The organism is Bacillus cereus (genome assembly GCF_002567495.1).
GTDB classification, from domain to species: Bacteria; Bacillota; Bacilli; order Bacillales; family Bacillaceae_G; genus Bacillus_A; species Bacillus_A cereus_AQ.
On the sequence record NZ_NVAP01000050.1, the window covers coordinates 1 to 57,671 of the forward strand.

The following is a 57,671-nucleotide window of genomic DNA, read 5'->3' on the forward strand; positions in this document are numbered from 1 at the left end:
TTTTGATATCACTTCTCCTTTTTCATCTGTTATTAATTCTCCAACTACTTTTCCTTTTGCATCTTCTATATGAAATTTTGCTCCTGCTAGTTTTTTATTTTTATCGCTTGTGTCTATTTTCAAAAGCTTAATTTTCCCCATCGGATCTGGCAACTTCTTATTCTCTATTTTTATTTCTACTACTGTATCTTTTTCTACTTTTACAGCTACTTTATCTTTTAATAATTCGTNNTTTGCTCCTGCTAGCTTTTTATTTTTATCTCCCGTATCTACTTTTACTAACTTCATTTTCCCCATCGGATCTGGCAACTTCTTATTTCCTATTTTAATTTCTACTACTGCATCTTTTTCTACTTTTACACCTATTTTATCTTTTAATAATTCGTAACCTTTAGGTGCTTCTTTTTCCACTAAAGTATAGTTTTCTATTGGTAATTCTTTTGATATCGCTTCTCCTTTTTCATCTGTTATTAACTCTCCAACTACTTTTCCTTTTGCATCTTCTATATGAAATTTTGCTCCCGCCAATTTTTTATTATCATTATTACTATCAACTTTTTTTATTTTTACTTTTCCTGTACTAGGCTTGTTCCAATGTTGCCAGTTAAATTTAAAATTGTGGAACTCAAATCCACCAGTTTGTTGTACCGCACCGACAAATGCTTGTCCATTAATAGAGCCACCTTTCGCTTCTAATACAGCATTGGGAGCAAACACACTCCCAACAACACCATATCCTTCTGTTGTGATCTTTTTCGCATTAGGAAAAACCCACATCACTTTCCCGTATAGCTCAGTAAACGGTGAATTAGGAGAATAGGGTTGTGATGTAGGAATTATATCAGTAGCTCTTCCAATATTGTTCGTATCATATAGAATAGATCCATTTTTAAATGTAACCTCTATTGCATCAGAATACATAACAATAAAACTTTTGTCCTTAGCACTCGGTAAAAATACATCTCTTATATCTAAATTGATTTTCCCTGTCAATTCTGATGAAACATAAATATTAGGATTGTTTATATCTTTTCCGATTCCATGACTCATATTTGGAATTGGGGTATTCGTTTTATATTGACCTGCATTTTTACTGACTTGGTTCACTATATTGCTGAATTCATTGAATTTTGCGTCAATTTCTATTTTTTCTTTATAAACGATACGATTATAAGAAGATTGTATGATGCGATCTGGATCACTCTCTTTTGTCATTACGACTATTCCGTTTTGAATGATAAAAGATTCTTCTCTTGATTTTTTGAATTTTCCAGACAATAACAAGGATGGATATCCCTCATCCTCCCATTTTTCACCTACTATATTAGATGTTCCCGCTGCAGCACCTACAATCGTATAACCTGATGCATCCATATTACCTTGAACTGCTATTGCTCCTTCAATGTCACCACCTATTGCTTTATGGTTACCAAAGACAACAGCATTATAACGCGATATATCACCTAGACCCTCTAAGTTTGTCGTGGATCCATATGCTTCTTTTGGTACATATACGACAAAACTTACACATAACATTAACAAAACCATACAATGAATACTTACCAGCTTTAATCGTAACCTCAATGCCTTTGTTCCCACCTTTACCGTATTTTTTCTACAATCAAATAAAGTGACATTTTTATCAATAAGGATTTACTTCATCCTCTATATACCTTCTTTGCTTATCTCTTAATTTTCGGTCTCACTGTCCGTTAGTGCAGAATAAATACATTCTATCGAGTTAATTTTTTCTTATAAATTACGACTAGAAACACACATAACAATAGGATTGGCACTATTACCGTCCACTTATTAAACATAAATATCTCTGTACTCATTTTTTGTTTTTCTTTCTCGTTAAACTCCACACGCTCACCTCGAACCAGCAATCTATTTGTATTTACTCCATAAGGCGTACATGTAATTAATGTTGTATAATCTTTATTTTCCACAATCTTCAAATCGTCCGTTTCGTGTGGTAACACTACTTTAATTTGATCTACTTTATAAGCAAGAACTTTGTCTAAAGAATGAATATAAAAAAGATCTCCTTCACTCAACTTATCTAAATCTGTAAATAATTTTGCTGATGGTAAACCACGATGCCCTGTTAAAATAGTGTGCGTATTTTCTCCACCTACTGGGAGCGAAGAATAATCTAAATGACCTACCCCGCGACTCAATACTTCCTCAGAGGTCCCTTGATAGATTGGCAGTTTTATATTAATTTTAGATATTTCAATATACCCCATTACATCACCTAAATTTAACGCATCAGCATACGCTTGATGATTACTTTTCTCTTCAGAAAATGGATCTGTAAATGTTTTCGTGGAAGTTTGGACTTGTTTATTATATTCGGCTGCTTCTTTTTCCCTACGTTCAACCTCTTTTTTTTGTAGTGCTTTGATTTTCTTATCATAAGAGCTAATCTCAGAATAATGTGCACGAGTCGCCAACCAATCACTAATAGTAGGATATAAAAAAATACCTAATCCAAATAAAAAAATACCTCCTAAAACAAGATTTCGTTTCATATTTCCACCTCTGTATATGCTTAAATATCGAAAAGAGGGAAGCGTTTTGCTTCTCCCCTTTTCACATCACATGCTTACACGTTCCTAAAATCTTAATTATTAGCAAACTTTTTTCTAAAGAAAACAAATGCCGCGGTAACCATTAACGCAAGGCCTATTATAGTAAAAAGAGTCGTTCCTATACCGCCCGTTACTGGAAGAATCCATCCACTTTTATTATTCTCTATCGTTAATTTAACCGTTTGATTATTTTCGCTAATTTTTACATCAATGGGCTCTTTTAATAATTGATAAGAAGCTGTTGTACCATCTTCTTTTGTATATGTTGGTGCTTTCGTTTCAAAAATTTGATAGTCTCCATATGGAATGTTAGACCATTTAATAACACCATTTTCATCTGATACACCTTTTACTTCTTTTCCTGCTACAACAACTATTTTTCCATTTTTATCTTTAAGTGCAAACTCTGCACCTTTTAATTTGCTCTTATTAGTACCATCAATTTTTGTTAACTCGATAATTCCAGTTGTCGGAACAACAACTACGGGTTTAGATTCCTTTTCTCCAATTACATCATTTTTATTTGTAAAATGTATTTTTGCTGTATTTAAAATTTCCGAACCAGATGGTACTCCTTCTTTTACTTGTGATTTAATTTGCAAATGAAATTCTTTTTTACCATCTAATTTTGTGAAATCTTTTACTGTAGCTGTTACTTTTTGACCTTCTACAGCTACCTCTACAATGTTTGTATTTACTTCCGCTCCATCAATTTTCACTACTGGTTTTCCTTGAATCACTAAACGATTATCCAAAGTATCTGTTATCACATATTTTTTGTATTCTTTAATGTCTTCTGGAATTAATGTTTTAATATCATAATTATAATTAGTTACCGGATTAATTGGTAACGCTTCCAAATTCCCGTTGATCTTTTTATCAATTGTTGGTTCTTCATAGTTTTTCACTGCTACTTTAACTACTGTACCAGAAGTAATTGTTCCATCTTCGTTAATAGTTCCGGAGTTCTTAATAAAAAACTCACGTTTAGTCGGATCTATTACATACCCATTCGGCGCTTTTGTCTCTTGGAAATAGTATTCCCCATACTCTAATCCTTGCACACGAATATGCCCATTAACATCTGTTGCTAACTCTTTTTTCACTTCTGTACCATCTTTTTTAAATAAAGAGAATACTGCACCTGCTAATGCTTTTTCATTTGCACCAGTTTTTATTAAATCAACTGCACCGCGTTTAATCTCATTTTTCGGATACATATGAACATCATAATTTAGCACCTTAGCCTCTTTATTCGTTAATGGAATATCGACTGTATACGTATTTGGATTTAGGTTAACATGTGGAGGTCCTGCCACTTCTTTCACTTCATAACGTCCTAGTGGAAGATCTTTTAATACAGCTTGTCCGTTATCATCTGTTACTACTTGAGTTGGAGTTGCTCCCATTACAGGTTTCACATCTTCTTTTACGATTTTCCCATCGTTTGAAATTTTTTCAAAAGATGCAACCCTTTTCACTTCAAACGTTACACCTTTTAACGGTTTCGCATTTGTTGGCACCTCTTGATTTGCAGAACCGTCACCTTCAAATCCCGGTGTTCCATCTTTTTCTTGTTCATACTTATGAATCGTTAAAGTACCTTTGGATGGTGAATCTGCCTTTACTAATACATTAGACCATGTAGAAAATGTTAAGAAAAATACTAAAAGCACGCTACATATTTTTTTCATTTCTCTTATCCCCTTTACTACTTCTATCATTTTAAAAATCTCTTTATTACTATTACCTTCTTAAAAGCAATAGTGTGCCAAGTATCAGATTTAAACGAATAACATAAAACACAGTCGTCCAACAATCCATTGTTTACAATCACTTATTCACTCTTCTAATCTTCTATTATTACGTTGTCTCTCCACATGATATATGTAATTGTCCCCCCTAAATTACACTTATATCTATACTTCAAAAATCATTACATTTGTTACATAATAGCTTTCACTGCTAATTTCCACTAATCACTTAGTGTCAATCCATTAATCTCTCCCTTCCTATCCCTTTTTAAAATCCAATCTTAATCATTTTTTGATACATATAAGTAATAACCAACAAATATGTGAGACGATTCATATTTTACGCTATTCCCCAAAACTATTACCTGTATATTCAAATAATATGTGCTATTTGTGTTAAATTATGGTATTATTCTTAGAAGTTTATAACTTTTATTTATATTTTTTATTTATATTTTTTATTGATAAAGGTTTTCCGTTTCTACTTATGAAAATAGGAATATATTATTATTCAACTATTACGCACAACTGTAAGGAGGAAGAATATGACTAAAAAGCTCAGTCTGGTTGAGATAGAGTACATTTGCAATATGTTTTTCCAATCTTTTGAAATTCCAGTTTGTTTTTTAGATTGTAACAAAAATATTCTTTTAGAATTTACATCAAAAAATGATTCACATTCGTTGTATACATCAAAAATAGAACAGTTACATGTGCTTTTTCAGAGAAATGATACATATAATTCCCCCATCTTCAGAACTCACGAACATCTAGGGCACTTCATATTCATTCACATAAAGAGCGATTATATGGTGAACGGTACTGTTATTATTGGGCCCTTGGCACATGTAAATTTTTCTACAAGTAAGACGGATAGTAACCTTAATTTTATTCCCAATTATAAAAGAACAAGAGACCATTATTTTTCATTGTCAGTCAAAGATCAAAATTTATTTGTAAATATAGCAATATTGTTCTTTAACATTCTCTATAAAAAAAAGTCAGATGTAAGTACCTTTTCAAATAACAGTGACTCACTTCATATAAGTCATAACAGAATCTTAGATGAAGATGTATATATTTCAATGCAAAAAGATGAATCCATTTATCATGATTTACATATAGAACAGCAACTACTTAGGTCTATAGAAAATGGGGATAAAGAAACTGTACTCAAATATTATTACGAATTCCAACAAGAGACTCTTTCATCTATATCTTCATTCCATCAATTAAGACGGCATAAAAACATTTGTATTTCATCCATTACACTTGCTACTAGGTATGCTATACAAGGAGGACTTCCTTCTGGGATCGCTTATAAGATTTACGATTTATATACCCAAAAGACAGAAGATTCGAAAGACGCGGAATCCGTTTGGGATTTATTAAGAAATGTGTTCTGTACTTTTGCAGACCGTGTAAAAGCACAAAAGCTACAGCAACATTCAAAGACTATCGCTATTTGCAAAAACTACATTTTCAAAAATATTTACAATCAAATATCCGTTAAACAAATTGCTAAATTTGCAAACGTGAATTCAGATTATTTATCTATATTATTCAAAAAAGAAGTCGGTATTTCATTAATTGAGTACATTCAACGTGAACGAATTGAAGAAGCAAAGAAATTATTAACTTTCACAAGCTATTCCTTATCAGACATATGTGCTTCACTCAATTTTAGTGATCAAAGCTATTTCACAAAAATTTTCAAAAAAATCACCAACGAAACACCTGGTAAATACCGAAAATCTCATGTTGTCATTTAGAGTGAAGCTTCCATTAAAACAAAGTGTTTTCAGTAACTTATCAATGGCAAATTAGAAGTACTCCTATATTCATGAGCTATAGGATTTATGCTATTTTCAAATCAAAAAACACGTTACTATTCTTTTATTTTAATGAGAATAGTAACGTGTTTTATATGTAATATAGTTCTGTAGACAAAATAGCATCCAACTGTAAATTTTTACAAAAGCCAAATGTACCGCTTAACTACTAAAATCTTATTAAGTAAAAAATCCATATTTCTTTTTACTTACTTTCTACTTTATTTCTTCTGGATAATGAACTCTTTTCTTCAAACGAATAATCCCTACTATTATTTTTGTATCTTTCTAAATTTGCGAGCCATAGTGAGTACTGTACCTGTAAGAATCATCAATATGCCGATTGCTGCACTGTTAGTTGTACTTACACCCGTCTTTGGAAGCTCCTTATATGTATATTCTTTTTTATCGGTATTACTGTTGTTTGTCTTATTAGCAAGACCATTAGGTTTGCTAGTTTCTTTATCTTTCACTAATACTTTTTGTATTGTATTTACCTCATTACCCACGGAATCTCTTACACTATATATTATTTCATAAGTACCAGCTTTAGTTATATCTATAGTTCCTTCATACGCTACTTTAGAAGTAAGGTCACCGTCTTCTAAAGTAGCTGATACTCCTACCAACGGATCAAATTGATCACCCTCAGTAATTGAAGTTGTAGCAGGTACTTTTAGTATTGGTTTATCATTTTTAACTTCTTCTCTAACTTTGACCGTTACAGTTTGCTCCGCCGTTACTTCATGACCTTTAGAATCTGTTACCGTGTACGTTAATATGTAAGTACCGGCTTTAGATGTATCTACTTCACCATCAACTTTGATTTTAGAAGTGAGATCACCGTCTTCTTTATCGATAGCTAATACTTCTGCCATTGGAACAAATGAATCTCCTACATGAATTATCGCTCCAACAGGCACTGTTAATTTAGGTTCTAAATCTGATGTTTCTCCATTTTTCTCTACAATTACAGTCTGTGTTGCCGTTGCATTCCACCCTTGAGAATCAACAACCATGTATTCCACAATGTATGTACCTGATTTTGAAGTATCTACATCGCCTTTATGCTTTACTTTATTTGTTAAATCACCATCTTCTTTATCAACAGCTTTTACATTTCTCATTGGATCAAACGTATCACCTACACGTAGTGTAATGGTAATCGGTACAGTTAACTCTGGCGCTTGGTTTTCTACTGTTTTTTCGTTTTCTTTCACTGTTCCTGTAATTTTTGCCGCATCAAAAGCATTTTGGACTGATTGAACTTCAATTGAGTTCGTTCCATATTTATTAGTTGCAACTGTAAGACATGCCAATCTCAATTCAGAGAAATCAGAAGTCATGTTTAATTCATCAGTATTTGCATAATAGAAAATATCAAACATTCTATCTTCACCAATACCATTTACATTTATACCGTTATGAGTACCACCTTGTGCAATTAAATACGCAACTTTATTAATAATACTTGAGTTAAAATGAACGCCTCCATAATCCTCTCCATTTAAATCATTATATTTACTATAATCATCAGGATACGGTAGTCCTTCTGAAAAATTAATTGCAGTTGGATTTTTCATATTACGAAAAGTCGATCCCGTTTGTTCTCCTATTGTCCAGTTAAATTCTCCATTATTTATGTATTTCTCTATAGCCGTTCCCATAATATCAGATAATGCCTCGTTAATCGCTCCAGATTCTCCTGAAAATTCAAGGTTAGATTCGCTAGATGTAACCGCATGTGTAAATTCATGACCCGCTATGTCGAACGCTTTTACCATAGGATCTCCATATAAAAGCATACTAATGTTATTAATATTAGTACTAAATGCATTCTCCCAATTTTCAGGATCATTTGTTCCTCCGGAATCCCATGCATGTACAACTGAAACTACTTTTTTCCCTTTATTATCAAAACTATTACGCTTATATTTTTCTTTATAAAAATCATATACCTTTGTTGCTAAGAAATGAGCGCTTACCGCCTTTGGATCATTAAATGTCGTTGAAGCGCTAGTTGTTAGTATACCAGGATAATAACTTTCTTCATTTGTAATATCTCTATAATTTACATCATATGTCTCAATTCCTTGTCCTCTTGTGTAATCAGCAAGCGCATAATTCCCACTGGTCTGTTTAGAAATACCAAATGTACGAGTTACGCCTAAATCATCTTTTCCTGTTCCAGTTAATGATGTGAAATTGCTAGTTTTATTTTCCTTAACGGATTGAACATACTCTTCACTTATTTTCAAACTTGATTCTTGTACCATATCTTTTAACATTTCACCATTATGAGCATTCACTAAATAAGTTCCAGATACATAATTTGGTGTTGTAGCAGCAAATGTAACTTGATATGCATTGCTAGCCTGCCCATGATTTTCATCAACAAAAATAACCGTCTTAACTTCTGGTTCAGAAATAAATTTAGTCTCATTTCCGTACTTTTTATAAATATATTGTTTCGCTTCTTCTTTTGATAAATGAATAGGTTTCTTTAAATCTTCTTGTGTTAAATTTTGTGCACTAGCTCCTGAAATGCTTTTAATAATACCTTTTTTATCTACGTGAGCAGTCAACTGGTGGCCATACACTTCTTTTCCTTCATATATTTGTTGCATGCGCACAAGTGTAGTTCCATCATAAGAACCACGTTTTTGAAGAACCTTGTAATCTACTCCTGTTTCTGCACTAACTTGTTTTGGAGACAAAGCATGCTCCGTATTTTCCTTAAGTGCATCTTTCACTACATTCTCTGGCGCTTTTTTTGATGGTTGTGTAAGATCACCTGTACGGAACGAATCCTCTTGAATTTCAACTTGCATTTGACCAGGTTCCTCTGCATGACCTACTCCATATGGTGTTACACTTGTTAAAACGAATCCTGTTGTTAATGCAACTATAGCTATTTCTTTTTTATTTCCCATGATATTTACCTCGTATAAATTCCTATTATTTATATGAAACTGCTAAAATGTATACAATCTATTCCTAACATAAAAAGATGACTTTTGTAATCAACAAAAGCCACCTCTTTAATATGTAATATCCCTAAAATGTTTTTAATACATAATTTCTATACAAAAAAGAAAAAAGCATTCATTAACGAGCATTTTGCAATACTTTTATTAGGTCATTTATATTTTCAACTTTCTGATGAAACTGATCAAGTCTGCTATGTAGCAATGAAGGATTTTTATCTTCAGTTGAAATAACTTGTTTTAACTCGTGTTCTAATTTATCATACATATCAAAGAAATTATCAAATTCTACACTTACAAGTTCTTCATTTTCGCGATAGAATCTTTTTGCTTCTATATAAGTCACATATGATTTATTTAAAAATCCTAATGAAATTAAATATTTAGAAGTGTTTTCTTGATAAATAGCAATATCACATGCTATTTTAATATCAGAATAAGTCTTTTGAACAAAACAATGCAGTTCAAAAATCTTAAACTTTAATCCATTATTCATTTCATCCCCTCCCATCGTATCTATTCTACATAAAATTAGAATATTATACAAAGAAAATTATTAGCATGAAATTAACAATTAAAAAGATAACTTTAGAATAAGCAGAATCCCTTTCATTAATAGAGAGTACAATATGTGCGGAGATTGTTTACAAATTATAGTTGAGAAGCATTTACCAACATAACAGAAAAAATAAAAAGCGAAAAGAATAAATCCTTCCGCTTTTAGAGTAATACATACATTTCATATTGCGCTAAAGAATTCTTTTCAAATCCACATTTCTTTAAAAAACCCTCCAGTACATTATTGTTTGGAAACCCAATTGATAAACTTGATACATGTAATTCTTCTTTTGCTACTTGTAATAATTTTGTCCCAACACCAATATTTCTATAATCTTTGTCTACGAAAATAAAACTAATTTTACCTTGTTCATTTATACATATAGAGCCCTTCAAATCATTATCAACATATGCGCCATAAAATACATTATTTGTTTTTTCGATATAATCAATATCATTTTGCCAATTTATATGGAAGTTTAACCATTTCTGAATTTCACCTTTAAAAGTTGGAAATTCTAATTGTTTTACTTCCATACCCTTACAATCTTTATTCATTATTTTAGTCAAATCATTTAAATTATAATAAGATAGATCATACACTTTTTCATAGCCCAACTTATTATAAAAATGAAGCGCTCGGTCGTTTCCTACAATGACTTCGAGAAAAAGTTGCTTACATCCATGTTGAATCGCCTCTTCTTTATGCAGTTCAAATAATTTTTGACTCACACCAATACCGCGGTAATTAGGATGAACCGCTAATGTTCCGCAACGCATAGTTTTTATACTTTCATAATCCTTTATACCACCAAGTATTACACCAACAGATTTGTCACCGTCTAAAGCAAGAAAAGAGTGCTCTAGCAAGTTCCCTTCCGGTCCCAAAAAACGTTGTATAAAATCCTCTTTTGAAACTTCCATCTTAATAATATAATCTGAAAATCCATCTTTAAAAGCTTCATATACTAAATCTATACTTACTTCACTACATCTTTTGTATTGAATCATGATACAATTATCCCCCAATTACTCATGTTTAAAATTCTCTAACTATCTATTATTTACTACATTAATCTCATAAACACGTAAAAAAGCAATTAAATGCTCACATGCTCTTTCGCATGCTAGCATTTTAAAGATTTTTTGTTCTTCTTTCGTTTTATCATTCGCTTGATCTGAAGCAGCTTTTAAACACAGAAATGGTTTTTTATTTATTTGGCACACATAGGCGAAAGCTGCTACTTCTTGATCAACTGCCAATGCTCCGTATACGGTATGGAGTAAATATCTCATTTCTGAACTACGAATACGTTGATCTCCAGATAAAAATGTACCAAAATGTATCGGATCATACGATCGTATTTTTTTAATTCTTCTTACAAGTGATTTTGTTGTTTCAATAGGTGCTGTTCTCCCGTTATATAAATTAAAAACATCTTCCCCTGAGCCAGCAGCAGTAACATCGTGTTGTATTGTATTTAGTGCCACTACAATATGACCGTTTTTCACCTTGTTTGATAGACTTCCGCATATTCCTGTCATAAACAACTCATCTGGTTGAAACTCACTAATTAACAATTGTACACAACTAGCGCAGCTCACTTTACCGACACCAGTAACAACTGATATAATTTCCAGCTCATTAATAGTATGAAAATGAAATTCCCAAGCTGCTCTTTTTTCAACACGTTCACTCGGATAATGTTGATGCAAATACGTCAGTTCTGGTTCCCATGCAGATACAATTGCAATACGTTTCATTACTCGCTTCACTTCCCCTATTGTCATTTAAATAAGTTATCTATACTTTCTCGTTCATAATCTGGAATCCACTCTTTGTATTTCTTATATAAATCTCGTATTATTTCTTTATTCTTCGCAATTACTTCACATCCTCTATCATCATACATAAACATGACAATATCTTTCGTTACATTTATGAGAAATACATCTGGATAAGAAATTTCTTTTTTTCGTCCAAAACGAGGATACAAATCAGGGAAATCCTTATGATTAGTAGCTTGTATAAGCGATTCATGTTTAATATCTTCCGCAAGACATTTTAAAGAGAATTGATATGTACAATATAAATCTGCTTCTTCATTTTCAAATAGAAAAGGTAACGTTTCTTGTCTTATATGAAATCTTAAATCTCTTTTCTTAATATATTTATTGTATACATTTATTTTCTGTGAAGTTTTTATGTTTTCCTTTTTAAATCTATAAACATTTGTCACTACAAACACTACATCTTCTTTTGAAAATATATCTTCAAATAAGAATTGATTATATGTATATAGTTGAGAAAAATATTCCATATTTAAATCGTCAGTTCCTTCTACAATTTGATATTTATCTTTTCCAAAATCAAAATGCAAATGATTTCCCCACTGAGAATATAGGTACGGTACTAATATAACTCCTGGAAATGTTTGATTCATATATTCTTTTAATTGCATTTCCTTGTCCTTTCTACTGTACAATTTCTTTTAAATACCAATATGCTTCTTCTAGCCACGGATGTATAACTTTCAATGTGTCTTTCCTTTCCCACAAATATGAAATATATACAAAAGCAGCATCTTCTAAAGATAGTTCTAATCCATTTTTTATTTCTATTAAATATGGTGGTGTCCCTTTTTGATCCCATTCTATTTTATCTGCAACAAACAATACTAAATCCATTTTTGTTGCATATTTACGCAATGTAGTGTGGCAACAAATTGCATTTAAAATCTCCTCATCTTTCACTTTAAATATTTCTTTTGCGATTACTCTCGATAGTTTTTGATGAATAATCATTGGGAATTTTCGTTCTGATTCCAAAATTTCTATACCAAATTCTTCAGCAACTGCAATCCTCTCCTCGTTCGGAAAGATTGCACTAATATCATGTAAATATCCTGCAATTGCTGCCTTTTCTTTATCTACATGAAATTTCCCTGCAATTTTTCCCGCCTCATTTGCCACACGAATTGAATGTTTATATGTAAACTCTTTATTATATTTTAGTAGAAAAGCTTTAATATCATTTTCTATTTTTCCATTTGGAGTAAATGAATATATATTGTTATACAACATAGCAAATCCCCCTTATAACTAACTTTCAGCATAATATAGAATCTAAATATCCTTGTTATTTTATATTCGTTATTATTCTTTTTACTCCTTTTTAATACGTTACATGAAATTTTATACAGAATCATCGCTACAATTACATAAATGTTTGATATTATAGTAATGTTGATGATTTGTAAGGAAAGGAACTACACAATGAATAAAAACATATTAATTATTGATGATGATAAAGAAATTGTTGAATTACTTGCTGTTTATTTGCGAAATGAAGGCTATAACATTTATAAAGCTTATGATGGCGATGAAGCATTACAAAAGGTTTCTACATATGAAGTTGACCTTATGATTTTGGATATTATGATGCCAAAACGAAATGGATTAGAGGTTTGTCAAGAAGTGCGTGAAAATAATACTGTACCGATCCTAATGCTTAGTGCAAAAGCAGAAGATATGGATAAAATATTAGGTCTTATGACAGGTGCAGATGATTATATGATAAAACCATTCAATCCATTAGAATTAGTAGCTAGAGTGAAAGCTTTATTAAGAAGATCCTCTTTCCAAAATGCTACTTCGCAAAAGAATGAAGATGGTATTATTCGTATTCGCTCTGTTGAAATACACAAACATAATCATACTGTTAAAGTAAATGGGGAGTATATTAAACTCACATCTATTGAATTTGATATTTTATATTTACTTGCTAGTAATACAGGAAGAGTATTTAGTTCAGAAGAAATTTTCGAACGCGTTTGGAATGAAGACGGTTATGGTTCAAATAAGACTGTAATGGTCCATATTAGCAACTTACGGGATAAACTTGAAACAGTAATGAATGGAGAAAAATTTATTCATACTGTTTGGGGAGTTGGCTATAAAATTGAGAAATGAAGCATTTGATATATTAAAAGATATCCCTAAATGGAAACTTATTTTTTGGCTCTTACTAGCTATCACGCTCACTCCTATTACTGAATTAATTATTTATCGCCTCGTTACGAGTGTAATTGAGAGTTCACTTACTCTAACCGAACTCGGTAAAGAATTCATTCGAATTTTTGGTTATGAAAAGTATAAAGGGATTAAAGAATCTTTATGGATGATGATTGTTTCTTATTTATTTTTATTTTCTATTTTTTCTTCCTATCTTTACATTTTTTATCGTCACGAGAGAAAAATTTACTATGAAACTTGTATTAAGAAAATGATAGAAGAAATTCGTTACATTGCAAATGGAAACTTCAATCATAAAGTTTCTATTGTAAATCATAATTATTTGGAAGAGTTAGCAATCGGGGTCAATGAAATTGTTGAACAATTAAAAGTCTCAATTGATGAAGAAAGACAAGCAGAACAAGCAAAGAGTGAACTTATTACAAATGTATCACATGACTTACGCACTCCCCTTACTTCTATAGTTGGATACGTAAATTTAATTCATCATGATAATTATAGAGATGAAGTGGAATTGCGATACTATATTCAAGTCATATACGATAAAGTAACTCGTCTTAATGCATTAATGAATGACTTGTTCGAATATACACGTGTTCAAAATAAAGAATTAAGCTTGTATTCTGTCCCTATTGATATTGTAGAGTTACTTGGACAATTAACTGTTCAATTCCGCATACAGGTTCAAGAAGCTAATATAGAATGTCGACCTTCTTTCCCATCTCAAAAGCTCATGGTATTAGCTGATGGTGACAAATTAGTGCGTGTGTTTGAAAACCTTATTATAAACGCTATCGCTTATGGAAACGAAGGTCGCTATATTGACCTTACTGCTTATGAAAGCAATAATATGATTACAATTGATATAACAAATTACGGACAACCTATTCCTAGTACCGATTTACCTCATATTTTCGAACGTTTTTATCGCGTTGAGAAATCACGCTCTACAAACACTGGTGGATCTGGACTTGGATTAGCAATTGCAAAAAGTATTGTCGAATTGCATAAAGGAACAATTGAAGTATATAGTGATGACGAAAAAACAACTTTCACTGTAAAACTACTCCCGTATAAATGTTAATATTATAAATAAAAAGTTCAATTTCTTATCATATAAGAAATTGAACTTTTTTCCATTAATTACTAAAATTTAATAATCTTTTATAATTCTTTAGAAATTCTTTACCTTTTCTTTCTTCCTAATTAAGCATTCCTTTTTACAATACTATTATTGATGTCATAATAGGAGGATCGCTAATGCAATTCTTAAAAAAATTCGCTATTTTATTATTATCTTTTTTCATTACTGCACTTATCGTTTTATATTTTTATCTTTATGTAAATGGTCCCATTATTCAAGCTAAATCGGCTATTTTAATAGATGCTAATTCAGGTGAAATTGTTTATAAAAAAAATGAAGAAACTCCGGTACAATCAGCTGCTTTATCTAAATTAATGACAGAGTATATCGTATTGGAGCAACTAAATGATAGAAAAATACAGTTAGATGACTTAGTACAAATAAGTAACGAAGTTTTCCGAGTAGAAACAAGTCCCATACAAGTAACATCGAATGATAAAACAACGGTTCGCGATTTACTTCATGCATTGCTACTGGCAGGGAATAATCGTTCTGCACTCGCTCTAGCAGAACACATTGCTGGAGATGAAGGTAACTTTACAATGTTAATGAATGAAAAAGCAAAAGAACTAAAGTTATTACAACCATCTCCATTTCTAAACTCTACTGGAATTAATAATAATACCAATAAACAATCAACTACAACAGCGATAGATACAGCTAAACTAGCAGCACAATTAGTAAAAGACTTTCCAGATATACTAAATATTACGAAACTAACCTCTTACCAATTTACCTTCAAAGATTCCCAAGTTTTCAACACAAATAAAATGATATATTCACTTAATGAAAACATTAAACTTCAAGGTGTTGATGGCTTACAAACTAGTTTTTCAACTAACGGTAATTATAGTTTTGTCAGTACAGCAAAACTAGGAGATGCTAGACTGATTTCCGTAATATTAGATGCAGATGAAGAAAACATTTCATTTATTGAAACAAAAAAGTTACTACAGTATGGTTTCGATCCTTCCTCTTACTCTGCACTCCAAGCCTTTAAAGATGCTCTAACATCTTGGACAATTTTACTTCAGTTTAAAAATTTAATTATACAAACTATAATGATTTTTTTAATCATTACCACCTTAATGTTTTTACATGTACGCCAGAAAAAATCCGAAGATTTCAGCTAAGAAATTTTTCTTACATATAAAAACCGACTTGTATTTGCAGTACAAGTCGGTTTTTAATTTTATAATCCTCTTCCAATTAAATTCGCTGAAACAGGCGGAAGACTCAATTCCCTCGCATATATAGAAAGCTGACCAATATGATGAATTTCATGTACAATTACATGCCTTAAAACCTCACCGTATGTATACGTTTTATCTGTCCACGAAGCTTCTAAAATCTTACATTCTAGGCTAGATGACCACGACTGCAAAAAACCTTCTAATTCTCGTTTATATAAATTAGATAACGCTTTTACCTTTTGAATTGATTGATAATCTTTAAATTGTAGTTCTCTATCTTCTTCTCCTTGAAGAGCACTAATCCAACTATACTCTACATCTACAATATGAAATAATGTTTCTAAAATACTCCCAACACCACCAACACGTTCGCAAAGTAAATCTTCCTCTGAAAGTTGTTCACACCACTTAAACCAATCGTCTCTTACTTGCCAATTATATTGAAATAAAGTGTACATCTTTATCTCTCCCCTCCCTCAATGATCCACTTAATAGCATCTATTACATAATGTGGTTCATCTTTTTGAATATAGTGGCCGCTATGTTTTGCAATTATAAATTTATTAGTGCTTGATAAACGTAATAACTCTTCTTGCAATTGTAACCATTTCACTTGTGCGTCTTGCGAATAAAAAGCTTTTTTACCAGCAGCTACCACGACAAGTGGAATATTTCTCGTTAACTGACAATATTTATCTGCTTCACCTAGACTAAACATAAACTCTTCATAAGAACTTTCATGTACAAATTGTTTATAGTAAGCTTCTTGAAATTCTGGAGACATGATTGGCAAAAATGCTTCTTTATAATTTTCTGGTGTCGAATCAACCAAAACTATTCCCAACATATCTTCAGGATAAAAAGCCGTAAATAAACGTGCATTTATACCACCAAAAGAATGTCCTACAAAAATATAAGGTGGTTTCAGTTGTAATTGCTCCAAGCATATTCTTAATTCTTTTACCATTTCAGAACTAATACGTAGATTGGAACTCTTCCCGCTTTTCCCTAATCCCGCTCGATCATATGTATATACCGTACCATATTCCGTCAGTCCTTCAGCAGTGTGATTCCATGCCTTTGAATAATCCCCATAACCTGATTCCATTATAATAACAGGCTGCCGCTTCTTTCCTTGGAATATTTTCGTATACATTTTAAAATCATCAACTTGTACATATTCTTCTATACATTTAATCATTGACGATTACTTCTCTCAGATTAAGTTCCTCTACAATTTGATCAAGCATTTCACCGACAGGTAAAGAACCATCCAATACGATATCTGAATTCGGCTTAACAGTATGAATTGCCTCTAAATAAGCTGTTCTCGCATATGTCATGTAATGTTTCAAATCATTATGTATTTCATCTATTGTACCTTCCTTAAAATCTCGTAAAATCCTTCTAGCCATTGCAATATCTAAGGGTGTATCAATAAATATAGTTACATCAATGAATTTTCGCATTTCACTATTTAAGTATGCAAAAGGATAATCTACAATAATATAGTCTAAGCTTTTATTTTGTATAAGTTGCTCAATATCATGAATTAACGGTGTTAATACCCACTCGTCATAATTCGCGCCATCATCAATCCATTTACAAATATCAGCAGGACCGTTATCAAATGTATAACTATCAAAATATAGAGCTTTTGAGTTTTTCAACTCATGCGTTAATCTTTCTGTAATTGTAGTTTTACCGCCCCCTGAAACGGCTGCAATTGAAATTACTTTTGTTTTATTTTCCATTCTGCCCACCAAACCCCTTTGTTAACATAATATAATTACGATTGACTACAAATACTGATTTTTCCATTCATATTCTAACATACTCATTTCCCATAAATTCCAATACGTTTCTCCTACCCTTTTTGATTCTCTTAATAAACCCTCTTTTACAAAACCTATTTTTTCGTAACATGAAATGGCCGATGTATTAAAATCATACACACCAAGAGTTACTCTATGTAGTTTTAATTCTTCAAAAGCAATATGAAGTACTGCTTTCACCATATGTTTTCCTATAGAACGTCCTCTCATTTTCGTATTACCAACTAATACTTTTCCAATTCTAGCAGACTTATTAATATTGTCTATTTGCCCAAGCGAAATATGACCAATAATGTCTGAAGTCTCTTCATCTACCACTTTGAAAGCAAGTGTATTTGTACTTTCTATATACTTCTCTAATTGCTGTTCGTTTAAAGGAAATGTAAAGGCATTTCCTGACCATTGTATTAAAAATTCTTCGGAATTAATCCAATCCATTAACTGTTTAAAATCAGAGTTTTTAAAGGGTTCTAGTTTAATCACTTCCATGCTCCTTTCGTACATCATACTTTATAACCTCAAACTTATTTCTATATAAAGAATATATTCTCCTTTTATATGAAATTAAAATAAAGCCATTCATCAGAATGGCTTTACAAAAAGCATAATTATGCTTTTTCCTATGTCAACAATAGTTCAATAGCTTCAATTTTACAAACAGATATAATTACCGTAACCACCCCAGCACTATTAGCAAGCTTTACAACATCACAAGTGACTGAAGAAACAGTTCCTTCATAATTATTTCCTGCTGTAGTAATGCGCACTGCACTGTTTACTAATTTTTTAAGCTCGTCTCTAATTCCTTGAACACAGCAACAATCGCATTTTTTATTTTGTTCTTCTTGTTCTTTTTTACATTCTTCGAAAGCATCCAAACAATTATCCTGTTTACATCTACACTTCTTTTTACAATTATTAAATCGAGACCCCAAAACCTCACCCCCTAATCATTTCTATTAGTAAAGTATGTCCACTAGCTTAAAAGGGTACGAGGCAAACACATAGAAAGAAGAAAACAAACAATTGTACTAAACTTTCTTATTTACATTCCAAAAAAAAAATATACTACTTTGCAAATTCTTAATTCAACATCTGTTTTCTTAAAGGATTCAGGATATGCAATTATATAGATTCCCTTTAATAATGCAAAGCCATGCAATAACCGTTAGGAACCTCGCGGACAATCGGAGTTTCTTTTATTTAAATTAAGATTTTGTTTAAATAAAAGAAACTCACCTATATGAAAATATCTTCTAAAATCCCTTTTGAACATTTATAATACTTTTAAACGGTTTAAATTCTACAATGAGTAATGGAGGCATTTTAATGGGAAACATCCCAGAAGTATCATCACACCAATCAAATCCTAATATACCCTCACAGCAAGTGAACCCTAATATCCAACAAGGTAATATTAAAAAAACAAGACGCCGTATTATAACTACTTTAGCTTTTATATTACCTATAATTTTTGTCCTTCAATATTCTCTGAATAACCAACAAGAAATGATTAAAGAAAAACAAATCACGCTTAATACGGAGCAACAAAAATTATCTTCTGTAAAGAAGAATGGTCATTCCCTTAAAAATGATGTTAAGGCTTTAACAAGTAGTGAAGAAGAAATTTTAAAATTCGCAAGGAAACTGTATGGATTTTCTAGACCAAATGAAACTATATTTCAAATAACTGAATAAAATTACACTGTATTACTCAAAAGGCGATTTGAAGATAATCGCCTTTTTATATTTAATTTCTAAAGGAATCATACTAATCTCTCTTTCTATCATATAACTACTTTATTTAATTTGTTAAAATACAACCACTTGTCCATTTCACTTTGCTCTATAATCACATTTACTATTAGTAATACGATTTTTAGAGGTGATAAATAATGGACGAGTTTTTATCTTTTGCTGTACTTAATCAGGGTTCTATTGGACCTACACTTCCACCTGTTCAACCCTTTCAATTCCCTACCGGTCCCACCGGTTCTACAGGAGCTACTGGATCAACCGGATCAACTGGGCCTACTGGGTCAACCGGGCCTACTGGGTCAACCGGACCTACTGGGTCAACCGGACCTACTGGGCCTACCGGACCTACTGGGCCTACCGGACCTACTGGGTCAACCGGACCTACTGGGTCAACCGGACCTACTGGGCCTACTGGGCCTACTGGGCCTACTGGGCCTACCGGGCCTACTGGGCCTACCGGACCTACTGGATTTAATCTTCCTGCTGGGCCTGCATCTATTACCCTGACTTCTAACGCAACCACAGCATGTGTATCCACTCAAGGAAATAATACGTTATTTTTTTCGGGTCAAGTATTAGTAAACGGTAGTCCTACTCCAGGGGTAGTGGTCAGTTTTTCATTTAGTAACCCATCTCTTGCTTTCATGGTTCCTCTTGCTGTCATTACCAATGCTTCAGGTAACTTTACCGCTGTATTTCTAGCCGCTAATGGGCCTGGAACAGTAACCGTTACTGCTTCACTTCTTGATTCTCCTGGAACAATGGCTAGCGTCATTATTACCATTGTGAATTGTCCGTAATGATTTTATTTTTAAGAGCTAACCAATTTCTGATAAAAAGAGCACTGATTTTTATAGTGCTCTTTTTTATCATTTGGATGTGCCTTTCAAATTTAATTACTCCCATGAATTAACACGCCACAGTATCATATTTTAATAAAAACTATAAAACAGACATACTTAACACTAATAGTAGAAATTTTCTTCTTCATCAAATTTACTTCTTCTCTTTTTATAAACATTAAAAATGAGCTCTATGTAAATAGAGCTCATTCCTAATTTTATAATTTACTAGACTGTAGCCCCTGAATATATGGAACTACTTCCGGATTTACAAGTGACGACAAATCACCTAATTCTTTTCCTAAGTAAGCTGCTTTAATAACACGTCGCATTACTTTAGAGTTACGTGTTTTCGGTAAATCTTCTACAACGTGGATGTCTTTAGGACACAACGCTTTTCCAATATGAGAGTTTACTAAACTCATTAATTCTTTCTTTAAATCTTCCGTAAATATTACACTTTCTCGTAATACCGCAAAGCAATGACAAACTTCACCTTTTACATCGTCAGGTACACCAATTGCAGCAGCTTCTATTACATCATTATGCTTCACAAGAATAGATTCATATTCAGCAGGTCCAATACGTTTACCTGCGATATTTAACGTATCGTCTGAACGTCCCGTAATGATATATTGTTCACCATCGTAAATAACCCAGTCACCGTGGACCCATTTATTTTCAAAACGTGACCAATATGTGTTCACGTAACGCTCATCGTCTTCCCAGAAGCTTTTCGTCATACCAACCCAAGGTTTTTCCAAACATAATTCTCCAACTTCATCACGAATTGGGTTACCTTGATCATCAAGCACAACCGCTGCCATTCCTGGTAAAGAAGCGTTAAAGCTAATCGGTGCAATTGGTTTAATAAGGACGTTTCCGAAAATCCCACCAGAAATTTCAGTTCCGCCTGAATAGTTACAAATTGGTACATTACTTTTTCCAACCGTTTCAAATAGCCACATCCAAGGATCTGGATTCCAAGGTTCTCCTGTTGATGCGAATACTTCCAAACTCTTTAAAGAATGTTTATTGACATACTCATCACCTTTTGCCATTAATGCTCGAATTAACGTTGGCGAAATACCTAGATGAGTAATTTCATATTTATCAACTGTCTCCCATAACCGATCTGCTTCTGGGAAGTCTGGAACACCTTCGTACATAACCATCGTTGCTCCATTTATGAGTGAACCGAATAATAGAAATGGTCCCATCATCCAGCCCATATCAGTAACCCATAATACACGGTCGCCTTGTTTTATATTCATTCCAAACCCTGCATCAAAAGCTGCCTTTAATGGAAATCCAGCGTGTGTATGCACTGTTCCTTTTGGTTTTCCAGTCGTTCCTGATGTATAAATGAGCATTAATGGATCATCACTATTCATTTCTTCAGCATGTACAAATGGCTTTTCTTTTTCTAACGTACTCCATGAGAAATCATAATTATGCGGTGTAAAATCATTTCCTGCATGACGAACGATAACAACTTTCTCAACAGTTGGACAATGTTCACAAGCTTTATCTACTTCGTCTTTCAATGAAACAATTTTACCTCGGCGTGAAAAACCATCTGCAGTAATAATCATTTTTGAACCTGCCGCTTGCACACGTGTCATTACTGCATCAGACGCAAAGCCTGAAAATATTGGTGAAATAATTGCACCGATTTTCATAACAGCTAACATCGCAACAACTGTTTCTGGAATCATCGGCATATAAATTGTTACACGATCGCCTTTTTCAATACCAGCATGTTTCAAACCGTTCGCAACACGACTTATCCAGCTGTCAAGCTCTTCATATGTAAATGATTTTGAAGTTCCATTTTCCCCTTCATACTGAAGTGCTGGTTGCGTTCTCGTTTCATCATCTGCAAGCCATCTTGATAAAACTGATTCTACAACGTTACATGTTCCGTCATTATACCACTGTGCAAATGGCGTACCATTCTCTAAATCTAACACTTCTGTATAAGGTTTCATCCATTGATAGCCAACTGCTTTTTCAGCCTCTCCCCAAAACCACGCTGTTTCTTCAATTGACTTATTATAAAAAGCTTCGTAATCTTCATAGCCTAATGATTTCATCCAACCATATAAACGCGTTTTTTCTTTATACTCTTCTGTTGGAAACCAAACTGCTTGTTTCAATGTTTTCCCCTCCTTAACTTTTTGAGCAAGAAAGCCCTAAATAGGGCTTTTAAACTGGATATACTGGATGTTTACGATCCGTGAATACTTGATATTTACTCATATACATTTCGAAACGCCCTTTTAACTCTTCTCGTAAATTATTAGGATGAACAATACCATCAATGACCATCTCTGATGCCAAATGGTATATATCAATATCTTTCTTATACTCTTCACGCTTTTCAGCAATGAAGCTTGCACGCTCTTCTTCTGGTAAAGCTGCAATTTTATTTGCATATACAGCGTTAACTGCTGCTTCAGGCCCCATTACTGCGATAGAAGCTGTCGGTAATGCAAGGCAGCAATCCGGTTCAAATGCTGGACCTGCCATTGCATATAAACCAGCTCCATATGCTTTTCGAACCACAATTGAAATTTTCGGTACAGTAGCTTCACTCATTGCGGAAATCATTTTTGCACCGTGACGAATAATACCAGCGCGCTCTACTTTTGTACCAATCATAAATCCTGGTACATCCGCAAGGAATAATAATGGAATATGATACGCATCACATAAATTAATAAATTTAGCTGCCTTATCAGCAGAATCGTGGAATAATACGCCGCCCTTCATACGCGGCTGATTTGCAATAATACCAACTGGTTTACCATCAATGCGTGCCAAACCTGTAATTAGCTCTTGAGCAAATAGTTTTTTCACTTCAAAGAAAGATCCTTCATCAATAACTCTATTAATGAGATCTTTCATATTAAATGGTGCATTTTGATTTTCTGGAATGATTTGTTCTAACGTTTTATCGAACTGTTTCGGTTCTTGAGGTGTAATCAAAGGAGTCTTTTCTAAGTAGTTGCTTGGAAAATATGAAATGTATTGTCTTGCTTGCGTAATCGCATCTTCTTCTGTTTTACATAAAACATCTCCGCATCCTGATACAGAGCAATGCATACGAGCTCCGCCCATTTCTTCTAAAGTTACCTTCTCACCGATAACCATTTCAGCCATACGCGGGGACCCTAAATACATAGATGCATTTCCTTCCACCATCATAACAACATCACAAAAGGCTGGGATATATGCACCACCTGCTGCAGAAGGTCCAAATAGTAAACAAATTTGCGGAACTTTACCAGATAATTTCACTTGGTTATAGAATATTCTTCCTGCACCGCGGCGCCCTGGGAACATTTCTACTTGATCTGTAATACGCGCTCCAGCAGAGTCGACTAAATAAAATAACGGTACACGTAATTTTTCTGCTGTTTCTTGAATACGTAGAATTTTTTCAACTGTACGTGCTCCCCATGATCCAGCTTTTACAGTTGAATCATTTGCCATTACGCACGCAGTACGACCATGTATTTTACCCGTTGCCGTTACAACGCCGTCCGCAGGTAATCCTGTTTGTTCACAGTTTGCAAATAGTGCATCTTCTACATATTCCCCATTATCAAATAGAAGTGCTAAACGATCTCGAACAAATAATTTTCCTTTTGCTTTATTTTGTTCATGATATTTCGGTGCCCCGCCTTGTTTAATCGTTTCAACTCGTTCTTCAAATGAATTAGATTGTTGTTTTTGATCTAACATATTTACTCCCCCTTATACATCGGTTTGCGTTTTTCCTTGAATGCCTGTAATCCTTCTATGCGATCTTTCGTATGGATTACACCTTCATACGCTTGTTTTTCCATTTGTAATCCGGTATGTAAATCAACTTGAATACCATTTGAAATTGCCTCTTTTGCTAATCGAACAGCAATAGGTCCATTACTAGCAATTTTCTCTGCTATTTCAATCGCTTTCTCTTCAAGTAAATGGGCTGGTACAACAAATTCTACTAAACCATATTCTTTTGCTTCTTGCGCTGAAATACGTCTACCTGTATAAATTAATTCTTTCGCTCTACCAACTCCAATTAACCTTGGTAAGCGCTGTGTACCACCTGCTCCTGGTATAATTGCTAGTGTCGTTTCAGTAAGACCAAGACTTGCAGATTCAGCAACAATTCTAAAATCACAAGCTAAGCTTAACTCCGTACCACCACCAAGTGCAATTCCATTTATAGCGGCGATAACTGGCTGTGGTAATTGTTCGACCATTTCCATCGTAGTACGAATCATACTAACGGCATATCGAACTTGTTCTTCATTCATATCGGCACGTTCTTTTAAATCTGCACCCGCACAAAATGCTTTTTCACCAGCACCAGTCAAAATAACTACACGTGTATTTGCCTCTTCACTTATTTGAGTTAATATAGTTTGTAATTCATCTAATAATGCCAAAGATAATGAGTTTGCTTGTCTTGCACGATTTAGCGAAATCTTTACTACGTGAGGTGTTACGTAATCAACGGAAATGTTTTGTAATTGTAGCATTTACTCACCTACTTATCGTTTTATGTTGAAGCGCTCTATACACATGACTCGGTAATTGGATATTTAACTTACTTTGAATAAATTGACTAGCTCTCAATAACTTTTCTTCGTCTATATTTGTTTGGACTCCTAATTTATGAAGCATATGTACTAGGTCATCAGTAGCAACATTACCTGATGCTCCTGGTGCATATGGGCAACCCCCGAGTCCACCACAAGAACTATCAAACGTTGTAATACCGTATTCTAATGACTTAACTACATTTGCTAGAGCCATTCCATACGTATTATGAAAATGCATTGCAAACTGCGAAGCATCATACTTCTTTAATAGATATTCTAATACTTGTTCTACTTGTAATGGATTCGCTACACCAATCGTGTCACCGAGAGAAACTTCATAAATACCGTATGAAAATAGTTGATTACATATTTCATCAACTGCTTCAACACTTATATCTCCCTCATACGGACATCCAAATACAGTAGAAACATAACCCCTAACCTTTTTCCCTTCGAATGTTGCCTGTTTTGTTATATCTTCAATGACAGTTAATGCTTCTTTAATTGATTTATTAATATTACTTTTATTATGAGATTCACTTGCTGATAAAAAAACATTCACCTCATCTACATTTTGCAAAAAAGCTCGTTCCAAACCATTTTGATTTGGAACAAGCGCAGCATATGTAACATTAGGATCCCTTTTCAGCTCAGAAAATACATCATTTGCATCCGCTAATGCAGGGACCCATTTTGGGTGAACGAATGAGGAAACTTCAACATACGACAATCCTGCTTCTGTAAGTAGTTGAATCCATTTTACTTTATCTTTTGTGCCAACAATCTTTTTTTCATTCTGTAAACCATCACGTGGTCCTACTTCTTTAATGACAGCAAAATTAGGTAGTTTCAAGTCGCTTCCCCCTATATCTCCCTATTCAATTTCTAATAATACATCTCCTTCATTTACAAAATCGCCTTCTTGCACATTAATTTTCATAACTGTACCAGCTTCTTCTGAAATGATTGGAATTTCCATTTTCATAGATTCTAAAATGACGACATCCTGCTCTTCCTCTACTGTATCTCCTACTCCTACAACAATCTTCCAAACGTTTCCTGCCATCGATGCGTATACTTTCGTCATCATTTTTTCCCCCTTAATATTGTTAAATCTTATTTCTTAACGAGTTGTTTCGTTACAAAACCCGTTGTATAAATACCACTTTTAAACACATCATCTTCTAAAACTTGCAGTAGCATTGGTGTGTTCGTTTTAATACCTTCTACTTTTAATTCTTCTAGAGCATCATGTAATTTCGAAATTGCTTCCTCACGAGTCTCGCCATGTGCAATAACTTTCGCAATCATTGGATCATAGAAAGGTGTAATTGTTACATGATTTTCTATGAAGTGATCAATACGTACATTTGACGGTAATGTTAAATCTGTAATTTTCCCAGGTGATGGGAAGAATGTTTTCGGATCCTCCGCATAAATACGTGCCTCAATGGCATGACCACTACGCTTTACATCATCCTGTGTAAACGACAGTTTCTCACCACTTGCGATAAGAAGTTGTTGTTCTACAAGGTCTAATCCCGTAATTTCTTCTGTCACTGGATGCTCTACTTGTAATCTCGTATTCATCTCTAAGAAATAGAAGTTCTTCTGATCATCTACAAGAAACTCAACTGTACCTGCATTTGTATAGCCAAGTGCTTTCGCAGCTTGGACAGCCACTTCTCCCATCGCTTTTCGTGTACCTTCGTCTAAAAATGGTGAAGGTGCTTCTTCGATTACTTTTTGATTTCGGCGCTGTACAGAACATTCACGCTCCCATAAATACACTGTGTTACCATGTGTATCTGCTAAAAGCTGAATTTCAATGTGATGTGCGTCTGCTATATAGCGCTCTAAATACATTTCTCCATTACCAAAGAAATTTTGCGCTCTTGTTTTGTTACTTTCAAATGCTTTGGTGAGCGTTTGCTCAGTTTCCATCAACTGCATTCCAATGCCTCCGCCGCCTGCGGATGCCTTAAGCATTAATGGATAACCAATTTGTTTTGCAATTTCAATTGCCTCTTCAGCAGTTTCAATATTTGTAGTAATCCCTGGAACTACTGGGACATCTGCTGCTTGCATTGCGATACGTGATTCAATTTTACTTCCCATCTTCGTAATGATTTCTTCTGAAGGACCGATAAATACGATTCCTTCTTCTTTACAACGAATCGGAAAAGTTGGATTTTCTGATAATAATCCGTAACCTGGATGAATCGCTTCTGTATTTGTCTTCTTAGCTATTTCAATAATCTTTTCAAGGTTTAAATAGCTTTCTTGAACGCGTGGTCCACCTACTAAGTAAGCTTCGTTTGCCATTTTTACATGAAGTGCATTTTCATCTGCTTCTGAATAAATCGCGACAGTGCGAATGCCAAGTTTTTGACAAGTTTTCATAATACGTACTGCGATTTCCCCGCGATTCGCAATTAATATTTTTTGAAACATAGTGATTCCTCCTTTTTATCTACATCCTAAATGTCTAGCAATTACGAGACGTTGAATTTCAGAAGTTCCTTCACCAATTTCTAATAGTTTTGCATCACGAATATGTCGTTCAACTTCATATTCACGCATATAGCCATATCCACCATGAATCTGTACTGCTTGATTCGCAATGCGGCTTGCTGCTTCAGATGCAAATAATTTTGCCATTGCCGCTTCTTTACCGAAAGGTTTATCGTTATCTTTTAACCAAGCTGCTTTATGTACTAAATTACGCGCTAGCTCTACTTCAGTGGCCATATCAGCTAATTTAAATTGAATCGCCTGGAAATTAGAAATTGACTTTCCAAATTGTTGACGTTCTTTCGCATATTGCAGCGCACGTTCAAATGCAGATTGCGCAATACCTACAGCTAATGCAGCAATTGAAATACGTCCTCCATCAAGTGTGTATAAAAATTGTTTAAATCCTTTATTTACATCACCAAGAATATTTTCTTTCGGTACACGAACACCATCAAGTACGATTTCACAAGTATTAGAAGCGCGAACGCCCATTTTATCGTAAGGACTAGAAATAGTTAATCCTTCACTTGTAGTTGGTACGATAAATGCTGAAATGCGTTTTCTACCATTCTCTTCAACACCATTGATAGCGGTTACAATAATGGTATTTGCATACTCTGCGTTTGTAATCCAACACTTCTCACCACTAATTACATACTCATCGCCATCTAATACCGCTTTCGTTTGAGTGCCACCTGCATCAGATCCAGCATTTGGCTCTGTTAATCCGAAAGCGCCTAATGTTTTACCTGACGCCATTGGAACTAAATACTTTTGTTTTTGTTCTTCTGTACCGAAATAATAAATTGGAGAAGCACCTAATGAAATGGTTGCAGCATAACTTAAGCCTGTGCCACCACAAGCGCGACCAATTTCTTCAACTGCTAATGCGTACGATACCGTATCGCCGCCTGAACCTCCATACTCTTCTGGGAATGGGATACCTAGTAACCCTAGTTCGCCCATTTTTTGAAATGTTTCATATGGAAACTCTGCAGTTTTGTCATAATATACAGCTTTCGGTGCGATTTCCTTTTCAGCAAAGTCACGTACCATTTCTTTAATCATTTGTTTTTCGCGAGTTAGAGTAAATTCCATTCCGCTACACACCCCTTATCGAATATTGAGTTTCGACAGCGTGCGAGTTTCTACTACAAACATAACAACTTAAAAGACAAGAATATTAGTTAGACAATTGCTATAATTCTGTCATAACTTAATTTTAAAACAGATTCTGTACTAATGCACAAAAAAATTCCTACATTGTTCTACAACAACATAGGAGGTTTTGTGTCGAATTATGTAATTTATTGTTTAATAATCTCTACCTTTTCCCGAATCAGAAATTTCTACTAATGCTTCAGGGTATGGTTCGAAATATGTTTGTCTTAATAAATACTTTTCATCAAATCGAATGGCCCATGATTTTAAAATTGTAAGTAAACTACTAAGTGGTATTTTCTTTTCTATATACCTTTGTATCAACTCTAAAAAATGATCTTTTTCTTGTTTTTTTAGTTTTGTTTTAAAATATCCAAAAATGTGCTCACATACATTTACATTCGATGTATAGCGGGGCACGCGCATAAATAATTCATATAAAGTCTTCTCATAGTTTTCAAATACCACTTCAATCTTTTCATTTTTGTGATTTGCAATAATGCGCCCTAATTCCTTTTGTTTCACCTGATTATATGCCATAAATAAATACTTATTGTCCGACTGAAACGACACAAGGTTTTTCATACTTTTATTATGTTTAATCATTTTGTAATATGCGATTGTAAATAATCTTGTAAAGAAATGCTCTCTAATAATAAAATTCGACAATCTGCCTTCCTCTTCAATAGGAAGATGTGAAAATTTTTTTACTATTGCTCCACCAAATATTCCCGTTCCTTTTACAGGTCCTTTTTCAAGACTGGAATAGATTTTCACGTCACGAGTTCCGCAACTTGGAGAACGATTCTTCAAAATAAAACCGTCAACATCAGATATAGATTGAAAAAACGCGTTTGAAAATTGTTCCATTTTTTCAGTAACGTCTTCTCTTGTCGATGGTTGTATGAGCCTATTCTTATCATTTTCTTCCACAATTCGTATTGTTTCGCGAGGAATTCCTAAACCAATCTCTACCTCTGGACAAACAGGGATAAAAGTAACAAATGGCTGCAAGTTTCGAACCGTTATATCTGGTACCATCTCTCCATTGTAACGACAGGCATCAAATTCTAAACATTTACTTACAACAATTTTAGGTTTAGCAAAGTGGCGCATCACATTACCTCCTTGGCGTTAATCCATACAATATAAATTGAATCGTATTTTCAATTTCCACTTCATCATCCCATTTTTCTTCAGGCAATAATAAAAATCGTGTTAATAATAAACCTAATACAGCTGATAAAGTAAGACGTAATACGGAAGATGACGGTATCTCAATAATTTCTCCTTCTTCTTGAAACTTCACAATCAACTTTTTGAAATGTGAAAACAGTTCTGTTTCTACTAATTGTTGTATTTCATTTTTCAGCTCTGGTTGAAATGGTACTTCTTGAATTAATATTTTTATCATAGGAAAGTGTTTTTGAGCAAATTTAAATCTATTATGAATGACAACCCTTAATAGTCCTTCATACGATTCATACTCCGATTTAAATATTTCTTTTGCGAAGGCTTGTACGAAAAATGGTGCAGCGAACTTAGTTAATGTTGGCATTACGACCGCTAGTAATAGCTCTTTTTTCGTCTTATAGTAGCGGAAGATTGTTCCTTCCGCTACACCAGCCCGCTTTGCAATTTCACTTGTTGACGTTGAAGCGTATCCTTTTTCTCCAAACATATCAACAGCCGCCTCTAATATACGCATTTGGCGTTCATTTCGTTTATCCGTATTAGTTGCAGCGATTAATTCCTCCAGCCAATCCTTCTGCATTTATATAGCTCCTTTTTTCACTATTATATTTTGCGATGTTTCTTTAAAGCAAATACATTTCCTACTGCAAATAATAGTGAAAAAAGTAATAAGACAGTAAGATCTAATGCAATCTCTGTAAACCCTTGATTCCGAATCATCACTTGTCTCATTGCATCAGCGCCGTATGTGAGTGGAAATACTTTCCCTAACATTTGTAGCCACTTGTTCATAGATTCCATTGGAAACAATCCAGAAAAGAAGATTTGTGGCACAATAACAAGCGGTATAAATTGAATCATTTGAAATTCATTATTTGCGTATGCCGATAAAAACGTACCTAATGTTAGTGCAGTTAAAGAGAGCATACATGTGATAAGTAGCGTTAGCCATATGGAGCCAGCTACATATAAATCTAAAATATAAACGGAAAAACTTACGATAATAATGGATTGTATAAATGCAAAGATTCCAAAACCAATAATATACCCTGCGACTATTTCCCATCTTCTTACCGGGGTGGATAATAATCTTTCTAGCGTACCACTTAAACGCTCTCTTACGAAAGATACACCTGATAATATGAATACAAAGAAAAATGTAAAGAAACCAATTAATACGGGTCCAAGCCCATCAAACATCGTAAAGTCTTTAGATCCATGTAAATAATTCACTTCAGATTTCATAATCGATACATCATTTTTCTCCGTGCTCTTTTGCAATACTTGGAGTACAGCACGATTTTTTGATGAATCACTACCTTCCAACAGAAGATTGATTTTCCCATTCTCTATACGAAGTACTGCATCTACCTTTTGTTTTTCCAACTCAGAAATCGCCTTTTCTTTACTGTATTCATATATTGACACTTCTTGATTTTTCATCACTTTTACTATTTGAGCGGGCATATCAACAACAGCAATTTGCGGTATATAGTCTTTCTGTGTAAACACTAACGACAATAGCCAAAGTAATAACATGGGTGCTCCAAACATCATTGCTAACGAACGCTTATCTCGGAAAAATTGACGAATAATACGAATGATTACACCAGTAACTCTCATGATTCAGACACCTCTTCCAGCAAAAAGACATCTTCAATCCGTCCAGATGACACGCGTTTTTTCAATTCTTCAGGTGTTCCAGTCGCAACTAGCTTTCCTTCTCTAATCAGCCCTAGACGCTCACAAAACTCAGCTTCATCCATTATGTGCGTTGTTACAATAATGGTCGTGCCTTTCTTTTTAAGGTCATAAAACTTTTCCCAAATCGTTTTTCTAAGAAGCGGATCTATCCCCACTGTAGGCTCATCTAAAATTAATATTTCCGGTTCATGAAGGAGTGCTATCGCTAATGATAAGCGTTTTTTCATCCCACCTGAAAATTGCTGTACTTGCTTTTTCATGTACTGTGATACTTGTACAAGTTCAAAAACCTCTGCGATTCTTGTCTTTTTATGTTTTCCCTTTAATCCATACATCGTTGCTATAAAATCTGCATTTTCATATGCTGACAATTCTTCGTATAATGCATCAGCCTGGGCCATATAACCAATTCTTTTCATTTCATTTAAATTAGGCATATTTGTGTTGTAAACAAGCACTTCACCTTTCGTTGTCTCATTAATACCTGCAATCATTTTAATGAGTGTTGTTTTCCCAGATCCGGAAGGTCCAACTAAACCAAAAATCTCTGCTTTTTCAACTTGCAATGAAAGATCATGTAAAACCTCTTTTTTTCCAAAACTTTTCGCTACAGTCCGTAAAATAATGGAAGGTTGTTGCACGTTTCATCCCCCTTTTCCAATAAAATGAGTGAGTACTCACTTTTATTTTACTCTTGCGTAATTGTATGTCAAAATTCATTAATTAATATTTATTTTCACTCAACAATATGAAACAATGAAACAGAGTCGACATTNNAATGTCGACTCTGTTTCATTTACATTATACATTTCACTTTAAGTTTTTAAATTCATATACTTCCGAATTCTAGCAACGTCTAAAGAATATTCGATAACTAATTGCTGTAACGGTAAAATAACTGTGTCGGGATATAAATGCGCATATTGTAACGTTTCTGCGTATTTTTCTAACCTTTTTTCTAAATACTTTACAATTTGATCCGGATGAGTTACTAATAAACATTTACAATAATAATGTATCTGTTCTTCAATCGCCGTATACTCTTCAATTTCATATTCTTTATGCATGTGTACACCCCTTTAAGTTTTTTATACAATTTCCGTATCACACTTTTCACTCGACTAATTTTTAAGTTTTTTTGATTATTTACACTATAACAAACTCTTCAGGTCAGATTTTGTTACTTTATGTAACGTAGAAAATTTTTAACAAAATTGTAATGTAAACTTGTACAAAATAAAGGAGGCACCTTTACTCATTTTGCATAAAAAAAAATCGTACAGCTTAATTTAACTGTACGACTACAAGTTCCGGTCTATTAAAAATTCTTTGCGGAATGATACTATTTCCTAATCCTCTACTAACTACCATCGATGTATTTTCTTCTACATATAAACCCGCTGTATATGTAGGCAGTATGCCTTGATTCGGAGCAACAATTCCTCCGATAAATGGCAATCGAACTTGTCCTCCATGAGCATGTCCCGATAAAACCAAATCCACTCGCTCATTCGTATATTCCTTTATAAATTCAGGCCTATGGGATAATAATACATTATATCTATCTGGCTGCATTTCAATTTTCGCTTTTTTAATTTCATCTATTATAATATTTCCTTCGTCATGGTTTCCAGTAACAAACTCTGGATCATCAATACCTAGTAAGTTTATTTCTTGCCCACCCTTTCGAATGCTTACATGTTCATTTCTTAAAATATTGACACCATATTTCTTCAACTCTTTTTCTAAACTGTTATATTTTCCAGACCATTGTTCATGGTTTCCTGTCACAAAATATACAGGATACTTCTTTACAATTTCTCGTATTAATTCCATACTAACTTTTGCATCGTATGATTTACTGTCAATTAGATCACCTGTAATTGCAATAATATCTGGGTCTATGCTTTTTACTTTTTGAACTAACACATCTTGATTATCGCCAAATTGTTTATTGTGTAAATCTGAAATTTGTAGGATTTTATACCCTTTAAAAGAGGAGGGGATTTTACTAGAAGTTATTTTAACCTCAGTTACACTTATTAAATTGTTCTGTAAATATAAAAAGATACTAAAACCTACTAATGTAGCAATAAGTAATATAATTTTTTTAGTCTTCCTGCTCATATTTCCTCCTAAAATCTAAATCAGTACTACAATTCTCAATAAACATTCCAATAGATTTTTCTGTTCTCTTTTAAAGGGAAACGATTTAACTAAGATAATCAAGTACAAGTTTCTAATTTCAGGAACTGAAGAACTTATATCATTCTGTTGAAGTAAACATGCCCGGTTCTGTTCTAATAGCAACTCTATCATATAACATCAAAGCCGAAATTCCTAAGTTAAGGAATTTCGGCTTTTTGAGTTCGTACGAATATCTTAGTTTTCGTTCTATGTACCTTCCAGGTACCTCTTATTACATACTAGATGTCTATCTATATGTAATAAGAGGGTTTTTATCTTTTCCAATAATCAACTTTGTATAAAATATTTAACTTGGTTAATACCCTTAATGGATATCATGCTTTTTAAAGTTTCCACCTTGTACTTCCGCAACATCATATACAGTGACAAAGGCATTTTCATCAATTTCATGAATAAGTTCCTTCATTTTATTTTCTTCTAAACGACTGATAACACAACTAACTTCTTTATAAGCTTCTTTCGCAGAACCACCATAAATTTCATTATAGATTGCATTTCTTCCGAGTCGTTCCCAGATTGTATCTATCATTAATTTAGGTTCTTTTGTAACAATTTTAAATGTTTTAGATCCACTTAATCCTACTTCAATAATATGAATCACTTTAGAAGCAATAAAGTAAGCAATTGCTGATAAAATTCCACCTTGAAGACCGAATACTGTTGACACAAAAATAAATACGAACATATTTAAAAACAAGATAAGGTCACTTGTACCAAACGGTAATTTCCTAGACAACAATACCGCTAGCATATCAATTCCATCTAACGCTCCGCCATTACGAAGTGCCAATCCCATACCGAAGCCGATAATCACACCACCAACAACAGTAACTAACAATGTATCTCCTTCAATAATTGTAGGCACATTATGCATAACCACAGTACCTATTGCAAGTGAGATAATACCAATAACTGAATAAATTGCAAATCCTCTACCAATTTGTTTATAACCTAGCCAAACAAATGGAATATTAATAAATCCAATTAGAAGACCTAACGGTAACCCAAATAGCTGAGAGCTAACGATACTTACACCTGTTACACCACCATCTGAGACATTATTAGGAATGAGTACAGCCTCTAATCCATACGCGGTTATAAATGCTCCAATTACAATCAAAATTGCTTGTGATATTTTTTTGAATTTATTAACATTTTTCTTCCTTATACTTCCCATCTCAATTCCTCATTTCACACATTTTTCTCTTTTTTTCATTTCATAATTACATCCGCTTCTTTAATCTTATTGTCACACCTACTATGTAACTTCTCTCAAACTACAACTTCCTATACTTGATCAGAGAGCACTAACACGCTAAACAGTATATGTATGGTTTCTTATAACTACTAATCATGCATTACCCTAAAAATACGTTATCCGCTTTACCATTTAAACACCATGAAATTATTGTTAATAGACCACAGACAAAAACTACTGGATGTTCCACCTCCCCCTGTCTATAAGATTCAATCATTTTTAAGCAGTCAGCCCCTGTCAACTCCCAAGAGTTTAAATTCCTTCCGTCCACTTATCTATCCCACAACATCCAAACTGTAGTTCATGAGATCAATTCCACAAACATGATGAGTGTAACTTTACAAGTTTCAAAACAGCACCAACTGACCGATATACTCATTCAGTCAATTATAATATACCTAAAACTAAAATATAATTCCATTAGTTAATATTTTTTCTTTCTATGAAATTAAGATACATAATGTATGATTATTTAAGTTTTTTATAAAATAAGCGCGTTTTACAAACACCCTATTTTAAAATTACATATCTATACAGAAAGTATTTAGCTTAACTACGTCAAAATATGATTATTACCGTATACATAATAATCATATTGCTACTAACACATAGAAGAAAACTCCCCTCATGCACTTTAGTGGATAAAATGTCTAGGAAATAATAATTTTTTCTTATATACTTACTATTCATTATAGAAATACAAAAAACGACTCTTTTCACATTAAAAAGAATCGCTTTCCAAGTTCTTATTTTCAATTACATTACATAAAGAATTGAGAGATTATTACCTAAGAGCCTTAACTATAACTTCAGCTGCTTCTGCAATTAGTTGATTATCATAGGTAGCCTCTTTCTCATCTTTACTAGATAAAATTGCGATGATGATTGGTGCTCTATTTGGCGGCCAAACAATAGCAATATCATTTCTTGTCCCGTAACTGCCAGCACCTGATTTATCTCCAACTACCCAGTCAGTTGGTACGCCTGCACGAATAAGTTTGTCTCCTGTAGCATTTCCTTTCATCCACTCTGTAAGAATGTTACGTTTATGATCTGGAAGCCCATTTCCGACTGTAAAAGCTTTAAGGTTCGTAGCAATTGCTTTCGCTGTACTAGTGTCTCGAATGTCTCCTGGAATAGCTTCGTTTAATTCTGTTTCAAAACGATCTGACATGGTAACCCGGTCGCCATTCTTTCTAAGCGCCTTTTCATATCCTTTCGGTCCGCCTATTTTATGAAATAAAATGTTCCCTGCAGTATTATCACTGTAACGAACAGCAGCCTCAGCAATTTCTCCTAGTGTCATTCCAGTATCTACATGTTTCTCTGTAACAGGTGAATAATCCACTAAGTCTTCTTTCGTAAATTTGATGACTTCATTTAATTTATCAATTGAGTTTTGCTGTAGCAATACTCCTGCTGCTAACGCCTTGTAAGTTGATGCAAAGGCAAATCTTTCGTTAGGTCGATAAGCGATTGTTTGATTTGTACCAGTATCAATCGCATATACACCTAATCGAGCATCAAATTTTTTCTCTAGTTGAGAGAATTCTTTATACGTGGCATGATTTTTATGTTTCACTTGCCCTGGCTTTTCTTTCGCTTCAACTTGCAGTACCCCTCCTGTAAAAGCTTCTATGCTTGTAAGACTTAAACCTAATATACCAACACATATTCCTATTTTTAGCATCCTCTTATTTTTCAAAATCATCATTCCTTTCAAATTTTCAACATCTGTTTTTATACATACACATAATAGACCATCTAAGAAACAAGTTTGTTCCATAAATTTAAAACTTTTTAACTAGTAGCCAAGATATTAATAAAAATAAGAGATAGCAGCTACGAGCGCCGCTATCTCTTATTTCACACCTCATTTTTTCACTTATAAATACCTTTATATAAACATGGTCTCTTCCCTGAGAAAAGTACTAAAATCTTACTAATTTTGCTTAGAACTATCTGTACTAGTAGCTCCACCCTGTATACGTTGCTGCTTCAAATCAAAGTATACATCCAAAACTTCCTTTCCAATTATAGAATTAATTCCATTTTTATCATCATGAAGCCATGGAACTACTACGGAAAACGCTACTTCTGGATTATCATATGGAGCATATCCGACTAATGTTAAATTGTAACATTCCATACGTTCTCCTTTTGCATTTCTACCAATTGGATCATCCCCACCATATACAGTTTGGGCTGTTCCTGTCTTTCCTGCTGGTTTATATGGAGCATTTTTGAAATACTTCACGCCAGTTCCATCACCTTCTTGGAATACCCATCTAAATCCTTCTTTTATCCGATCGATATGTTCTTTCTTCATATCAATTCGATTTAATACGACAGGCTCTACGGAGCGAATAACTTTGCCAACCTCTTCTTTTATTGATTGCTCTCGTATTTCTTGTACAATTTGAGGTTGCATTCTATAACCACCATTCGCAATCGTTGAAATATATTGCGCCAATTGCAATGGCGTATACGTATCATACTGACCGATAGAAAAGTCTAGTAAAAACCCTGGTTGACTATCTACTTTTCTCGTTTGTCCAATTATTTCATTCGGTAAATCAATACCTGTTGGGACACCTAAACCAAATTGCTTGAAATAATAGCGCATCGTATCAAATGCTCCTTGTTTAATATCCAATGAACCATTTGGTACGTAATTAACTCCCGCAATTTTTAAAGCTGTCTGGAACATGTATACATTCGAGGATACTTGTAGAGCTCGTAAATCATTAATATTACCAAATCCGGATACATTCCACGATTTCTTAGCTTGTGTACCTTTAAATTTCATCGGTGCGTCATAAAATTGATCTCCTGGATGTATTGCCCCTGTCTCATATCCAGTTAATAAAGTAGCACCTTTTACAGCTGACCCTAGCTCATACGAAGTTGTCATGTTACCTAATGCCAGATCTTCAATCTCCATCTTGCCTTCTTTATCTACAATCTTTTTGCCCGCCATAGATAAAATCTGTCCGTTATTCGGATTTGTCATGACGACAAAAGCTCGATCGAGCAGCGGCTCTGAACTCTTAAAAGCTCTCAAGTTTTTTTCTATACTTTCTTCCACTTTCTTTTGTAATTCCATATCAATCGTTAATGTTAAACTATTACCACTTTTTCCTTTAGAAATTATTTCTGTGTTTATAATGTTTCCTGATTTATCAGTAATGTTTTTCACTTCTTCTTTTGTACCGTGTAATACATCTTCATATCGTTGTTCAATATAACTTTTTCCTACACGATCATTACGGTTATATCCACGTACTAAATAAGAATCTAAGTTTTCTTTCGGTAATCCTTCTTCACTACTCGTAATATTACCTAACACGGAACGAAATAAATTACCATTTACATAATTACGTTCCCAATCAACAGTTGCATCTACCCCTGGAAACTCCGCAAGTTTTTCACTTATCCGCGCATACTCTTGATCTGTTACATCTTTTTTAATAATTTGTGGTGTCAGTTGATAACCTGAATTCATTTTACTTTTAATAGCTAACACCTTTAAGTCTTGTGCTGTTAATTCTGCCAATTCAGCTTCTGTAACGCGGCCTCGTCTTAATTCTTCAATTTTTTTATCTAACTCTTTTCCCTCTATTCCCTTTTCTTTAAACTTTTCTATATCTTTTTTAGTAATCATTGTCTCCGCACGTTTCTTATTTAACTGCATCCAGAAATCCTTTTTATCGATATCGGTTAACTTATTTATATCTTGTTCGGGCATTTCAAGTACTTTCGCCAAGTCTTTTGCTGTTTTTAAAATATCTTCACTCGTAATCCCCTTTACTCTTGTATACGTAATTGTGCGAAGAGATTTATTATTAACGACTGTTTTCCCTTCACGATCTAAAATTTGTCCACGTGGAACTGGAATACTAGTTATTGCATTTTGACTACTTTCCACTTGGTTCTTATAAGCCTCTCCCTCAACGATTTGTACTTTTCCTAGCTGCATAATAATAGCTGAGAATAGTAAAAATATGCAAAGGAACATTATATTTAATCGAATAGATATATATGTCTTCTGCTTCTTTCCTTTTTGTTCTTTCATAAACCCTCCATTTAATCCTTTCAGGAATTGCTACAAATACTAAAAGCATTCCTTGTATATTAGATACCGATAACCGGTTATAAATATCGTCTCAATTTTTTGCTTAATCCTTGTAAGCATCCATTCCTGTTCGTTTAGCTACGTAATTAATAACTCTCCCTTCCTGTTTTCTCTCTATTTTTTTGTCGCTTGCATTAGAAATGCTAAACTCTATAATGACTCTTATTAAACTTATACATAGACTTGCTAGTAAATTTTCATACTGATTGTTCCTTTCTTCATGCTGTAATACTTAATAGACAATCTAAACAATAAAGTTGTTCCACATTTACAAAAAAAATAATTAACTATAAGATGAAATAGGCTACATAAGGGAGGGTTATATGTTACATACAAAAAGATGGAGATTTTTTGCGGTTCTTTCTATTGTAGGTTTGATTTTACTAATTTTATTAAAAATCAACTTCATTTCAATTACTATCGCAACTTCTTCAGCTGAAAGAGGAAAAATTTCCGATCAAAACGGTGTAATACTCGCTACAAATAAGAAAGTTAAATCTCTATATTGCACTTCTAATGATGAAAAGCTATCGAAACAAGATACAGCAAACACATTAGCTTTTTTCAATCAATTTTCAAGCGAGTTTCAACTTGATATTTCTACAGAGAACATAAAATCTCAATTACAACAATCTTGTAAAAAGCAAACTATGAATGATATACCGTTATACTCTGATATAACTGAGAATGAACTTGCATTCATAAACAAAAAAAAACCCAATAATGTAATAATTAAAGATGAATGGATTCGATATTATCCTAAACACGAAATTGGTTCACAGGTAATTGGGTATGTAGAAAATGACCTTAATTCAAAACATATGCTTGTTGGAAAAAGCGGGATTGAGCTGCAATATGAAAATGATTTAAAAGGAAAACCAGGTAAAACTCTTATTTTTAAGATTGGTAATAAAAAGCTCTTCTGGAACATTCAAAACGTACAAAAAGGAAAAGATATCCGGCTAGCTTTAGACTCTAAGTTGCAGCAAAAAACAGAGGAAGCATTAAGATCTCAAATTAAGAAATTACGCGATGCAAATGCTGGTTATGCTGTAGTGAGCGATGCAAAAACTGGCGCAATTTTAACTATGGCCAACTCGGCAGCTTTTGATCCCAATATATTAAATACACATGTATCACCTAAAATAGAAAACATAAAATCACTTTCGCAAAATAAAGCAATTCAAAAATTAAAGTATGGTGAATCTTATGTAAATATGGCTTCTACTATAAAGCCACTTACTATTTTAATTGGATTAAATGAAAAGCTTTTTCAACCTGAAGATACTTATTTAGATAAAGGTACTTTTCAGTATGATAATCAAAATAACATTACGAATGCACCCGGAACGCCAACAGGTGAGATTACACCGAGGCAGGCTATCATTAATTCATCTAACACATTTATGACAGCAAAAGTAGCTCTACCCTTATTCAACCAAAATAATGGGAATATAGAAAAAGTGGCACATATATGGACAGATTATTTAATGCAATTCGGCCTACGTTCCAAAACCGGGATTGATTTACCCTTTGAAGAAGACGGACAATATGAATTTCATCCTTCTAATAAGTTTGAAAATGGAATCTCTGCTTTATTAAATGCCTCTTGGGGAGGAAATGAAGTGCATACTCCTCTTCAACTCGCTCAATATGCAGCAACTTTGGCAAGTAAAGGTGATAAATATAAACCTCAAATCGTAAGTGCGATTATTGGTCAAGATGGTAAGGAAACAAAAAAGTTTAAACCCATTTTAGAAAGTTCAAATCGTTACCCGATGAACTTTTGGAGTGTCGTGCAAGGTGGAATGAGTCAAAATATAGAGGAAATTAAAAGGTTGCCCTTTGACGTCGCAGGTAAAACAGGTATTACAGGTTTTCCAAATGAGCAAGCAAGAATGATAAATCACTCTCTTTTCATTGCATATGCTCCTACGGAAGATCCACAAATTGCCGTTTCTGTCGTTATCCCTGGTAGTAATTCAGAAAAAAACATTGCCGCTCTCGTTACATCAGAAATTTTAGAGTACTGGAATACTCTTCAAAAAGAGAATAAAAACAAAGAGGAAGGTTCATTAAAGTGAACCTTCCTCTTTTACCATATAGAATTTATATTTATTATTTTCCATATACCTTCATTATTCTTTTCAAACATAAATGAATATTTAATATCAGTTAAAACGTACTCTTTCTGTACATATCCAGTATTACCGTTAATTGTCGAAATTTTTATATATCCATCATTCTGCACTTTTTCTGGAATCCAAGCTTTTACCATTTCATTAGATACTTCATATAAAACTTGTGATTCTCGCTTTGGTTCAGCTAAAATTTTCGTTTTATTTCCAGTAACAGTTGCATAAATAAAATGCGCTTGGTTTGGTTGGTTACTTTCTGTCAATCCACTTGGTACTTTATATACTTGCTTTGTATCATTTGCAAACTCTCCCCCCATTGTAAGGGCAACTTGCAACTCATGAAACATATCTTCATCAAACTTCAGTTCATCCTTCTTATAACTCTTCCCTTTAAATAGAACTTCATCATTTAACGTTTTGTACAGGTCATTTTCATTTTTTGAGTTCGTACTTTGATATAGTTCATTCATAAATTGTTTTAATGATGGATCTTGAGCAGACTCATCTTTTGTTTTAGGCTTAATTTGAGTACTACTTTGTACTGGTGATTTATTATCATCAAGCCAAGGTTGTTGAACAATGAAAAATAAAAATGTACAAGCTAAAACCACTACAATTGGCCATGCTTTTTTACGAAATGGTCTTGTATGTTTTATAAAATCCACTTCATTATTTTCATATATAGACTGCTTTATTTTAGAAATAAATTCTTCTTCATCTTTACGATTCTCCATTGGCCCTTTTTTTATTTTTCTATACCAGTCAGGATTTTGTTTATTGTTCATCACTACTACCCTCCCCTATTAATTTTGAAACCTTACTTCTCGCTCTACTTAATCTCGATTTTACAGTTCCAATGGATACTCCTAACGTTTCAGCCATTTCTTCGTAAGACAATTCATATTTTGCGTCCAATATAATTATTTCACGGTGCTTTTTAGGTAGTTCTAATACAACCTTCCACACATCATTCATTTCTTCTTGCTTAAAAAATTCTTGTTCTGCTGACGGGGATTGCTTATCGTCACTAAAAAATCCTATTAAAGATATCCTTTTAAAATAGGAGGATTTCAAATAGTTTATTGCCGTATTTCTTGTGATTTTTAATATCCACGTTTTAATAGATGACTCCTTTCGAAATGAATTCCAATTTTTAAAAACCTTTATAAATACATCTTGCGTGATATCATCTGATAAGTGTGGATCTTTCGTAATAATAAATGAATAATTCCATACATCTTGCCAATAGTCTTTTATAACAGAGTCCAGCTCATCATGATTACACTTTTCAATAAACGTCTGTTCCATTTCCACACCTCAAACTTATTTGAATAAACATAAAACTGCCCTCACTTTTATTATGGTTTCAATATATAGACAAGATACAAGTTTCATTTGTTCCATTGTTTATCTTTTTTCAGGCAGAATAATACTACTAAAAAACAAGTAAAGTATACAATAATAAAAGTTCCCGCATAAAATTCTGATAATTTGTTGAATTTCACGCAATACTTCGCTTGTATCACCTATTTTTCTTAGAGCGTACTTAAGTGTGTGCTCTATTTATGTTTTATCAAATAACTGTTTTGTTAAAGATTAAAATTACCCTCACTTGTCCATTTCAATTTGTTCTATCCTTCTATTTACTATTAGGCAACGCCTGTCTTTCAGAAATGAAAATAAAGATGAGGTATCAACTTTCTAGAGCCACAATAAAAAAAGCATTCTCGATTAAGGAGAATGCTTTTTCGAAACTTAATTATTCTTTATTTTCTCCAATTTATACCTTCGAGTTAAACAAATATATAGTGAATTTAGTAGACGATTCTACCTTATAATACGGTATTATTTCTGAAAAACATGTTTTACTTTTTCGCCTGGAACATTGCTACCTCCTCTTCCTTTTACATCTTCAATCATCATGGTAACAATCATGTCTGGCACATTTGCATCAAAAGCCGCAAACCATCCGAGTTCTTTTCCGTCTGCTTCTTTCGAATCCTTCAATTCTGCTGTACCGGTTTTACCAGCAAGCGTTACACCATCAACCTTAGCAATTCTCCCCGCGCCATCAGGGTCATTAATGACCTTTATTAATGCACTCTTTAATATCTCTTGATTCTTTTTAGAAACCACATTTTCTTTCCAATTCCCCGCTACTTTTTCTTCTTTTAAAAGATGCGGCGACGGAACATTCCCTTCATTCACAATCGGTGCGTATGTTAATGCTAAATGAAGTGGTGTCATTAATACTTGTCCTTGTCCGTATCCGGTGTCTGCTAATTGAATATCATTTTTGATTCCATCTCTTGCAATGATTGAAATAGGAAATTCGTATTCAATTGGTAATTTTTCATAAAATCCGTATTTCTTCAGTTCATTTACATACTGATCTTTTCCTATTTTCAAAGCTTGTTGAGCAAAATAAATATTATCAGAGTACTTCATTGCCTTATCAAAATCAATTGGACTCGCATCTTTCACACGTGTTACATAATAATTTCCCCAAGATGAATCTTTTGTCCACTTTAATCCTTGGATTTTAAATTCTTCCTTCGGATTTAATGAGTTTGTTTCCAAACCAATTGCACCTGTAATCGTTTTAAATACGGAACCTGGTACAAATGCTTGTGTAAAGCGATTCATCATTGGTAGTTTCGAGTCGTTACTCCATGCTTCTCGTTGGGCTTTTGATGCTCCTCTAACTATTATATTTGGATTATAAGCAGGGCTACTTACAAGTGCGATTGTTTCACCTGTTTTAGGATTGATTGCTGCACTAGATCCTGCTTCAGTTTTCATCTCATTAAAGATTTTTTCTTGAATTGCAGCATCAATTGTTAACGTAACATTTTCTCCTTCTTTTGCTTCTTTTTTTGCTACGTGTTTAATTTCTTTCCCATTCTCATCTTCTATAAATACGCGTCCACCCTTTTCGCCACGCAATTTATTTTCTAACACTTTCTCTAAACCGGTCTTACCTACTAAATCATCTGCTTGATAACCTTGTTTTTGAAGTGATTTTAACTCCTCCGCATTTACCTTTCCTATATATCCAGTTAAGTGTGCCGCTGCTTCACCTAATGGGTACGTACGAATATTTACTGGACGAGATGAAACGCCTTCTAATTCAATATAATCATTCTGTCTGGTTCCCTCTTTTAAAATACCAATTGGTACAAAGGAGTCTGGTTTTATCCATTTCGCTGTGAGCTTTTGTTCGACCTCTTCTGTAGACATATCAAGTAATTTTGCTACTATTTCTTTCGTTTGCGTTGCTGTTTCACCTAGTTTCTCTGGAATAATTCCAACCTCAGTCGCTTTACCATTCGTTGCAAGCCCTTTTCCATTTCGATCATATATTTCTCCGCGTTTTCCTTGCCCTATTTGCATACGTACTTTGTAATCTTTTTTCATCCCTGGGAAAATGAAGTCTGGTGTCCAATCTATTTTCCAAGATTCTTTATCTTTCGCAAGTTTCGCTTCATGGATGAATGAAACTGGCCCTACATCCGTATCCATCTTAACTTCAAAAAGAAAAAGCTCTTTATCTTTAGTACTCTCGCCTTTCATTTTTACTTTTAAATTCTTAGCTCCGATCCCCTCATAGATTTTTTGATATTTTTCTGTGAATTCCTTTTTAGAAATCGTTTTTTTGGCATGATCTGATAAATGATCATACATATTTGCAAATTTTTTATCATTCCATAAATTGATATATTCTTCAAATGCTTGTTTTGGCGGTTCGTTTTTATTACATCCTACCAACATAACTGCGAAACAAACGAAAAGCAGCATCCATAATTTTTTCAATTCAATCTACTCCCTTAGTTCAAAATGATGATTCCTCTCTTAATTTATTTAATAAAAAATGTTTTAACGCTTAATAGACAGTGTAAGTAATGACATTGTTCCATATTTACAAAAAAATTAATTTACGCTTAAGTTGCATTGGAAGAAGGAGGTTTGTAAGCTTCTTACAATGCAACTTAAGGAGCGCATATATTTAGCGAACGTTATCATTATTAGTGGTGTTTTGAAAAATACATTTAAAATACCTTTTAGTTCGTTTTCGCCAATTTTGCCTTTTTTCTTTATAGATTTTTGATATAAAAAATAGAATCCTAATAATAAGGATTCTATATCAATAAATATCAAAAATTACTTAGGGTATTGTACAGGGTGATTGAAAAAGCCAAGTGCATTGCACTCGGCTTTATGGTCGATTAAACAATTTTACTTCAGACCTATTAAACTGCTGTAGATAGTCTTTAGTAGAAGTATAGCCTGAATTCATAAGTGTTTTCTTTTCTTCTTCTGTGATATCGAAATTAAATGACGGCGTAAAGAATGTATTGATAAATACAGTGCGGGCAGCATCTTCTTTGGTTGTTTTTCCGCTCTCATGACCTTTAATCATGGTTTGAGACAAATTCCATGCAAAATGAATAAGAGAATGACCAATATGATGTTCTGTTGAAGTTGCGATATGTTTTAACATGGCAACCTCGGCCTGAGATTCTAAACGGAAACCTAGTGTTTCTTTGTTGTAGACAATTTCATCTGTAGGATCAAAGAAAGATGCATTGTATTTCGTGTGTAAGCTTCTTAGTGTAGAATGATCCTCCATATTGCTTATCAGTTTATTAACCTCGTCAATCGTATCTGTGGTCGTGAAGTGTTCTTCTTTATTCACAAAACTTTTCCGATCAAATAAACGAATTGGGTAGTTATCGAGTACACCTCCATCTACATAATAATCTTTATCCCATTCCACAGATTTAAAAAAGAATGGGATGGACATCGAAATCCGCACAGCAACTACTAGCGGGACATCAGGTGTCGTTTCGCGAGAAAACGTACGAAGCTGGTGTGTAGAAACGTTCGTTCCTTGGAAAAACACGTCTTTGCCTGTTTTGTCATACAACTGCTGAAAGGTTGTGTCCTTACTCCCTGTCCACTTTTCAACAATCTTTCCTACCCACTCAGTGAAAAAATCCCCTTTATAGATACCAAAACCATCAAAAAATAAACGAATATTATCTTGTACAATCGAAAAATCATCATCTTTAAACGCTTTGAAATTCATGTCTTTGTGGATTTTTACAAGATCTGCGAATGGAATGGAAAGACCTAAAAGTAATGCAGTAATCGCTCCTGCTGAAGTCCCTCCAAATCGTTGTATTTCTGGTAAAATCCCTTCTTCATTTAGTGCACGGATGGCACCAATATAAGCGCTTCCCTTTACTCCGCCACCTTCAAATACTAAGTTACGAAATGGATATGACATTATATACCTCCAATAGATAAATTTTCAATCTGTTATAGTATCGGAAGTATATTGACATATATTCCAAATGATATAAAGAAAGTTTCATGTTATGCGAAACGTATGGCGGAATTATCTTTATTCAATGGATAAATTGTTTGAAAGAGAAGGAATTGCTTGGAATGGTAATTTAGTAGGATAGGAAACAGAGCGCGTCTTTGGATGCACTGACTAATACCCCTTTTTGAATCGTATATAACCTAACTTCTTTTCCGATGCATCCTCCAAGTAAAATCACGAGTAAGAAATCAAGGAACAATCTACATTTCATAAAGCCCTCACTCTCTTTAACATGCAATCCAGTGAAATAATTTGTTTCAAAAACGTAGAAATATGGTTTAACCAGCAATCAATGATCAGGTCTTCTTACCCTAAGTAAACCTAAATCTATTTGTCTCCATACAGGAAGAGATAAATAGTTTTGTTCCTATTCATGAAATAATACAATATATGCAAAATTACATATCTATTTAATTGCTTTTAATGTTATATTTTAATAGCGATGAATGCTATTATTTCATAAGTTGTCAACAAGCGTTATGTATGTATGAGAAAAAGGAAGGGGCAAAATAGGTCCCTTCCTTTTTCTACTAATTAACTAAATTACTCTCTGGTAAAAATTTAAATAGTGATGCTCCTATACAAGCGCCTGATTATGCATTAAAAATGCTAGCTTTGCTTGCTGGCGGAAAAATTAAAGACGATAGCATTAAGTTATTAAGAGACAAACGTGCATCAACACGAAGACAAATTTGTCTTGGCTAAATAAATTTGGTGATAAATACAGGTAGTAGCTCTTACGATTCAATGATTCTTTTTGCTGCCTTCTACCCTTCCCACTCCTGTTTCGTGACTTGCAAATAGAAATCTTTAAACTCGTTAAAATGGATACCTTCCTGTGCTAAGTCATAGCTATCATCAAGGCTGTATAAATCAAAATATTCCTCTTCCCAATACAGGCCTCTGTTTACTAGTAATCGAGTAGAGCAAGTAAGAGCTTGTTTCACATTCCATTTCTGAGCTACTAACTTTTCATTTAAGACAGAAAGAAGGATGTTTACCGAGTGTTTTTCATCAACTATGCGGCTATATGACAGTAAAGCCGATTATATATATCAGTTTTGCTTTAGACATTAAAGATATCTCCATAATTTCATATGGCGGGTAATCATTTGCTTCAATCAACCTATCGCACCATGAAATTACCTCCTCTCTATTCCAAAGTCCGCAGCCTAGTCCTAATGCATACAAGTGTGCTAACGTTTGATAAGATTTCAATATGTTTCACCTTCTATTTAACTGTATAGTGGTATTGCATTCATTTTGGAAATAATCACGTTTTGTAATAAATACAATAAGCTGCCCAAACAGACAGCTTATTTGCATTAAAAACGCTACACATGAACTTTTTCTTTTTTTCGACGAATAAACCACCAAACTAATGATAGCGATAGTAGGGGGAAACGAATGGAAACTTTAAAGTCTTTAAAACGTGACGTGTACATATTTATTGCAATGTTCATTTATTTTTCTGGCATATTCACCGCAAACTTTATTATGGAGCATGCATTTAGCTGGTTAAGCTTTATACTTGCACTACTATCCCTTTGTGCCTTGATTTTCACCATACAAGATATTAAAAATAAAAATTACAAAATAAAAAGCATCTAAACCAGATGCTTTGCTCTTAATGCTATAGAATATTGACGCCCATGACCATACAGCTACCAAAAACAATACATACCAAACCTAAAAATATTAAAAACCCTGGCAAATCAAAATGCTCGAGTAGCGCGCATATTAATAATAAAAAGGGGTAGACTATAATTTCAATCCAGGTAACGCCCCCTGCTTTCTTTATTTCTCGGTATGATACTATGCTGACAAGTAAAATGCCTAATACAATCAACCCTATCCCTAACATCATCCATTCACCCTTTTTAGAATTTTTAAATTTAGCTCTTCACTTTCATATACTGCTCTTTTACACGCACCAGTAAGTCCCTCAGTTTCTTCTCTACAGGATGTTCTTGATTTTCTGGTACTTCTCTCCCGTATGATGAGAAGCTTTGTGAGCATGCACTAGGTGTGACTTCCAATTTCGCGTATGAGAAAGTATGCTCATTTTCTTCACCAATTTTTTCAGTAGTGCTTCCATTTGAACCAACGCGTATGCAGCTTTCGTCAAGTTTGGTGCGCTTTCCTTCCTTGTTAACCGTGTAATAGGTATCATTGACTTCCCCATATTTCATATTAGCTGTTGATGTCACTGCGGTACCGTCTGCAGAAAAAGTAACGACACGAAACCCATCTTCTTCTGGCAACAACTCAGCTCCTGGAACATTATATAGTACCAGTAAGTCTCCTTCGTATGCTTCTGGAATGAGATAGATGGTATCTGTTGTATCTTTTCCGAATCGCATACAACCGCTTAAAAGAATCATAAATAATATTCCGAAATACATTATAACTTTTCTCATAGAGTCTCTCCCGTTATGTGTAAGAATGGTATAGTATGTATTATATAATGCAATATATTTCCTTGGATAGAATAAGTTTCTAGTTTGGAGTCGGTATTACCATTGTCATATAAAAGTTTTATGTCAGTGGATGATTGAAACGAAGAGAAATGGTGTGAATAGATGAACAGGTGTTTTGGATTAACAAATGAAAATAAGATTTTGAGAAGAATAATGATTACCGTAAGCATTGTCATACTTGTTTTCATTGCAACAGGATGTAATTCAGGACAAAATGATGCAAAGAATATAAAGGACATTCCGCTTAACAGCAAATTAGATTCCCTTATTTCAGAAAGTATTATTGCCTGGAATCAAGACAAATTAAATCATACAGAAAAACAATTTGAGACGCATGTAATCTATGGAACTGAAATGAAGGATGAAAAAATGTATGTGTACCTTCATTCCCTCATGCAAGGATACAACCGCGAAACACAGACAGTTCCTCAAACAGGACATTTACTTCCATTCCGTGTGACAGTCACAAAAAAATGGGGATGATTACATCATTGAAGATTACTGTGAACCAGGAGATGGTGCTGAAAATGAACCTACTTTGCGCAACATGTTCCCGACTAAGTATGCGGATCAAGCACTTGCTATATCAAATGAAACAATACAATCATTAGAATCTCGTATGCAAGAATCCGTTTCTAAGTGGCTGAAAAAAACAAATAATGAGAGACAAGAAAGATAACAAATATACTATTTATAATCGAATACAAAAAAAAAAAGGAGAGATATAATCCCTCCTTTTTCTACTTTATACCTAGCATTATTTGTTATATCCACCAAGTTGCTGTTCTGCCATAGCAACGAGACGTTTTGTGATTTCTCCACCTACAGAGCCGTTCGCTCTTGCAGTTGAATCAGCGCCTAATTGTACGCCGAATTCTTGTGCGATTTCATATTTCATTTGATCCAGTGCGCTTTGTACACCTGGTACCACTAAAGAGTTGTTACGATTGTTTGCCATCATATATCACCTCCTGTACGTTTAATATGCTACGAAACAAAGAAAATATTATTGGTAAATAAAACCATTTACAGTGTGTTCTTTTATCCACCATTTTACTTTTCCATAACGATTTCAGCAGAATTACAGTATGAGTTTCGTTTATTCGCATTAATATACAGAATGGGAAATATGTTGTTTACGAAGAGTTATATTTTTTATAAACATTTATTGATGTAGATCTATTGCAAGTTCTTATAAAATATTGACAGATAATAGGTCATGCGTTAAATTCAGAATATTCGAATGCAGAGGGGGTAAGTGACTAATGTCGCTTAATAAGATAGAAGAATATTGGTATATGTACGCTAAAGATAATGAGTTAAACATGAGTGTTCCAGATGCATGGATGTTTGGAGATGGTTCCAAAGAAATGGGAGATGAATTAGGAGGTTTAGTTGTTAAAGGAATCAAAACAGGAACATGCGCTGCACATTGTGTTTATGAGCTTGAAGGGGAAGAAATTCAAAAAGTTGGTCAGTACGATATTGTATTGGATGGAGACAATAACCCATTAGCAATTATAAAATATACAAAAATCGATTTACTAAAAATGAATGAAGTAACAAGTAGTTTTGCAAGATCTGAGGGTGAAGGGGATTTAAGTTATGATTATTGGTATAGTGAACACGTTAAATTTTTCACTTGGGAATTAAGTCGATATGGACTTGATTTTACTCCAGACTTAATGCTAGTTTGTCAAACGTTTAAGGTAATGGATGTTTATAAAAATAAAACATAAATGTAAATCACACATATTCTATCTTTATTATGTTTTTAAGCATTTCGTCATGTAAAAAAACAAAACCCCTTAATATAGTTTTTTCTAATCGCTATCAAGTTAAGTAATTTATTATTCAACAAAACGGAAAAACAAGCTTAATTCTCATATATATCCGTAAAGATATAAAACTTTCGTTATGGGGGTACTCTAAAATCTTAGCTTGATGGTGATGAGTATATCCCCCCTTTTTATTCATATTTCTTTACTTCTTTTCTCTTCCTTGCCAATGAATATGGTATATAATTCAACACCTTTCAAAACTGTTTTTCTTCCACATTACGGTAAAAATCCCCTATCAATTAAGGATTCTATTTCTTCACCGTTTCTCCAATACATAACTGGATTACGTCTTCTTGGGGATAAAAGGGACAGGAAATCCACTAAGTTAGCGTAAGGTGCTAAATTCCCTCAAAGTATTTCAAAATCTGGATAATCATCTAATATTTCTATACTCTCCAACTTACAACAAAACACATCGCAAAATATTTTTACGATGTGCTTTAAAAGGGAAATCATCATCAAGTTTTTCACCCATATTTTTACAATGAGTTTTACCGTTGAAGATAAATGCCTTCATTTCAAAACATTTCTTTTCATTTGTATACGATACATCTCAAACATATTGTATACAAATTATTACACTTACTTTTCTTCACCGCTTGCTTGCATGGAATTAAAAGTCCAATTTAATTTCAACGCATCCCCTTGGAATACATTTTGTTCTTCACCGTTATCTACGAATGTAAACATTACATAAAATGTATCATCATCACCTGGAGCAAGTCCATTTCCTTCTCGATCTACAATACCTTTCTTTACAAGGTCAGGAATACTTCCATTTTGGGTAGCTACCTTTAATTCAGATAATGTAGTAGACCAAATTGGAACCTCATTTTTATCCAAGTTCCACAAGAAATCAATACGGATATGATCACCGAAATCAGCATTTCCATTATCCCCTTTCGCATCGATTACACTGTAATCTGTCAGGAGTTTCACATTTCCTATTGCTAAGGTTCCTTTGTTAACTAATTGAAAACCACGCTCTATTTCATCACCTGGTTTCAGATTGTCGACATTAATAACAACTTCAGGATTCACACTCAAATCTAAAGTACCCGCTGCAAACGTGTTTTGTGATACTTCCTTATCACTAAAATACGCATATGTTCCCCCGCCAATTAAAGATAAGCCAAGTGATGCAGTTATAACACCCATACCAAATTTTTTCTTCATACTCATTTCACAAGTCCCCCTATTTTTAAAGGTCAAATTACAAAACTTATTTCCATCCCACAAACAATAACAATTAAGCAACTACCTTGTCCCATAACGAAAGCGGACTTACTTTAAACTAGCTACTCCATGTACCCAAACAACCATTACTCTTAAAATGACCGGTAATGTTACCGTAAATCATTACCGGTCATTTGTTACCCAATCTCATTTCATTTTATATTCATTGTCTAATTTCCTTACTTACTCTAGAAGTTATCCTACTTATTTTTTGGGTTCTAAACCAATAGAGCGTAAGATTTTATCTAACGTCACTGGCCCTACATTTTCTTTCGGTTTCTGATTTTCTTTAGCATCTGGTCCCTTTTTCATGAAGTTTTTCTCAATAAAACGAATATCAGTTTCGTTCACAACACCGTCTTGATTCACGTCACCATCTTTAACAGACAATTTTCCTTTTTCATATGACAGAGCTGCTATTCTAGCATCTTGAATATCTACCATTTTATCGCCGTTTAGATCACCTGCAAGATTATCATCCATATCAGCTCTAAAGTTTTGTCCCACTAATTCTCCATCCTGCATTTTCCCTATTTTTGTTGTTAATTTACTATTTAAATGACCTGGCATTTCTACGAAAATATCATATTCTTTATCGCTCACTGGGACACTATGAATTTCAAATTGCCCGTTATCATTAATCGTTCCTGTATATTTCTTTCCGTCCTTGCCAACTGCATACACTTTTGCTCCTAGTTTTGTATAGTCTTTCTTACCTAAATACCCCTCTTCATTCAAGAAAGCTTCCGGACCAATATATCCTGTAACCGTTGAGTGTTTTGAAACAATAGCAAAAGATTTATCTTTAAACACAGGAATGTCAATACCTTCTGATGCACCAGCTTTTGTATAAGTGAACTTATCTGCTCCAAATGCAGTTAAATCATTAAAATATTCATCACTCGTCATTTCGAATGTCACATCTAAAAATGGTGTATCACCATCTAATCCTTTAAATTCTTTTCCTTCCAATGACGCGCCAACTTTCACCTTATTTTCCCAAGTTCCTTCTTCATTTATCTTCGGATCCTCTAATTTAAGGTTCAGTCCATGCTGTTTTACATATTCCGTCAGTGCTGGATTTGGTTTCACATCTACAAATTTAAATAACTGCTTGTAATAAGGAATTTCAAATGTACCTGACATAAGCTGTTTTACATTATTAAGATTCAAAGTTAACGTAATTTTTTCACCTAATTTTATTTTATCCTTGTCATAACTTGGAACAGCATATTCTGTCCCTTCTTTTACAAAGACATAATCTTTATATCCAGTTGCCATATTCCCTGCAGTCGCAAGGTCATATCCAAATAATTTTAAATTTAACGGTTCATTTATTTCCTCTGGAAGTACTCCAAATTTAAAATCACCATTTGCTTGAATTGTATTCAACCAACCTGATGGGAAGGCTGAGTTTTGATAATATACGATTTGATTCGCTTTTTGATCATACTGCAAGCCTTTTGCCTTTAATGCATCTACTGTAGAATCATAAATATTACCATGCACCCATAATGCACGTTGGCCGTCTTCTTCTTTAAACATGGAATCATTGACTTCGTGTATACCAGGTTGTACATCCTTAAATTTCATTTCAGGTATTACATTATCAATGATTATGCTATCGCCTTTTGTATACGATTTTCCTTCTTTATCATATCCAACGAAGTTCAATTCGTAATCTCCATCAGGCAACATAACAGGTTTATCCCCAATTGGATGAGCTGGATCCCCTGTAAATGGAAGTACATACCCTCCCATACCAGAAAACATCATATATTCAACATTCGGTGTAAGACTACTTGCATTAAGTGTACCAACGACTCCTAATGCCTTCCCTGTCTTTCGGTCCTTCACAACTGCATCAATGGTTTCAAGGGGACTGTTTAATTTAAATGTCAACGGCGAACTAGGGCTTTCCATAAATGGATGGAATTTAGATGCATCTGTTGCCATTGCATCTCTCAGTAAATCTACAGACGCAATCCCTTTTTCTGTAAATTTAACTGCAAACGGTACTTGATATACTTCTTTTTCATTGTTTTTATTTGAAATATGAATATATCCCTCATATCTACCAAATTCAGCGTTTTCAGGAATGATAATTTCAGGGCTAATTTCCACTGATGTACCAGGAGCTACTTTAATAGAATCGTGTATATTTAGCTTCACACCATTCTTCGCTGCATCTTTCACACCTACACTTGTAGGTGAAAACTCTACTTCTAATTTAAACTCTTTCCCATCTGTTTTACTGCTGTTCTTAATTAAGACTTTTCGACTATCCTTAATAGGCCCATTTTCAAGTTGATTTTTATACCCAAATGCAATAGAACCTGTTTTTTCTTCAATTTCTACTTCTTCATCATCTACAACGTTTGATGTTTTATCGATAACCTCAATAGATGTATCTGCATGAACTGCACGATATGCATCAATTCTTCCCGATCCCACTTCAAATACAGAACGCTCTTCTTTTAAGTCAACTGCAGTATTCATAAGTGCCTCTTTTACTTCAAATGGACTATAGTTTGGATGTTCTTGTAAAATGAGTGCCGCTACCCCTGCAGTATGAGGAGTTGCCATAGAAGTACCTGACATACGTCCATACGCTATCGGATAATTTTCTCCATCCTTTGGATCATTAATATATTCAGGAACAGTTGAGAAAATAGACACACCTGGTGCTACAATATCTGGCTTAATATCATCTGTTTTAGTTGCAGGACCACGGGAGCTGAAATCAGCTAAGTGATCTCCCTCTGTTTTTATATTACTAAGTTCCCCAAACGCTAATGATACATCTCCTTGTACAGCCTTTGCTTGTAATTTCTCACCATCTACTTTTGTTAAGCGGAACGATGGAATAGATGAAGTACTTTCCCCAAGATAACTTGTAATTTCACCATCTACATTGTTATATACAATTACTGCCTTTGCGCCTGCTTCCTTAGCATTTTTAATTTTTTCATCAAATGTAATCTCACCGCGTTGGATAAGAACTAACTTCCCTTTCACATCTTTCCCTGTAAAATCACCTGATTTCCCTAGGCCTGCATATACAACCGATAAGGATTGACCTTTCAAATCTTCAATCTTATCAGTAAAGCTTTTTCCAAGTAGCATCATCTTATCTACATGTACATCACCTGCATCGGCGGAAAACGTTGGAATATTCATTGCAGCATCACTGGCTCCAACTGTAATTGGAAGTGCCGCTGCACTAGGTGATCCAATGGTACCTTCTCCCGGACCACTATTACCTGCTGCTACTACTGTAACAACACCAGCTAACATCGCGTTGTTCACTGCGACAGAAGTAGGATATAAAGGATCATTAATAGACGCTCCTAGTGATAAATTAATAACATCCATATCGTCTTTCACTGCTTTATCAATCGCAGCAAGAATACCGCTTGTTTGTCCACTTCCATATGGACCTAATACACGATATGAATATAAATCTACATCTGGAGCAACGCCCTTAACCGCATAATCTACATTATTCTTTTTGTCTGCAGAAATTGTCCCAGCTACATGAGTACCATGGGATGTATAATATGCACTTCCCTCATAAATCTCAGGATATCCTCCAGAATTCTGCCAATCCTTATACGTTGTCTCCATTGGATCAGCATCATTATTAACAAAATCCCATCCTTTTATTGAGTTCGGATCTATTTTGCTTGGATCTTCACCTTGCTTTGCACGATATCCTTTATATGCATCTTTCAAATCTGGATGGTTGTAATCAATACCTGTGTCCAGTACACCTACCTTTATTCCTTTACCTGTTATTTTTTCATCATGCAGCTTGTCCACACCAATTTGCGGTACACTATCTGCCATTTTTGGTTCAACAGCAGTCTTAGCTGTTTCTTTCGGCAAATCAATTTTAACCTCATGATCTTCCCATACACGCTTAACCATACCGGTACGAACTAAATCTTCAATCATGTTCGCAGGTATAGAAATCGCTACACCATTAAAAGCATTCTTATATTCTCTTGTTATTTTGGCAGCTTTTAAATTTGTCCCTTTCTCTTTATTCTTTTGAAGCTGTTCAAGCTCTGCTTTAAATCCTTTATGTGATGCTTCTACCTTTTGTTCCGCATTTGAAAGAGCTACCTTTTTCCCTTTAGCCGCTTGTTTTAATACTTCAATTTTGCTAGGTGCTTGCTTAAATTCTATAATCACATTCACATTATTAGGACTTGCGGTATTAATACCTGGCGAAATAACAAAACCTGGTTTTGTATCTAACGTTTTTAAGGCATTACGTTGTTCCTTTGTAAGACCTTTTAAGATAGCATTTGCATCATCAATTCCAGTTAAAGTAGATGTATTTACCTCTTCCGCTAATACGTTATATGGAATTCCTTGAGACAATAACATTCCAGCTGTTAACGTTCCAATAAGAATTTTTCCAAATTTCCCTCGTTTCATATTGCATCTCCCCATTTTTAATATTATTTTTTGAAACAAATTGATTCTTAAATTCCCATTTAGCATTGGAAACTCTAGTAATCTTAATCTTTTGTATCATGAAAGTTTACCAACACTACTACCATCCCCATACCTCATATAGCTAATCACTCACTCTACTCTTTCTATAAGGGCCCCCCATCATTTATTTTCAACAAAATATTTTTATAAAATGAATTATTAACAAAGTTAAAATGTAATTCTATTTTTATTATTCCACATTTAGATTATTCTGAAAATTAAACAAAAGGAGTATCTTTTCTCTAAGGATTCTATGCCTATATAGTACAAAAGAACTATCTTGTCCTTTATTCTTTGTGATACAGAATAAAGCAACACGATAGTTCTTTGAAAGATTTCTTATTTAATCTAGCGGCACCAATTGATGTCGGACTGCATAAATCACTGCTTGCGATCGACTTTTCACATTTAGCTTTTTAAAAATTTTATTGATGTGAATTTTAACTGTTTTATCACTAATATATAAAACTTCAGCAATCTCTTTATTACTAAGTCCTTTTACTAGTTCAAAGAGAATTTCCTTTTCACGTTCCGTCAGTTCATTTTCATTTGATTCTACTTTCATTTTTTGCTGATGATATGTAATTAATTTTTTAGTCATACGCGGATGAATAACTGAATCGCCTCGATATAACATTCGAATTGCTGCTACTACCTGTTCTGATGAGGAATCCTTTAATAAATAACCATCAGCACCGGCCTGGAGTGCATCCATTAAATGCTCATCATGCTCATACATTGTAAACACAAGTACTCGGCAATTTG

Annotated in this window: 50 protein-coding genes and 4 pseudogenes (1 of these 54 running past the window's edge); 11 read left to right on the forward strand and 43 right to left on the reverse strand. The window is 33.8% G+C overall.

Going from position 1 to position 57,671, the window contains the following annotated elements; translation table 11 throughout:
* The 3 genes from COK05_RS24570 to COK05_RS24580 form a co-directional block, all read right to left on the reverse strand.
* Positions 1 to 1,584, reverse strand: a 1,584-nt coding sequence (locus COK05_RS24570) for a collagen-binding domain-containing protein (RefSeq protein ID WP_098614623.1), incomplete at its 3' end; no start/stop codon positions are given.
* 149 nt (positions 1,585 to 1,733) lie between these two features.
* A complete protein-coding gene (locus tag COK05_RS24575) occupies positions 1,734 to 2,537 on the reverse strand; it encodes a class C sortase (protein ID WP_098614624.1) in 804 nt (267 codons plus the stop codon).
* A gap of 92 nt (positions 2,538 to 2,629) precedes the next feature.
* Positions 2,630 to 4,291 carry a SpaA isopeptide-forming pilin-related protein gene (locus COK05_RS24580; protein WP_098614625.1) on the reverse strand — a complete coding sequence of 554 codons (1,662 nt, stop codon included), beginning with the start codon at positions 4,289 to 4,291 and terminating at the stop codon, positions 2,630 to 2,632.
* A gap of 605 nt (positions 4,292 to 4,896) precedes the next feature.
* Here COK05_RS24580 and COK05_RS24585 point away from each other — a divergent pair.
* Positions 4,897 to 6,123 carry an AraC family transcriptional regulator gene (locus COK05_RS24585; RefSeq protein WP_141539239.1) on the forward strand — a complete coding sequence of 409 codons (1,227 nt, stop codon included), beginning with the start codon at positions 4,897 to 4,899 and terminating at the stop codon, positions 6,121 to 6,123.
* Between the two features lie 332 nt (positions 6,124 to 6,455).
* Here COK05_RS24585 and COK05_RS24590 read toward each other — a convergent pair whose 3' ends face one another.
* The 6 genes from COK05_RS24590 to yqeK all read right to left on the reverse strand — a co-directional run bounded on the left by COK05_RS24590 (position 6,456) and on the right by yqeK (position 12,812).
* Positions 6,456 to 9,116 carry a M4 family metallopeptidase gene (locus COK05_RS24590; RefSeq protein ID WP_098614626.1) on the reverse strand — a complete coding sequence of 887 codons (2,661 nt, stop codon included), beginning with the start codon at positions 9,114 to 9,116 and terminating at the stop codon, positions 6,456 to 6,458.
* Between the two features lie 175 nt (positions 9,117 to 9,291).
* Positions 9,292 to 9,666, reverse strand: a complete 375-nt coding sequence (locus COK05_RS24595) for a hypothetical protein (RefSeq protein ID WP_098614627.1) — start codon at positions 9,664 to 9,666, stop codon at positions 9,292 to 9,294.
* Between the two features lie 224 nt (positions 9,667 to 9,890).
* The gene (locus tag COK05_RS24600) at positions 9,891 to 10,739 is read right to left on the reverse strand and encodes a GNAT family N-acetyltransferase (RefSeq protein ID WP_098614628.1); all 849 of its coding nucleotides are present in this window, start codon (positions 10,737 to 10,739) and stop codon (positions 9,891 to 9,893) included.
* A gap of 42 nt (positions 10,740 to 10,781) precedes the next feature.
* Positions 10,782 to 11,519 (reverse strand): phosphorylase family protein, encoded by a 738-nt coding sequence (locus COK05_RS24605; RefSeq protein WP_141539240.1) that lies wholly within the window; start codon positions 11,517 to 11,519, stop codon positions 10,782 to 10,784.
* Entirely contained in the window at positions 11,516 to 12,190 is a 675-nt protein-coding gene (locus tag COK05_RS24615; protein ID WP_141539241.1) for a DUF3885 domain-containing protein, read from the reverse strand. Before COK05_RS24615 ends, COK05_RS24605 begins: the two co-directional genes overlap by 4 nt.
* Positions 12,191 to 12,203: 13 nt before the next feature.
* Positions 12,204 to 12,812: a bis(5'-nucleosyl)-tetraphosphatase (symmetrical) YqeK gene (yqeK, locus tag COK05_RS24620; protein WP_098614630.1), complete on the reverse strand. Its 609-nt coding sequence runs from the start codon at positions 12,810 to 12,812 to the stop codon at positions 12,204 to 12,206.
* 192 nt (positions 12,813 to 13,004) lie between these two features.
* Here yqeK and COK05_RS24625 point away from each other — a divergent pair, with 192 nt between their 5' ends.
* From COK05_RS24625 to COK05_RS24635, 3 genes are all read left to right on the forward strand, one after another.
* Positions 13,005 to 13,700, forward strand: coding sequence for a response regulator transcription factor (locus COK05_RS24625; protein WP_001038808.1), 696 nt, complete (start codon positions 13,005 to 13,007; stop codon positions 13,698 to 13,700).
* Positions 13,690 to 14,847: a sensor histidine kinase gene (locus tag COK05_RS24630; protein WP_098614631.1), complete on the forward strand. Its 1,158-nt coding sequence runs from the start codon at positions 13,690 to 13,692 to the stop codon at positions 14,845 to 14,847. The genes COK05_RS24625 and COK05_RS24630 overlap by 11 nt, the downstream gene beginning before the upstream one ends.
* 176 nt (positions 14,848 to 15,023) lie before the next feature.
* A complete protein-coding gene (locus COK05_RS24635; protein ID WP_098614632.1) occupies positions 15,024 to 16,040 on the forward strand; it encodes a D-alanyl-D-alanine carboxypeptidase family protein in 1,017 nt (338 codons plus the stop codon).
* Positions 16,041 to 16,099: 59 nt separating this feature from the next.
* Here COK05_RS24635 and COK05_RS24640 read toward each other — a convergent pair whose 3' ends face one another.
* The 5 genes from COK05_RS24640 to exsK form a co-directional block, all read right to left on the reverse strand.
* Positions 16,100 to 16,558, reverse strand: a complete 459-nt coding sequence (locus COK05_RS24640; RefSeq protein ID WP_098614633.1) for a DinB family protein — start codon at positions 16,556 to 16,558, stop codon at positions 16,100 to 16,102.
* Positions 16,559 to 16,560: 2 nt separating this feature from the next.
* On the reverse strand, positions 16,561 to 17,301 hold the full coding sequence (locus tag COK05_RS24645) for an alpha/beta fold hydrolase (RefSeq protein ID WP_098614634.1): 741 nt from the start codon (positions 17,299 to 17,301) through the stop codon (positions 16,561 to 16,563).
* Positions 17,294 to 17,854 carry an AAA family ATPase gene (locus COK05_RS24650; RefSeq protein WP_098614635.1) on the reverse strand — a complete coding sequence of 187 codons (561 nt, stop codon included), beginning with the start codon at positions 17,852 to 17,854 and terminating at the stop codon, positions 17,294 to 17,296. Before COK05_RS24650 ends, COK05_RS24645 begins: the two co-directional genes overlap by 8 nt.
* Positions 17,855 to 17,899: 45 nt before the next feature.
* Positions 17,900 to 18,442, reverse strand: a complete 543-nt coding sequence (locus COK05_RS24655) for a GNAT family N-acetyltransferase (RefSeq protein ID WP_141539242.1) — start codon at positions 18,440 to 18,442, stop codon at positions 17,900 to 17,902.
* 113 nt (positions 18,443 to 18,555) lie between these two features.
* Positions 18,556 to 18,870 carry an exosporium protein ExsK gene (gene exsK / locus COK05_RS24660; protein ID WP_098614637.1) on the reverse strand — a complete coding sequence of 105 codons (315 nt, stop codon included), beginning with the start codon at positions 18,868 to 18,870 and terminating at the stop codon, positions 18,556 to 18,558.
* A gap of 394 nt (positions 18,871 to 19,264) precedes the next feature.
* Between exsK and COK05_RS24665 the strand changes: the two genes are divergently transcribed.
* Both COK05_RS24665 and COK05_RS32105 read left to right on the forward strand, forming a co-directional pair.
* Positions 19,265 to 19,633: an FtsB family cell division protein gene (locus COK05_RS24665; protein ID WP_098614638.1), complete on the forward strand. Its 369-nt coding sequence runs from the start codon at positions 19,265 to 19,267 to the stop codon at positions 19,631 to 19,633.
* A gap of 197 nt (positions 19,634 to 19,830) precedes the next feature.
* Positions 19,831 to 19,887, forward strand: a pseudogene (locus COK05_RS32105) (exosporium leader peptide-containing protein); the annotation flags it as partial.
* 17 nt (positions 19,888 to 19,904) lie between these two features.
* On the opposite strand, the gene COK05_RS31865 reads toward COK05_RS32105, so the two are convergent.
* The 16 genes from COK05_RS31865 to COK05_RS24740 form a co-directional block, all read right to left on the reverse strand.
* Positions 19,905 to 20,216, reverse strand: a complete 312-nt coding sequence (locus COK05_RS31865) for a hypothetical protein (protein WP_255290352.1) — start codon at positions 20,214 to 20,216, stop codon at positions 19,905 to 19,907.
* A 45-nt stretch (positions 20,217 to 20,261) separates the two neighbouring features.
* The gene (locus COK05_RS31870) at positions 20,262 to 20,477 is read right to left on the reverse strand and encodes a hypothetical protein (protein WP_000236251.1); all 216 of its coding nucleotides are present in this window, start codon (positions 20,475 to 20,477) and stop codon (positions 20,262 to 20,264) included.
* 276 nt (positions 20,478 to 20,753) lie between these two features.
* Positions 20,754 to 22,694 (reverse strand): AMP-binding protein, encoded by a 1,941-nt coding sequence (locus COK05_RS24675; RefSeq protein ID WP_098614640.1) that lies wholly within the window; start codon positions 22,692 to 22,694, stop codon positions 20,754 to 20,756.
* Positions 22,695 to 22,743: 49 nt separating this feature from the next.
* Positions 22,744 to 24,285, reverse strand: coding sequence for an acyl-CoA carboxylase subunit beta (locus COK05_RS24680; protein ID WP_098614641.1), 1,542 nt, complete (start codon positions 24,283 to 24,285; stop codon positions 22,744 to 22,746).
* A gap of 2 nt (positions 24,286 to 24,287) precedes the next feature.
* Entirely contained in the window at positions 24,288 to 25,076 is a 789-nt protein-coding gene (locus COK05_RS24685) for an enoyl-CoA hydratase (protein WP_098614642.1), read from the reverse strand.
* Between the two features lie 4 nt (positions 25,077 to 25,080).
* The gene (gene mvaB / locus COK05_RS24690) at positions 25,081 to 25,992 is read right to left on the reverse strand and encodes a hydroxymethylglutaryl-CoA lyase (protein ID WP_098614643.1); all 912 of its coding nucleotides are present in this window, start codon (positions 25,990 to 25,992) and stop codon (positions 25,081 to 25,083) included.
* A 21-nt stretch (positions 25,993 to 26,013) separates the two neighbouring features.
* Positions 26,014 to 26,229 (reverse strand): acetyl-CoA carboxylase biotin carboxyl carrier protein subunit, encoded by a 216-nt coding sequence (locus COK05_RS24695; RefSeq protein ID WP_001987345.1) that lies wholly within the window; start codon positions 26,227 to 26,229, stop codon positions 26,014 to 26,016.
* A 26-nt stretch (positions 26,230 to 26,255) separates the two neighbouring features.
* Positions 26,256 to 27,593, reverse strand: coding sequence for an acetyl-CoA carboxylase biotin carboxylase subunit (locus COK05_RS24700; RefSeq protein WP_098614644.1), 1,338 nt, complete (start codon positions 27,591 to 27,593; stop codon positions 26,256 to 26,258).
* A 15-nt stretch (positions 27,594 to 27,608) separates the two neighbouring features.
* The gene (locus tag COK05_RS24705; RefSeq protein WP_088058029.1) at positions 27,609 to 28,754 is read right to left on the reverse strand and encodes an acyl-CoA dehydrogenase; all 1,146 of its coding nucleotides are present in this window, start codon (positions 28,752 to 28,754) and stop codon (positions 27,609 to 27,611) included.
* A gap of 216 nt (positions 28,755 to 28,970) precedes the next feature.
* Complete coding sequence (locus COK05_RS24710; RefSeq protein WP_098614645.1) at positions 28,971 to 29,933, reverse strand: YbgA family protein; 963 nt, start codon at positions 29,931 to 29,933, stop codon at positions 28,971 to 28,973.
* Positions 29,934 to 29,937: 4 nt separating this feature from the next.
* Positions 29,938 to 30,591: a TetR/AcrR family transcriptional regulator gene (locus COK05_RS24715; protein WP_098614646.1), complete on the reverse strand. Its 654-nt coding sequence runs from the start codon at positions 30,589 to 30,591 to the stop codon at positions 29,938 to 29,940.
* Between the two features lie 23 nt (positions 30,592 to 30,614).
* The gene (locus COK05_RS24720) at positions 30,615 to 31,634 is read right to left on the reverse strand and encodes an ABC transporter permease (RefSeq protein ID WP_098614647.1); all 1,020 of its coding nucleotides are present in this window, start codon (positions 31,632 to 31,634) and stop codon (positions 30,615 to 30,617) included.
* The gene (locus COK05_RS24725; RefSeq protein ID WP_098614648.1) at positions 31,631 to 32,356 is read right to left on the reverse strand and encodes an ABC transporter ATP-binding protein; all 726 of its coding nucleotides are present in this window, start codon (positions 32,354 to 32,356) and stop codon (positions 31,631 to 31,633) included. The genes COK05_RS24720 and COK05_RS24725 overlap by 4 nt, the downstream gene beginning before the upstream one ends.
* Positions 32,357 to 32,530: 174 nt before the next feature.
* Positions 32,531 to 32,782, reverse strand: coding sequence for a hypothetical protein (locus COK05_RS24730; RefSeq protein WP_098614649.1), 252 nt, complete (start codon positions 32,780 to 32,782; stop codon positions 32,531 to 32,533).
* 217 nt (positions 32,783 to 32,999) lie between these two features.
* Entirely contained in the window at positions 33,000 to 33,842 is an 843-nt protein-coding gene (locus COK05_RS24735; protein ID WP_098614650.1) for a metallophosphoesterase, read from the reverse strand.
* 385 nt (positions 33,843 to 34,227) lie between these two features.
* Positions 34,228 to 35,100: a YitT family protein gene (locus COK05_RS24740; RefSeq protein ID WP_098614651.1), complete on the reverse strand. Its 873-nt coding sequence runs from the start codon at positions 35,098 to 35,100 to the stop codon at positions 34,228 to 34,230.
* Between the two features lie 783 nt (positions 35,101 to 35,883).
* On the opposite strand from COK05_RS24740, the pseudogene COK05_RS31875 reads away from it, so the two are divergent.
* Positions 35,884 to 35,958, forward strand: a pseudogene (locus COK05_RS31875) (undecaprenyl-diphosphatase); the annotation flags it as partial.
* Positions 35,959 to 35,965: 7 nt separating this feature from the next.
* On the opposite strand, the gene bla reads toward COK05_RS31875, so the two are convergent.
* Positions 35,966 to 36,892: a class A beta-lactamase Bla1 gene (gene bla, locus COK05_RS24745; RefSeq protein ID WP_440898757.1), complete on the reverse strand. Its 927-nt coding sequence runs from the start codon at positions 36,890 to 36,892 to the stop codon at positions 35,966 to 35,968.
* Between the two features lie 231 nt (positions 36,893 to 37,123).
* On the reverse strand, positions 37,124 to 39,256 hold the full coding sequence (locus tag COK05_RS24750) for a peptidoglycan D,D-transpeptidase FtsI family protein (protein WP_098614652.1): 2,133 nt from the start codon (positions 39,254 to 39,256) through the stop codon (positions 37,124 to 37,126).
* 383 nt (positions 39,257 to 39,639) lie between these two features.
* Between COK05_RS24750 and COK05_RS24755 the strand changes: the two genes are divergently transcribed.
* The gene (locus tag COK05_RS24755) at positions 39,640 to 41,400 is read left to right on the forward strand and encodes a peptidoglycan D,D-transpeptidase FtsI family protein (protein WP_098614653.1); all 1,761 of its coding nucleotides are present in this window, start codon (positions 39,640 to 39,642) and stop codon (positions 41,398 to 41,400) included.
* 11 nt (positions 41,401 to 41,411) lie between these two features.
* On the opposite strand, the gene COK05_RS24760 is transcribed toward COK05_RS24755, so the two are convergent.
* From COK05_RS24760 to COK05_RS24785, 5 genes and pseudogenes are all read right to left on the reverse strand, one after another.
* The gene (locus COK05_RS24760) at positions 41,412 to 42,239 is read right to left on the reverse strand and encodes an SH3 domain-containing protein (RefSeq protein ID WP_098614654.1); all 828 of its coding nucleotides are present in this window, start codon (positions 42,237 to 42,239) and stop codon (positions 41,412 to 41,414) included.
* A complete protein-coding gene (locus tag COK05_RS24765) occupies positions 42,229 to 42,762 on the reverse strand; it encodes an RNA polymerase sigma factor (RefSeq protein WP_141539243.1) in 534 nt (177 codons plus the stop codon). The genes COK05_RS24760 and COK05_RS24765 overlap by 11 nt, the downstream gene beginning before the upstream one ends.
* Positions 42,763 to 43,299: 537 nt before the next feature.
* On the reverse strand, positions 43,300 to 45,267 hold the full coding sequence (locus COK05_RS24770; RefSeq protein WP_098614656.1) for a penicillin-binding transpeptidase domain-containing protein: 1,968 nt from the start codon (positions 45,265 to 45,267) through the stop codon (positions 43,300 to 43,302).
* 403 nt (positions 45,268 to 45,670) lie between these two features.
* Positions 45,671 to 46,744 (reverse strand): patatin-like phospholipase family protein, encoded by a 1,074-nt coding sequence (locus COK05_RS24775; protein ID WP_098614657.1) that lies wholly within the window; start codon positions 46,742 to 46,744, stop codon positions 45,671 to 45,673.
* 866 nt (positions 46,745 to 47,610) lie between these two features.
* Positions 47,611 to 48,061: pseudogene (locus tag COK05_RS24785) on the reverse strand (protein kinase).
* Positions 48,062 to 48,250: 189 nt separating this feature from the next.
* On the opposite strand from COK05_RS24785, the gene COK05_RS24790 reads away from it, so the two are divergent.
* Complete coding sequence (locus COK05_RS24790) at positions 48,251 to 48,454, forward strand: hypothetical protein (RefSeq protein WP_098614658.1); 204 nt, start codon at positions 48,251 to 48,253, stop codon at positions 48,452 to 48,454.
* 22 nt (positions 48,455 to 48,476) lie between these two features.
* On the opposite strand, the gene COK05_RS24795 is transcribed toward COK05_RS24790, so the two are convergent.
* The gene (locus COK05_RS24795; protein ID WP_098614659.1) at positions 48,477 to 48,710 is read right to left on the reverse strand and encodes a hypothetical protein; all 234 of its coding nucleotides are present in this window, start codon (positions 48,708 to 48,710) and stop codon (positions 48,477 to 48,479) included.
* A gap of 28 nt (positions 48,711 to 48,738) precedes the next feature.
* Positions 48,739 to 49,263: a DUF6843 domain-containing protein gene (locus COK05_RS24800; RefSeq protein WP_098614660.1), complete on the reverse strand. Its 525-nt coding sequence runs from the start codon at positions 49,261 to 49,263 to the stop codon at positions 48,739 to 48,741.
* A 162-nt stretch (positions 49,264 to 49,425) separates the two neighbouring features.
* Between COK05_RS24800 and COK05_RS24805 the strand changes: the two are divergent.
* Positions 49,426 to 50,002 (forward strand): annotated as a pseudogene (locus tag COK05_RS24805) (peptidase M56).
* Between the two features lie 78 nt (positions 50,003 to 50,080).
* On the opposite strand, the gene COK05_RS24810 reads toward COK05_RS24805, so the two are convergent.
* A complete protein-coding gene (locus COK05_RS24810; protein WP_042973287.1) occupies positions 50,081 to 50,281 on the reverse strand; it encodes an alpha/beta-type small acid-soluble spore protein in 201 nt (66 codons plus the stop codon).
* A gap of 307 nt (positions 50,282 to 50,588) precedes the next feature.
* On the opposite strand from COK05_RS24810, the gene COK05_RS24815 reads away from it, so the two are divergent.
* On the forward strand, positions 50,589 to 51,062 hold the full coding sequence (locus tag COK05_RS24815; protein ID WP_098614661.1) for an ASCH domain-containing protein: 474 nt from the start codon (positions 50,589 to 50,591) through the stop codon (positions 51,060 to 51,062).
* 684 nt (positions 51,063 to 51,746) lie between these two features.
* Here COK05_RS24815 and COK05_RS24820 read toward each other — a convergent pair.
* The 3 genes from COK05_RS24820 to COK05_RS24830 form a co-directional block, all read right to left on the reverse strand.
* Positions 51,747 to 52,346: a TasA family protein gene (locus COK05_RS24820; protein ID WP_098614662.1), complete on the reverse strand. Its 600-nt coding sequence runs from the start codon at positions 52,344 to 52,346 to the stop codon at positions 51,747 to 51,749.
* Between the two features lie 258 nt (positions 52,347 to 52,604).
* Entirely contained in the window at positions 52,605 to 56,846 is a 4,242-nt protein-coding gene (locus COK05_RS24825) for a S8 family serine peptidase (protein WP_098614663.1), read from the reverse strand.
* Between the two features lie 403 nt (positions 56,847 to 57,249).
* On the reverse strand, positions 57,250 to 57,671 hold the 3' portion of the coding sequence (locus COK05_RS24830) for a response regulator (protein WP_097863815.1). 220 nt of this gene lie beyond the right edge of the window; only the last 422 of its 642 coding nucleotides appear in the window; the start codon falls outside the window, past its right edge; the stop codon is at positions 57,250 to 57,252.

Coding starts and splice junctions, on each gene's coding strand:
- COK05_RS24750 (WP_098614652.1), bottom strand. CDS start 39,256: ATGAAAGAACAAAAAGGAAAGAAGCAGAAGACATATATATCTATTCGA.
- COK05_RS24650 (WP_098614635.1), bottom strand. CDS start 17,854: ATGGAAAATAAAACAAAAGTAATTTCAATTGCAGCCGTTTCAGGGGGC.
- COK05_RS24775 (WP_098614657.1), bottom strand. CDS start 46,744: ATGTCATATCCATTTCGTAACTTAGTATTTGAAGGTGGCGGAGTAAAG.
- COK05_RS24800 (WP_098614660.1), bottom strand. CDS start 49,263: ATGAGAAAAGTTATAATGTATTTCGGAATATTATTTATGATTCTTTTA.
- COK05_RS24705 (WP_088058029.1), bottom strand. CDS start 28,754: ATGGAATTTACTCTAACTCGCGAAAAACAAATGATTAAAGAAATGGTA.
- COK05_RS24735 (WP_098614650.1), bottom strand. CDS start 33,842: ATGAGCAGGAAGACTAAAAAAATTATATTACTTATTGCTACATTAGTA.
- COK05_RS24740 (WP_098614651.1), bottom strand. CDS start 35,100: ATGGGAAGTATAAGGAAGAAAAATGTTAATAAATTCAAAAAAATATCA.
- COK05_RS24795 (WP_098614659.1), bottom strand. CDS start 48,710: ATGATGTTAGGGATAGGGTTGATTGTATTAGGCATTTTACTTGTCAGC.
- COK05_RS24720 (WP_098614647.1), bottom strand. CDS start 31,634: ATGAGAGTTACTGGTGTAATCATTCGTATTATTCGTCAATTTTTCCGA.
- COK05_RS24635 (WP_098614632.1), top strand. CDS start 15,024: ATGCAATTCTTAAAAAAATTCGCTATTTTATTATTATCTTTTTTCATT.
- COK05_RS24790 (WP_098614658.1), top strand. CDS start 48,251: ATGGAAACTTTAAAGTCTTTAAAACGTGACGTGTACATATTTATTGCA.
- COK05_RS24715 (WP_098614646.1), bottom strand. CDS start 30,591: ATGCAGAAGGATTGGCTGGAGGAATTAATCGCTGCAACTAATACGGAT.
- COK05_RS24815 (WP_098614661.1), top strand. CDS start 50,589: ATGTCGCTTAATAAGATAGAAGAATATTGGTATATGTACGCTAAAGAT.
- COK05_RS24695 (WP_001987345.1), bottom strand. CDS start 26,229: ATGATGACGAAAGTATACGCATCGATGGCAGGAAACGTTTGGAAGATT.
- COK05_RS24605 (WP_141539240.1), bottom strand. CDS start 11,519: ATGACAATAGGGGAAGTGAAGCGAGTAATGAAACGTATTGCAATTGTA.
- COK05_RS24640 (WP_098614633.1), bottom strand. CDS start 16,558: ATGTACACTTTATTTCAATATAATTGGCAAGTAAGAGACGATTGGTTT.
- COK05_RS24590 (WP_098614626.1), bottom strand. CDS start 9,116: ATGGGAAATAAAAAAGAAATAGCTATAGTTGCATTAACAACAGGATTC.
- COK05_RS31870 (WP_000236251.1), bottom strand. CDS start 20,477: ATGGTAATAATGACGCTAGCCATTGTTCCAGGAGAATCAAGAAGTGAA.
- COK05_RS24810 (WP_042973287.1), bottom strand. CDS start 50,281: ATGGCAAACAATCGTAACAACTCTTTAGTGGTACCAGGTGTACAAAGC.
- yqeK (WP_098614630.1), bottom strand. CDS start 12,812: ATGTTGTATAACAATATATATTCATTTACTCCAAATGGAAAAATAGAA.
- COK05_RS24680 (WP_098614641.1), bottom strand. CDS start 24,285: ATGTTAGATCAAAAACAACAATCTAATTCATTTGAAGAACGAGTTGAA.
- COK05_RS24595 (WP_098614627.1), bottom strand. CDS start 9,666: ATGAATAATGGATTAAAGTTTAAGATTTTTGAACTGCATTGTTTTGTT.
- COK05_RS24760 (WP_098614654.1), bottom strand. CDS start 42,239: ATGAACAATAAACAAAATCCTGACTGGTATAGAAAAATAAAAAAAGGG.
- COK05_RS24600 (WP_098614628.1), bottom strand. CDS start 10,739: ATGATTCAATACAAAAGATGTAGTGAAGTAAGTATAGATTTAGTATAT.
- COK05_RS24575 (WP_098614624.1), bottom strand. CDS start 2,537: ATGAAACGAAATCTTGTTTTAGGAGGTATTTTTTTATTTGGATTAGGT.
- bla (WP_440898757.1), bottom strand. CDS start 36,892: ATGATTTTGAAAAATAAGAGGATGCTAAAAATAGGAATATGTGTTGGT.
- COK05_RS24755 (WP_098614653.1), top strand. CDS start 39,640: ATGTTACATACAAAAAGATGGAGATTTTTTGCGGTTCTTTCTATTGTA.
- COK05_RS24615 (WP_141539241.1), bottom strand. CDS start 12,190: ATGCAATTAAAAGAATATATGAATCAAACATTTCCAGGAGTTATATTA.
- COK05_RS24710 (WP_098614645.1), bottom strand. CDS start 29,933: ATGCGCCACTTTGCTAAACCTAAAATTGTTGTAAGTAAATGTTTAGAA.
- COK05_RS24730 (WP_098614649.1), bottom strand. CDS start 32,782: ATGCATAAAGAATATGAAATTGAAGAGTATACGGCGATTGAAGAACAG.
- COK05_RS24645 (WP_098614634.1), bottom strand. CDS start 17,301: ATGATTAAATGTATAGAAGAATATGTACAAGTTGATGATTTTAAAATG.
- COK05_RS24685 (WP_098614642.1), bottom strand. CDS start 25,076: ATGCTACAATTACAAAACATTTCCGTTGATTACGTAACACCTCACGTA.
- COK05_RS24825 (WP_098614663.1), bottom strand. CDS start 56,846: ATGAAACGAGGGAAATTTGGAAAAATTCTTATTGGAACGTTAACAGCT.
- COK05_RS24700 (WP_098614644.1), bottom strand. CDS start 27,593: ATGTTTCAAAAAATATTAATTGCGAATCGCGGGGAAATCGCAGTACGT.
- COK05_RS24820 (WP_098614662.1), bottom strand. CDS start 52,346: ATGAGTATGAAGAAAAAATTTGGTATGGGTGTTATAACTGCATCACTT.
- COK05_RS24625 (WP_001038808.1), top strand. CDS start 13,005: ATGAATAAAAACATATTAATTATTGATGATGATAAAGAAATTGTTGAA.
- COK05_RS24585 (WP_141539239.1), top strand. CDS start 4,897: ATGACTAAAAAGCTCAGTCTGGTTGAGATAGAGTACATTTGCAATATG.
- COK05_RS24765 (WP_141539243.1), bottom strand. CDS start 42,762: ATGGAACAGACGTTTATTGAAAAGTGTAATCATGATGAGCTGGACTCT.
- COK05_RS24655 (WP_141539242.1), bottom strand. CDS start 18,442: ATGATGTACGAAAGGAGCATGGAAGTGATTAAACTAGAACCCTTTAAA.
- COK05_RS24580 (WP_098614625.1), bottom strand. CDS start 4,291: ATGAAAAAAATATGTAGCGTGCTTTTAGTATTTTTCTTAACATTTTCT.
- COK05_RS24665 (WP_098614638.1), top strand. CDS start 19,265: ATGGGAAACATCCCAGAAGTATCATCACACCAATCAAATCCTAATATA.